This window comes from uncultured Pseudomonas sp. (assembly GCF_943846705.1).
GTDB lineage: Bacteria > Pseudomonadota > Gammaproteobacteria > Pseudomonadales > Pseudomonadaceae > Aquipseudomonas.
Genome location: NZ_OX044366.1, coordinates 4,037,332 through 4,095,002, shown reverse-complemented (window position 1 = coordinate 4,095,002; position 57,671 = coordinate 4,037,332). Strand labels below are relative to the sequence as shown.

Genomic DNA, 57,671 nt, shown 5'->3' with positions numbered 1-57,671 from the left:
TGCCGATATTTTCTTCAACAACAGCTTCAAGAACGGCTTGTTGCCGATCATCCTCAAAGAGGACGAAGTCGACGCCCTGTTTCAGCAAGCCGAAGCCACTGACGGTTATCAGTTGACCGTCGATTTGGCTGCACAAACCGTGACCCGCCCGGATGGCGTGCAATACCGCTTCGAGGTCGATGCTTTCCGTAAGCACTGCCTGCTCAATGGTCTGGACGATATCGGCCTGACCTTGAACGACAGCGACGTGATCAAAGCCTTTGAAAGCACTTACCAGCAGCGCAGCCCTTGGCTGTTCGGCGCAATCAAGTAATCACTGGGCGAATGCCTCGGTCATTCGCCGCTTAATGAGTTGAGAAGAACATGTCCAAGCAGATTCTGATTCTCCCCGGTGACGGTATTGGCCCGGAAATCATGGCCGAAGCGGTTAAGGTGCTGAACCTGGCCAATGACAAATACAACCTGGGTTTCGAGCTGAGCTTCGATGACCTCGGTGGCGCGGCTATCGATCGTTATGGTGTGCCGTTGGCCGACGAAACCCTGGCCCGTGCCCGCGCTGTTGATGCCATTCTGCTCGGTGCCGTGGGCGGGCCGAAGTGGGACGCCATCGACCCGAGCATTCGTCCGGAGCGCGGACTGCTGAAGATTCGTTCGCAACTGGGCCTGTTCGGCAACCTGCGTCCGGCGATTCTCTATCCCCAGTTGGCCGATGCCTCCAGCCTCAAGCGCGAGATCGTCGCCGGCCTGAACATCCTCATCGTCCGCGAGCTGACCGGCGGTATCTACTTCGGCAGCCCGCGTGAGAGCAAGGTGCTGGAGAATGGTGAGCGTATGGCCTACGACACCCTGCCATACAGCGAAAGTGAAATTCGCCGTATTGCCCGCGTTGGCTTCGACATGGCGCGCGTGCGTGGCAAGAAACTCTGCTCGGTGGACAAGGCCAACGTGCTGGCTTCCAGCCAGCTCTGGCGCGCCGTGGTTGAGGAAGTGGCCAAGGATTACCCGGATATCGAGCTGAGCCACATGTACGTCGATAACGCTGCCATGCAGCTGGTGCGTGCGCCCAAGCAGTTTGATGTAATGGTTACCGACAACATGTTTGGTGACATTCTGTCGGATGAGGCTTCCATGCTTACCGGTTCCATCGGCATGCTGCCGTCCGCTTCGCTGGATGCCAATAACAAAGGCATGTATGAGCCATGCCACGGCAGCGCACCGGATATCGCCGGGCAGGGCATTGCTAACCCGCTGGCGACCATTCTGTCGGTGTCGATGATGTTGCGTTACAGCTTCAATCAGACGGTTGCCGCCGATGCCATCGAGCTGGCCGTGAGCAACGTGCTGGATCAGGGCTTGCGCACCGGTGATATTTATAGCGCCGGTACGACCAAAGTCGGCACGGTAGCAATGGGCGATGCAGTAGTCGAAGCGTTACGCAGTCTGTAATCTTCCTGGCCCGTCGGACGGTCTCCGGCGGTCAGCTTATATAGGTGTAGTGGTTATGAAACGTGTAGGTCTGATCGGTTGGCGTGGCATGGTGGGTTCCGTGCTCATGCAGCGCATGCTGGAGGAGCAGGATTTCGATTTGATCGAGCCGGTATTCTTCACCACCTCCAATGTTGGCGGCCAAGGCCCGGCAATTGGCAAGGAAACGGCGCCCTTGAAGGACGCCTACAGCATTGACGAGCTGAAAAGCCTCGACGTGATCCTGACCTGTCAGGGTGGCGACTACACCAATGAAGTCTTCCCCAAGCTGCGCGAAGCCGGCTGGCAGGGTTACTGGATTGATGCGGCCTCGTCGCTGCGCATGAGCGACAGCTCGGTGATCGTGCTCGATCCGGTCAACCGTAAGGTGATCGATCAACAGCTGGATGCTGGCACCAAGGATTACATTGGCGGAAACTGCACTGTCAGCCTGATGCTGATGGCGCTGGGCGGTCTGTACGAAGCCGGTCTGGTCGAGTGGATGAGCGCCATGACCTATCAGGCGGCGAGCGGCGCCGGCGCGCAGAATATGCGTGAGCTGATCAAGCAAATGGGCGCGATTAACGGCGCAGTGGCGGATGAGCTGGCTGACCCGGCCAGTGCCATTCTCGACATCGACCGTAAAGTAGCTGAAGCCATGCGCGCTGATGCCTTCCCGGTGGATAACTTTGGCGTGCCATTGGCCGGCAGCTTGATTCCTTATATCGACAAGGAACTGCCGAATGGGCAGAGCCGTGAAGAGTGGAAGGCGCAGGCAGAAACCAACAAGATCCTTGGTCGCTTCAAGAACCCGATCCCGGTCGATGGGCTGTGCGTGCGCGTCGGCGCGATGCGTTGCCACAGTCAGGCGCTGACCATCAAGCTGAACAAGGATGTGCCGCTGTCGGACATCGAAGGCTTGATCAGTCAGCACAACCCGTGGGTCAAGCTGGTGCCGAACCAGCGCGAGGCGAGCATCCGCGAGCTGGGCCCGACGGCTGTGACTGGCACCTTGAGCGTTCCGGTTGGGCGTTTGCGTAAACTCAATATGGGTTCGCAGTACCTGGGCGCGTTCACCGTTGGCGACCAGCTGTTGTGGGGTGCGGCCGAGCCGCTGCGGCGCATGCTGCGTATCCTGCTGGAGCGTTAATCGCGCAGCGCTGAGGCGTTTGTTGCGGAGTAAATGAGGGGCGGGCTGTGGGGTGTTCGAGTCAAATCGAATGCTCAGCAGTCCGCTCCTTTGCATTTATCGGGCCCGGCTATACAGTGCTGGGCTTATTTCCTCTGAAGTACTGTCATGACCCGGACGTTTGAGATTGCCGTGATTGGTGCCACCGGCAGCGTTGGCGAAGCCTTGGTGCAACTGCTGGAAGAGCGCGAGTTCCCTGTGGCTAATTTGCACGTGGTCGCCAGTGGCGAGTCTGCGGGGAGTTCTGTGTCTTACAAGGGTAAGAACCTGCGGGTAAAAGACCTCGAGACGTTTGATTTTTCCAGTGTGCGCCTGGCGTTTTTTGCCGCTGGTAGCAAGGTGACGCAGAAGTATGCGCAGCAGGCGGGGGCGGCGGGCTGTGCGGTGATTGATTTGGCCAGTGGCTTGCCGAGCGCACAAGCGCCGCGGGTGGTGCCCGAGGCCAATCCGCAGGTGTTGGCGGCAGTGGCTGCGCCTTATTTGTTGACCAGCCCAAGTGCGCCGGGTGTTGCTCTGGCAACTGTGCTGGCGGCTTTGCCTGAACAGATCAACATTCGCCGTATTACGGTGACTGCGTGCCTAGCCGTTTCCAGTCGAGGTCGTGAGGGTGTCGCGGAGTTAGCGCGGCAAACCGCTGAATTACTCAATGGGCGTTCTTTTGAACCGCGCCTGTTTGATCGGCAAATGGCGTTCAATGTGCTGGCACAAGTTGAACACACTGACAGTGAGGGGCACTCCGCACTAGAGCGGCAGGTGGCCGCTGAACTCAAAGAGTTGCTGAACTTGCCAGCGTTGCAGGTTGTTGTGACCTGCATTCAGGTCCCAGTGTTCTTTGGTGATAGTTTGAGTGTATCGCTGCAGACTGAGTCGAGTGTCGATCTCGCGCAGGTCTATACCGCGCTGGATGTCGCGTCGGCTGTGGAGTTGGTGGAGTTGGATGATTATCCAACAGTGGTTGGCGATGCAGTGGGTCAGGATGTTGTCTATGTTGGTCGAGTGCGTGTCGGTTTGGATGATCCGGCTGAACTCAATTTGTGGATTGCGTCTGATAATGTGAGAAAAGGTGCGGCTCTGAATGCTGTGCAATTAGCCGAGTTGTTGATAAAACACTATCTGTAAAAGATACTTACCTAGAAATTTGAAGAATCTTTCGAGCTTGGCAATACTGGCTGAGTTGATTGCTGAATGGGGTCATGTCTTCGGGTGTGATAGGCAGCAATTTTCAAGATCCTCTCGCTAGTCGAGAAAAAAGATAAAACAAGGGATATCGCTATGGTTCGGGTTCGCAAACTGGTGCTGGCAATCGCAGCCGCTTCGGCGCTGTCATCCGGTATGGCGCACGCATTGGGGCTGGGTGAGGTCACTCTGCAGTCAGCGCTCAATCAACCCTTAGTAGCTGAGATTGAATTGCTGGAAGTGCGTGACCTGGCTTCGAGCGAACTATTGCCGACCCTAGCGTCCCCGGAAGCCTTCACCAAGGCGGGTGTGGATCGTCAGTATTTCCTGACGGACCTGAAGTTCACACCCGTGCTCAAGCCCAACGGCAAAAGTGTTATTCGGGTGACCTCCAGCAAACCCATGCGTGAGCCCTACCTGAACTTCCTGGTTGAAGTGCTTTGGCCCAATGGTCGCTTGCTGCGTGAGTACACCTTGCTGCTTGATCCGCCGCTTTATACCCCGCAAAGCGTTACCCCGGCGGCTGCACGGTTGCCTGTGGCTGCAGCGGCACCTGCGACTCGAGTGCTGGCTCCGGCGCCGCGTCCAGCGACTGCCGTGGCTAAACCGGTCTCTCCGGCTGCGCCTACAGCAGCTAGCGCGCCAGCTGCCAAGCCGCTGGAAGGCAATCAATACAAAACCACTGCCAATGACACGCTCTGGGAAATTGCTCAGCGAGCCCGTGCAGGTGGCAGCGTGCATCAAACCATGCTGGCGATTCAGGACTTGAACCCGGATGCCTTTATCGGCGGCAACATCAACCGCCTGAAAAGCGGTCAGGTATTGCGCCTACCGAATGAGCAGCAGATCCAGGCGCGCGCTCATAGCGAGGCCATTGCGCAGGTGACCGAGCAAAATACAGCCTGGCGTGAAGGCCGCAGTGTTAGCGCCCGTCAGTTGGATGCTACCAAGCGCACCAGCGCCGCAGCGGCGCCGGCCAAGGTTGCAGCAGGCGATAGCCTGAAACTGGTTGCTGCGGACAGCGGCAAGGCGACTGCTGGCAGCGACAAAGGTGAGGCGGACAGTAAGGCGCTGAATGACAAGTTGGCCGTGACCCAGGAAAGCCTGGACTCCAGTCGTCGTGAGAACGACGAACTGAAAGGTCGCATGACTGACCTGCAGAGCCAGCTCGATAAGCTGCAACGCCTGATCCAATTGAAAGATAGTCAGATGGCTAAGTTGCAGGCGGATTTGGCCGCACAAGGGCAAGCTCCCGCTGTTGCGCCTGTTGCGCCTGTTGCGCCTGTTGCCCCCGAGTCGGCAGTAGCAGTTGCAACACCGGTGGCTCCAGTAGAGCCTGCTCCGGAGGTCGCACCACAAGAGCCGGCTGCTGCGACTCCCGTAGCGTCTGCTGCCACAGGTGAAACAGATTTTAATTACAGTGAAGAGCCAGCAGCACAGGCCGAGGCTGCTGCACCAGTAGCGGTGCCTGAGCCTGTTGCCGCGCCCGAGCCAGCTCCGGTAGTGCCCGTAGTACCAGTTGTTGAAGTGCCGGCTGTTACCGAGCCAGTTGCCGAAGCACAGGCTGAAAGCACCCTTGATGAGCTGCTGGCCAATCCAATGCTGCTGGGCGCCGCTGGCGGCGGTGCACTGCTGGTGTTGCTGATGGCGTTGATGATGCTGTCGCGCCGCAACGCACTGAAAGAAGCTGAATTGCAGGAAGGTCTGGCTGCTGGTTACACCCCGTCCGATTTGGATGCGGGGTTGGAGCTTCAGGATGACAGTTTTGCGGACTTGGTTAATGACCTTGATGGTCAGAAAAGCGAACTGGCGAACGAAGATCGTGTTACCGCGCAAACCGGTGATGCGTTGGGTGAGGCGGACATCTACATCGCCTATGGCCGCTTCCCGCAGGCCGCAGAGTTGCTGCAAGGGGCTGTCAATGACGAGCCACAGCGTAGTGATCTGCGCCTTAAGTTGATGGAAGTCTATGCCGAAATGGGTGACCGTAATGGTTTCGCCCGACAGGACAATGAATTGCGTGAAATTGGCGGTAGTGCTGCTGAGCTTGATCAGATCAATGCGCGTTACCCAGCAATGGCTGTTGCTGCGGGTGTGGGGGTTGCAGCAGCTGCAACTGCAACTGCGGCTACTGGGCTGGACGGCTTTAGCCTGAATGATCTGGCGTTCGACGAACAGAACCCGAAAGCCGCTGCTGCTGATCAAGACGATGCGTTCGACCTGAGTCTGGATGATCTTGAATCAGAGCTGGATCGTGATCTGCAGGCGGCGGGAAATAATGCTGAGTTAGATGGTCTGGATAGCTTGTCGTTCGATAGCGACTTGGATTTCAGTTCGCCGGTTGAGCAGGCTGATAGCAAGGCTGATAACCTGGATTTCGATCTGAACCTTACTGATAGCAGTGATAGCGCTCTGGATTTAGGTGATGAGCTGGCTGATTTTGGCTTGGATCTGGATGCGCCGACCAAGCCAGTGGCCGCTGCGGATGATGATTTCCTGCTCAGTCTGGATGACGAGCCAAATGCTGCGGCAGCCGTTACTGAACCAAGCTTTGATCTACCAGCGGAAGAGGAAGAGGCAGGTGGTGATTTTGATCTGCCGGCAGACTTTGACTTGTCGCTGAGTGAAGAGGCGCCCGTGCCACCGTCGAGCGAGAGTTTTGCTGCTCAACTGGACGAGGTCAGCGCTGAGTTGGATTTGCTGTCTGATGATTTGGAGCAGTCTGCTGATATGGATGTGCCGGCAAGTGCTGCCTCTGCCAGCGACGCGCTGGATAATGACGATGACTTCGATTTCCTCTCGGGTACCGATGAAACGGCAACCAAGCTCGATCTGGCCCGCGCCTATATCGACATGGGTGATACCGAAGGTGCCCGCGACATCCTTGATGAAGTCATCACCGAAGGTAACGAAGGTCAGCAACAGGAAGCCCGTGAGCTGATCGCTAATTTGGTTTGATACATGTCTGATGGTCTTACTACAACGGCAGCCGACTCGGCTGCCGTTGGCGTTTTCAAGATAGCCCTGGGTGTTGAGTACAACGGTTCGCGCTATCGCGGTTTTCAGCGCCAGCGTGCCGGCGTGCCTTCAATTCAGGAGTCGCTGGAAAAAGCACTGACGAAAGTGGCCGGCGGTGCTGCAGTTACGCTGAGTTGTGCTGGGCGAACCGATGCGCTGGTGCATGCCAGTGCTCAGGTGGTGCATTTCAATACGCCGGTTGAGCGCTCCATGCATGCCTGGGTCATGGGGGCGAACATGAACTTGCCCGGTGATATCAGTGTGACGTGGGCCAAGTCGATGCCGGCGCATTTTGATGCGCGCTTTTGCGCCCAGGCGCGGCGCTACCGTTATGTGATTTATAACGACCAGATCCGTCCAGCACATATGGCTGAAGAGGTGACCTGGAACCATCGTCCGCTGGATATTGAGCGTATGCGTCAGGCTGCTCGAGTGTTTCTAGGCACCCATGACTTCAGTGCATTCCGTGCGCGTCAGTGTCAGGCCAAGTCGCCGATCAAAACGGTGCATCACTTTGAAGTGCTCCAGTACGGACGGTTTATCGTGCTGGATATCCGCGCCAATGCCTTCTTGCACCATATGGTGCGCAATCTCGCCGGGGTTTTGATGACCATAGGGGCAGGTGAGCGACCGATTGAGTGGGCGCAGGAAGTGCTGGAAACCCGTGTGCGTCGTACCGGTGGAGTAACTGCACATCCCTACGGGCTGTATTTAGTTCAGGTCGACTACCCTGAGGAATTTGACTTACCCAAGCGCTATCTTGGGCCGCACTTTCTCTCCGGCTTGCCGGATGTTGCGGCTGACGCCTGAATGGCTATTTGCTAGCATCGGGCATTCACTGAACTCACTGAGGTCATCCTGTTGGCAGTCGTTCGCAGCAAGATTTGTGGCATTACCCGCATAGAGGATGCATTGGCGGCTGTCGAAGCCGGCGTTGATGCTATTGGCTTGGTGTTTTATGCCAAGAGCCCGCGTGCTGTTACGCTGCAGCAGGCGCGCGCAATCATCGCAGCCTTGCCACCTTTTGTGACCACGGTGGGCTTGTTTGTCGATGCCAGCCGCTGCGAGCTAGGTGAAATCCTCGATGCCGTACCGCTTGATCTATTGCAGTTCCATGGTGATGAGGCTCCGGCTGCTTGTGAGGGTTATCACCGCCCTTATATCAAGGCGTTGCGGGTCAAGCCGGGTGACGATATCGCGGCCCAGGTTGCGCTCTACCAGAATGCCAGTGGCGTATTGCTGGATACCTACGTGCCAGGTATTCCGGGCGGTACGGGCGAGGCATTCGATTGGTCGCTGGTGCCTGAGGGCTTAAGCAAGCCGATTGTTCTGGCTGGCGGCCTAACGGCTGAGAACGTTGCGCAGGCCATCGCTCGAGTGCGGCCTTATGCGGTGGATGTCAGTGGCGGCGTAGAGATGGCCAAAGGCATTAAGGACGCTGAGAAGATTCACTCTTTTATGCAGGCGGTAAGGGCGGTTTGAGGTGTGTTGGTTGATGTGACGGCGTTGCGGGCTTGGCCGTCCATAACCCTGTTGCAGGTTATATGAACGCTGCAGGCGGTCGTTTGGGGATGGCGGGTGTGTAAGTGCTGGCGTAATGGCTATGCACCGGCCCCTGAAACGGCGGTACTCATGAATTTTCCCGGGTAGGCTTGGTCGCATATAGCGCAGCCCGCCCGGTTAACAGCTTTGGAGAATCAAGAGCATGAGCAACTGGTTGGTAGACAAACTCATCCCATCGATCATGCGTTCCGAGATCAAGAAGAGCTCGGTGCCCGAAGGCCTGTGGCATAAGTGCCCATCCTGCGATGCCGTGCTGTACAAGCCCGAGCTGGAAAAGACCCTGGATGTTTGCCCCAAGTGCAATCACCACATGCGTATTGGAGCCCGCGCCCGCCTAGATATCTTCCTCGATGCAGAGGGGCGTGAGGAATTGGGTGCGGAGCTTGAGCCGGTTGATCGGCTGAAATTTCGCGACAGCAAAAAATACAAAGATCGCCTTGTCGGCGCACAGAAGCAGACCGGCGAGAAAGATGCCTTGGTGGCCATTCGTGGCACCCTGGAAGGCATGCCGGTTGTGACCTGTGCCTTCGAGTTTTCCTTTATGGGCGGCTCGATGGGGGCAATTGTTGGTGAGCGCTTTGTTCGCGCCGCCAATATTGCTCTGGAGCAGCGTTGCCCGTTGGTATGTTTCTCCGCGTCCGGCGGCGCGCGTATGCAGGAAGCCCTGATCTCGCTGATGCAGATGGCCAAGACCTCGGCCGTGCTGGCGCGCCTGCGTGAAGAGGGTATTCCCTTCGTGTCGGTGCTGACCGATCCGGTGTATGGCGGCGTGTCTGCCAGCTTGGCCATGCTCGGCGATGTGATCGTCGCTGAGCCGCGTGCCCTGATCGGCTTTGCCGGCCCGCGGGTGATTGAGCAAACCGTGCGCGAGAAACTGCCGGAAGGTTTCCAGCGCAGTGAGTTCCTGCTGGAGCACGGCGCCATCGACATGATCATTTCACGCGCTGAACTTCGTCCGCGTCTAGCGCGTTTGCTGGCACAATTCATGGGCCTGCCTTCACCTGTCTCGTTGCCGGCGACTGCATGACTGAGCGCTCCCTTGCCGAATGGCTGAGTTATCTGGAACAGCTGCATCCCAGCGCCATTGATATGGGGCTGGAGCGTTCCCGGGTAGTGTTGCAACGGCTTGGCCTGTCCACGCTTGCGCCGCGGGTAATTACCGTCACTGGCACCAATGGCAAGGGTTCAACCTGTGCATTTGTCGCCGCGTTGCTGCAGGCGCAGGGGCTTAAAGTCGGCGTGTACAGCTCGCCGCACCTGCTGCGCTACAACGAGCGCGTGCAGATTGCCGGTGCTGAAGTCAGCGATGCGCTGCTTTGTGAAGCCTTCGCTGCGGTCGAGGCCGCTCGCGCTGAGGTCTCGCTGACCTATTTTGAAATGGGCACTCTGGCTGCATTCTGGTTGTTCAACCGGGCTGGGTTGGATGCGCTGGTGCTGGAAGTCGGCCTGGGTGGCCGGCTGGATGCGGTGAATCTGCTGGATGCCGATATCGCCGTGGTCACCAGTATTGGCATCGACCATAGCGACTGGTTGGGCGATAGCCGCGAGTCGGTTGCCTTTGAAAAGGCCGGCATCTTCCGTGCGGGCAAGCCCGCATTGTGTGGTGATCGTGAGCCTCCACAGCCCTTGCTTGATCAGGTGGCGCTGCTCGACTCGCCGTTCTTCCTGCGTGGCCGTGACTATGACTTGAGCTGCAATGCGCAGGACTGGTCTTGGTACGGTCTCGACCATCAAGGTGAAGCGCTAAGCCTGCGGCACTTACCGGTGCTTGATTTGCCCATGGAAAACGCTGCGCTGGCCTTGCAGGTTTATGCGCTTATGCAGTTGCCTTGGCAGCCTGAGGTCATACGTCAGACATTGCAGCAGACGCGGGTGGTCGGGCGGCTGGATCGCAGACTGCTTAATTGGCAAGGCAAGTCGCTCACGCTATTGCTCGATGTTGGGCATAATCCTCACGCTGCTGGGTATCTCGCTCAGCGACTGGCCACTCGGTCGGTGCCAGGTAAGCGCTTAGCTGTGTTTGGTTTGCTAGCTGACAAAGACCTGCCCGGTGTAGTGGCACCTTTGTTAAGTGAAGTGGATAGTTGGGCGGTGGCGGCTTTGCCGGTCAGTCGCACACGTGCAGCCGCTGAATTGCATGCGCATTTGCACAGCAGCGGGGCGCGAGTAACGGCTTATGCCAGCGTGCAGGCTGCGCTCGAGGCTCAGTGTGAGCAGGCGGCGGATGGCGATGAAGTGCTGCTGTTTGGATCTTTTTACTGCGTGGCCGAGGCCTTGGATTGGCTAGGCCGCCAAGCCAATGGGGGCGTGCAGGATGGCTTTGCTGGATAAGGGATTGAAGCAGCGCATGGTCGGTGCGCTGGTTTTGCTGGCGCTGGCAGTGATTTTCCTGCCCATGCTGCTGTCGCGTGAAGATGAATCGCAGCGGGTTCAGGTTGATGCGCCGGCAATGCCAGTGGCCCCGGCGGCCCCTGAGGTCGAATTGCAGCCGGTGATCGTGCCGCAGCCGCAATTATTGCCGGATGAGCCGATTGGTGCTGACGCAGCGCAGAGCTTGGAGCCAGTCGATGCGCCGGTGGTTGAGTCGCCGGCTACTCCTGTTGTGCCTGCGCCGCCAGTTGCAGCGCCTAAACCTGCAGCCGTGCCACCTCAAGCAGCGACCAGCAAGCTGGATGCTAACAGCCTGCCGATCAGCTGGTCGGTGCAGCTGGCGAGCTTGTCCAGTGGTGATGGCGCGCAAAAGCTGCAGAAAACCCTGCGCAGTCAGGGTTATAACGCCTATATCCGTACGTTTGATGGTATGAATCGGGTGTTCGTTGGGCCATTGATCGAGCGCGCCGAGGCGGATCGCCTCCGTGATCAGCTTAATCGTCAGCACAAGCTCAATGGCTTTGTGGTGCGCTTTCAGCCTGAGGCGAACTGATCCACTGGTTTAGTGGTTTTCACCTAGCCTAGGTGCCGGGCCTGTCGAGAGGCTGGCTGGGCATTTCGGCAGTTGGCGAATCCTTTGCTTACTCCCCGCACGGCTGCTCTGCTAAAATGCAGCGCCTTTCTCGTTGGTAACCTGCATCGTGGCATTCACCTGGGTCGATTGGGCGATCATCGCCGTTGTCGTCGTTTCAAGTCTGATCAGTCTGAGCCGAGGCTTCGTCAAAGAAGCGCTGTCGCTGCTCACCTGGATCATTGCTGGCGTGGTCGCCTGGATGTTTGGCGGCGCACTGTCGCAGCACTTGGCGGGCTTTATCGAGACACCCTCTGCGCGGGTCATTGCAGGTTGCGCCATTCTGTTCGTCGTCACGCTGCTGGTCGGCGCGTTGATCAATTACCTGATAGGTGAATTGATCCGCGTTACCGGGCTGTCGGGCACTGATCGTTTTCTCGGCATGGTCTTCGGCGCGGCGCGCGGCGGCTTGTTGGTGGTGGTCCTGGTTGGCTTGATCAGCCTGGCTCCGGTTCAACAAGACAGCTGGTGGCAGGAGTCAGCGCTTCTGCCGCATTTCTTGATGGTTGCCGATTGGTCGAAAAATCTGATTCTAGGTCTGTCCAGTCAGTGGCTGGCCAGCGGCGTGAGCACGCCGGTGGAGTTACCGTTTAAAGAGGCACTGCTGCAGCCGAAGCTGCCGTAGTGCATTCGAAATTATCCTGTTTCATAGCGTAGAGGTTGGGTCACATGTGCGGCATTGTCGGTATCGTCGGTAAATCGAACGTCAATCAGGCGCTGTATGACGGGCTGACCGTCCTCCAGCACCGCGGCCAGGATGCTGCCGGTATTGTCACCAGTCATGAGGGCCGTCTGTTCCTGCGCAAGGACAACGGCCTGGTCCGTGACGTGTTTCAGCAGCGCCACATGCAGCGCTTGGTCGGCCATATGGGCATCGGCCATGTGCGCTACCCGACAGCGGGCAGTTCCAGCTCGGCTGAGGCGCAGCCGTTCTATGTCAACTCGCCCTACGGCATCACCCTGGCGCACAACGGCAACCTGACCAATGTCGAGCAGCTGGCCAAGGAGATTTACGAATCTGACCTGCGCCACGTAAACACCAATTCCGATTCGGAAGTGCTGCTCAACGTGTTCGCTCACGAACTGGCCCAGCGCGGCAAGTTGCAGCCTACCGAGGAAGACGTGTTCGCTGCCGTGACTGACGTGCACGAGCGCTGCGTGGGCGGTTACGCCGTGGTGGCGATGATCACTGGCTACGGTATTGTCGGTTTCCGCGATCCTCACGGTATCCGCCCGATCGTCTTCGGTCAGCGCCACACCGATGAAGGCGTGGAATACATGATCGCCTCGGAAAGTGTCTCACTGGATGTGCTGGGCTTCACCCTGATACGCGACCTCGCGCCGGGCGAGGCGGTCTACATCACCGAAGACGGCAGCCTCCACACCCGTCAGTGTGCGAGCAACCCGCAGTACGCGCCGTGCATCTTCGAGCATGTCTATCTGGCGCGCCCGGATTCGATCATGGATGGTATTTCCGTGTACAAGGCGCGTCTGCGCATGGGCGAGAAACTTGCCGAGAAGATTTTGCGCGAGCGCCCGGAACATGACATCGATGTGGTGATCCCTATTCCGGATACCAGCCGTACCGCTGCGCTAGAGTTGGCCAACCACCTGGGTGTGAAGTTCCGCGAAGGTTTTGTGAAGAACCGCTATATCGGTCGCACCTTCATCATGCCGGGTCAGGCTGCACGCAAGAAATCCGTGCGGCAGAAGCTTAATGCCATCGAGCTGGAGTTCCGCGGCAAAAACGTGATGCTGGTCGATGACTCCATTGTCCGCGGCACCACCTGCAAGCAAATCATCCAGATGGCTCGCGAAGCCGGCGCGAAGAATGTCTATTTCTGTTCAGCCGCACCGGCGGTGCGCTACCCGAACGTGTATGGCATCGACATGCCCAGCGCCCACGAGCTGATTGCGCACAATCGTACCACCGAAGAAGTCTGCGAGCTGATCGGTGCCGATTGGCTGGTCTACCAAGACCTGCCGGACCTGATCGAAGCGGTCAGTGGCAGCAAGAAGATCAAGATCGAGAGCTTCGACTGCGCGGTGTTTGATGGCAAATATGTCACGGGCGATGTTGACGAGGCCTACCTGAACAAGATCGAGCAGGCCCGCAACGACATGTCGAAGGCCAAGAGCCAGGCGGTTAGCGCGGTTATCGGCCTGTACAACGACTAATTACGCTGTGCAGCCTGCGCTGGCGGGCTGGCTAGGGGATGGTAATGACGATTGAATGGCAGGCTGGGCGTCTGGACAGCGATCTTGAAGGTGTGGGTTTCGACACCCTAGCGGTGCGTGCCGGGCAACACCGCTCGCCGGAAGGTGAGCACAGCGAGGCGATCTATCCAACCTCCAGCTATGTCTTCCGTACCGCCGCCGATGCCGCTGCGCGGTTTGCCGGTGAAGTGCCGGGTAACGTCTATTCGCGCTACACCAATCCGACGGTACGGGCGTTTGAAGAGCGCATCGCGGCGCTGGAAGGTGCTGAGCAGGCGGTGGCCACTTCGTCGGGTATGTCGGCGATTTTGGCCATGGTCATGAGCCTGTGCAGCGCCGGTGATCATGTGCTGGTATCGCGCAGCGTGTTCGGCTCGACCATTAGCCTGTTCGAGAAATACCTCAAGCGCTTTGGTGTGCAGGTCGATTATGTGCCGCTGGCGGATCTCGATGCTTGGGCCGCTGCCTGCAAGCTCAACACCAAACTGTTGTTTGTCGAGTCGCCGTCCAACCCGTTGGCTGAGCTGGTGGATATTGCTGCGCTGGCCGATATTGCCCATGGCAAAGGTGCATTGCTGGCGGTGGATAACTGCTTCTGTACGCCGGCGTTGCAGCAACCGCTCAAGCTCGGTGCTGATATCGTCATGCACTCGGCCACCAAGTACATCGACGGCCAAGGTCGCAGCATGGGCGGTGTGTTGGCCGGCAGCAGCAAGCTGATGACTGAAGCGGTCGGTTTTCTGCGTACCGCCGGGCCGACGCTCAGCCCGTTCAACGCCTGGATCTTCCTCAAGGGCTTGGAAACGCTACGTATCCGTATGCAGGCCCATTGCGCCAGCGCGCTGCACTTGGCGCAGTGGTTGCAGCAACAGTCGGGCATTGAGCGGGTGCATTACGCCGGCCTGACCAGTCATCCGCAACATGAGTTGGCCAAGCGGCAGCAGAGTGCCTTCGGGGCAGTGGTCAGTTTTGAGGTCAAGGGCGGTAAAGAAGCGGCGTGGCGGTTTATCGATGCCACGCGGGTGATTTCCATCACCACCAACCTTGGTGATACCAAGACCACCATCGCGCATCCGGCGACCACTTCCCATGGTCGTCTAAGTCCAGCTGAGCGGGCCAACGCGGGTATTCGCGACAACCTGATCCGCGTCGCGGTCGGCCTCGAAGATTTGGCTGACTTGCAGGCTGACTTGGCCCGCGGTTTGGCGGCGCTCTAGACACCTAGCCGCCCGTGCCGAATTAGGCGATGGCGCGCGCTGGAGGGTTATCAGCGTTGCTGGGGGCTGCTGACAACGCTACGCCACTCCACACGGCCGCTGCAGGCAAAGTCTGCAGCGGCTTTTTGTTGTGCGCAGGGGTTATTCGCGCAGATCGATGGCCGCTGCTTCAGCCTTGTCAAACAGCTGCACCGCATCACGTGGCAGCACGCCAGGGCGGTAGTCCTCACGGGTATCACCGAGCACGCGGATATCGCTGTATTTCTTTCCGGACAGCGCGGCCATGCCGGCGGCATCACGAATCACGGTGGGGCGCAGAAACACCATCAGGTTGCGTTTGATCCGGGTTTCCTTGCTCGAGCGGAACAGTCGGCCGAGCAACGGAATATCACCCAGCAGCGGCACCTTGGAGTCGGCCTGGGTGACGTCATCCTGAATCAACCCGCCGAGCACAATGACCTGACCATTTTCGGCAAGGATGGTGCTTTTGATCGAGCGCTTATTGGTGATCAGGTCGACGGCATTGACCCCCTGGCTCGTGGGCGCGATGGAGGAGATTTCCTGTTCGACTTCCAGGCGCAGACTTGCACCATCATTGATGTGTGGGGTGACTTTCAGGGTCACGCCGATGTCCTGACGCTCGATGGTGGTGAAGGGGTTGTCGGCACCCGACGCGCTGGTGGTAAATGAGCCGGTCTGGAAGGGCACGTTCTGCCCGACCAGAATTTCCGCTTTTTGGTGATCCAGGGTCAGCAGGCTTGGCGTCGACAGCAGGTTACTCTTGCTGTTGGCCGATAGCGCGGTGACCAGTACGCCGAAGCTGTCGGTACCCAAACCGATGATCGCGCCGTCCGGCAGGTTGCTCAGGGTGTTGTTGTCGGTGCCGCTCTTGTTGTCCTGAATGGCCTGCAACACCCGGCCAACCGACAGGCCGGTGCCGCTGAAGTTAGTCCCGCCTAGGCCGCCGCTGCCGCCACGGGCATCCACGGCCCACTGCACGCCGAGCGCGTCGCTGATATCACCAGAGACTTCGACAATCGCTGCTTCGACCATCACTTGCGCGCGCGGTACATCCAGTTGGCGCACGATGTCTTCCAGGGTGGCCACCACATCCGGCTCGGCCAGCAGGACCAGAGCGTTAAGGCTTTCATCGGCGCGGATCAGCACGGTTTGCGGTTTACCGCCGGCTTCTCCGCCGGCTTCCGGTTTGAGCTTTTCAGAAATTTCTCCCAGGGTTTCCGCCAGGCTCTTGGCATCGCCATGGCGCAGGCGGATGACGCGGGTATTGGCCGAGCGGCTGGTTGGGCTGTCCAGCGATTGCGCCAACGCCATCAGCTTGGCGCGCGCGCCAGGTGGGCCGAGCAGGATCAGGCGGTTGGTGCGGCCGTCGGCGATCACCTGGGTGCCAGACGCCCCCTTGGTCTGGCCGCGATCCACGGCGCTGCGCAGCACTTCAGCGGTGTCCATGACCCAGGCATGCTGCAGGTTGAACACGCTGTAGTCATGCTGGCCTTTCTGGTCGAGTTGGCGCAGCAGGTCTTCAATGCGTTCGATATTCGCCGTGCGGTCGCTGATGATGATCGCGTTGGCGCTGCTGATCGCGGCCAAATGGCCGTATTGCGGCACCAGGGGGCGGATCAGCGGGATCAGCTCGGTCGCCGAACCGTGCTGGACTTGGATTAGGCGAGTTTCCAGACGATCGGGGGCATTGCGTCCGGCATCTGCGTCCGCTTTGGCCTCGGCGTTGGGCACGATGCGTGCCTGGTCGCCCTGAGTGATCACGCTGAAGCCATGCGTGGCCATTACTGAGAGAAACAGCTGATAGACCTCCGTCAGTGTCAACGGGCTGTTGGACACCACGTTGACCTGGCCTTTTACCCGCGGGTCGACGACAAAGGTTTGCCCGCTGATCTGCGCCACCTGATCGATAAACTCGCGGATATCGGCGCCCTTAAGGTTGATGGTCCAGCTTTCTTCCTGCTGGCTGGCGCTTGGCGTGACGGCTGTAACGGCGGCGCTCAGTGGCAGCGGGCTGCAAACCAGGCCGGCGGCCAGCAAAGCGAAGGTGAGGCGTGAGAGAGTCGGGGTCATCGTGTCAGTTGTTTTCCGTGGGCTGTTCGGTGGGATCGACAGTGTCGGGCAGGCTGCCGGAGTCCTGCATCTGCTGGCGCAGCGCTTCCATACGCTCGCGTAGCTGGCTGAGGTCAGCGGATTGCAGCTCGCTGAGCTGATCAACCGGGTCGGCCATGACGTCTTGGGTGTGGCTTTGCAGGTTGCCGGCGGCCGAACTGTGCAGGGGGAAACTAAGCCTCTCGCGGCGGCCATTGCGTATCAGCTCGACGTGATCGGCGGCCACCGAGTGCAGGCGCACGCCGCTGCTGACCTCACTGTTGATGCCGTAGCGCTGAGCGCTGCTGCCTTCGCTGCGGATGATCGCGCTGGAGCGTTGCGGGTCGGCATGCACAAAGCTGCCGAGTAGGGTGAGACGCAAATTGGTGTTGGGGGCGGGGCTGTCACTGGCCACGTTGCTGTTGCCGAACAGTTGATCGATTTCGGGGTTTTGCGCCGCAATCGGTAGTGCGTTTTTGCTGTTGTAACTTGCTGGCACTGGCGCACGTAACAAGCGCCACCAGTCGGCGCTTTGCCAGGCCAGGCTAACGCTCATGGCGGTTACCAGCGCGAGCCCCAGCAAAGTGGCGGCGTGGCGCTGTAACCAGCGTTGGGGGGCCGAAAAGGGCAAGGGCGTCACTCCGGGATTTATTATTATGTGGCGTGGCTTGCGCGCTGATCATAGACATTTGTCAGGCATTTGGCAGCCCCCGCCTGGGGTAGTGTGTCGATTGGCTCAATGTGCTAAAGATAGCGCATTGTTTTCATGTTATTTCCGGCTACTTACAACAATTAATTCACAGATTCCTGGCCTCCTGTCCTGCGCTTAGCGGGCTTCGGTGCAAGCTAGGGTTGCTGTGCAAAGGCCTGTTATCAATGAATGCGCTGCTAATAGAAGTGCCCTCAAAGCGTTTGCCATTCAGCTTTGCCAAGCGACATGGTGTGGTGCTGTTGATGGCTGATGGTGTGCCGAGCCTCGCCTGTCGCCCGGGTGCCGACTTGGTTGCGTTGGCCGAAGCCCAGCGTTTCGCTGGTGCGCAGATGCAGTTGCAAGCCGTTTCGCTGGAAGCCTTTGAGCGGGTGCTGGCCAAGGTTTATCAGCATGACTCGGCATCCATGCAGCTGGCCGAGGATATTGGCGGTAGCCTCGATTTAGCTACCCTTGCCGAACAGGTTCCAGAAACCGAGGATCTGCTAGAGCAAGAAGACAACGCGCCGATTATCCGCTTGATCAACGCCATCCTCGGCGAAGCGATCAAGGAAAATGCTTCGGATATCCACCTGGAAACCTTTGAGAAACGCCTTGTCGTGCGTTTCCGGGTGGACGGCATCCTGCGTGAAGTGCTTGAACCCAAGCGTGAATTGGCGGCCTTGCTGGTGTCACGGATAAAGGTGATGGCGCGCTTGGATATCGCCGAGAAACGCATCCCGCAGGATGGGCGGATTTCCCTGAAAGTCGGCGGCCGTGAGGTGGATGTGCGGGTGTCCACTTTGCCTTCGGCCAATGGCGAGCGGGTGGTGCTGCGTTTGCTCGATAAGCAGGCTGGACGCCTGAATCTGCAGCATCTGGGCATGAGCGCGCGCGACCGTGACCTGATGGAGGCCACCGTGCGTAAACCCCACGGTATTCTGCTGGTCACCGGTCCCACCGGCTCGGGTAAGACCACCACGCTGTACGCCAGCCTGGTCAGTTTGAATGACCGCACGCGCAATATTCTGACTGTCGAAGATCCGATCGAATACCACCTTGAAGGCATCGGCCAGACCCAGGTCAACACCAAGGTCGACATGACCTTTGCCCGTGGCCTGCGCGCCATCTTGCGCCAGGATCCGGACGTGGTGATGGTCGGTGAAATTCGCGACAAGGAAACCGCCGAAATCGCCGTACAGGCCTCGTTGACCGGTCACTTGGTGCTGTCGACCCTGCACACCAACAGTGCGATTGGCGCGATTACCCGCCTGGTGGACATGGGTATCGAGCCATTCCTGTTGTCGTCATCGTTGTTGGGTGTATTGGCCCAGCGTCTGGTGCGGGTGCTTTGCCCGCACTGCAAGCAGGCTTACCAGGCTGATGAGGCCGAGTGCGCGCTGCTTGGCGTCGCTGCCGAATGTGCGCCGACCCTGTATCACTCGCGCGGTTGTGCCGAGTGCCATCAGCAGGGCTATCGCGGGCGTACCGGTATCTATGAGTTGGTGGTGTTTGATGACCACCTGCGTACGCTGATTCATAACGCCGCTTCCGAGCAGGAGATGACCCGCCACGCCCGCAGCCTGGGTCCGAGCATTCGTGAGGATGGTCGGCGCAAGGTATTGGAAGGCGTGACCACGGTCGCGGAAGTGCTGCGCGTAACGCGCGAAGAATGAGCGGGGAAGAATAATGGCCGCCTTCGAATATCTCGCCCTCGACGGCAAAGGTCGCCAGCAGAAAGGTGTACTGGAAGCCGACAGCGCTCGCCAGGTCAGGCAGATCCTCCGTGATCGGCAACTTGCTCCTTTGGATGTTAAAGCCACCCGTACCCGGGAAAACGCCGGCGCAGGTGCGCATTTCAGTGTGTCGCGCGGCATGTCGGCCCGCGACCTGGCGTTGATTACGCGCCAGTTGGCGACCTTGGTACAGGCCGCTTTACCGATTGAAGAGGCCTTGCGTGCGGCGGCGGCGCAGGCCATTTCGCCGCGCATCCAGAGCATGTTGCTGGCGGTGCGGGCGCGGGTGCTGGAGGGGCACGACCTGGCCAGCAGCCTAAAAGAGTTCCCGTCTGCGTTTCCCGAGCTGTACCGCGCCACGGTGGCGGCGGGCGAGCATGCCGGCCATCTTGGGCCAGTGTTGGAACAGCTGGCCGATTACACCGAGCAGCGTCAGCAGTCGCGGCAAAAAATTCAGCTGGCGCTGCTCTATCCGTTGATTCTGATGGGTGCCTCCTTGCTGATCGTCGGCTTTCTGCTTGGTTATGTGGTGCCGGACGTGGTGCGGGTGTTTATCGACTCCGGGCAAACCCTGCCGGCGCTGACCCGTGGCCTGATTGTGTTGAGCGACTGGGTCAAAGGCTGGGGCTGGCTGGCGGTGATTATCCTGCTGCTGGCTGTATTCGCCCTGCGCTGGGCCTTGCGGGATGAAGCGGTTAAGGCGCGCTGGCATGGTTTTCTGTTGCGTATTCCGCTGGTGCGGCGCTTGATTCGTGCAACCGACTGCGCACGTTTTGCCTCAACGCTGGCGATTCTGACCCGCAGCGGTGTGCCCTTGGTCGAAGCGCTGGGGATTGGTGCGCAGGTGATCGCCAATCGAGTGATTCGTGCGGATGTGGTCATCGCTGCGCAAAAAGTGCGTGAAGGCGGCAGCCTGACCCGCGCACTTGAGGCCAGCGGACAGTTTCCTCCGATGATGCTGCACATGATTGCCAGCGGTGAGCGCTCCGGTGAGCTGGATCAGATGCTGGCGCGTACGGCGCGTAATCAGGAAAGCGATCTGAGTGCCCAGGTGGCACTGTTAGTGGGCCTGTTCGAGCCCTTTATGCTGGTCTTTATGGGGGCGGTGGTGCTGGTGATCGTGCTGGCCATTCTGCTGCCGATTCTGTCTCTCAATCAGTTGGTGGGGTAAGCAGTGAATAAGCGTCAATCCGGTTTTACGCTGATCGAAATCATGGTGGTGGTAGTCATTCTGGGGATTTTGGCGGCCTTGGTCGTGCCGCAGGTCATGAGCCGGCCCGACCAAGCCAAAGTCACGGTGGTCAAGGGTGATATCAAGGCGGTGGCGGCTGCTCTGGATATGTACAAGTTGGACAACCACGCTTATCCGAGCACCCAGCAGGGCTTGGAAGCTTTGGTGAGGAAGCCATCAGGCAGCCCGCAGCCGAAGAACTGGAACCGCGACGGCTACCTCAAGCGTCTGCCGATCGACCCCTGGGGCAATGTTTATCAGTACCTGGCACCGGGCACCAAGGGGGCATTCGACCTGTATTCACTGGGTGCTGATGGCAAGGACGGTGGTAGTGATCAGGATGCCGATATCGGTAACTGGGACCTCTGAGCCGTATGCGCCAGCGCGTGAATCAGGCCGGGGGCTTTACCCTGATCGAACTGCTGGTGGTGCTGGTGATTCTCGGCAGCCTGATCGGTTTAGCGGTGTTCAGCGTGGGCATCGCCGGCCCCGGTCGCGAGCTGCACAACGAAGCCGAGCGGCTGGCTGGGCTGATTGGCGTGCTGGCTGAAGAAGCCGTGCTGGATAACCAGGAGTACGGCCTGCTGCTGGGTCGCGAGACCTATCAGGTGCTGCGCTATGAGCCAACCCAGCAGGCCTGGCAGCCACTGGGCAATAAACCGCATCAACTGCCTGCCTGGACCGAGTTGAGCATTGAGTTGGAGGGTGCTGCGTTGCAGTTGCCATCGGCTGAAGGTGATGCGCCTAGCAGTGGTGTACTGCTGCCGCAGTTGCTGTTGTTATCGAGCGGTGAGATCAGCCCATTTCGTCTGCGTTTGGCTGAACGTCGCGCCGATGGCTTGCGTCTGCAACTGGTCAGCGATGGCTTTAAATTGCCCACGGTTGAGGTCGAGCAGCCGGCAGGGCGCAGCCGATGAGACGTGCCGCCGGGTTTACCTTGCTTGAAGTGCTGGTCGCCTTGGCGATTTTTGCGCTGGTGGCAGCCAGTGTGTTGACGGCCACCACACGCAGCCTGCAAACCGCTGCTCGCCTAGAGGACAAAACCCTGGCGATGTGGATTGCCGATAACCGGCTGAGCGAAATGCAGCTGGCGCAGGGCGCTGTGCTTGATGGGCGTGATCAGGGTGAGCTGGAGTTCGCTGGGCGGCGCTGGCAGTGGCAAAGTGAGGTGCAGGTCACCCGCGAAGCGGATATGCGCCGTGTCACCCTATGGGTGGCGCCAATGGCGCAGGAGCGCTCCGGCGGTGATGCCCGCGAGCGTGCCGTGGTCAGCCTCAGCGGCTTTGTTGGGGCGATGCCATGAAGGCTGCGCGCGGTTTCACTTTGCTTGAGCTGCTGATCGCCATCGCCATTTTTGCGCTGTTGGGCTTGGCCACCTACCGCATGCTCGACAGCGTGCTGCAAACCGATAAGGTCACGCGTAACCACGAACTGCAGTTGCGTGAGCTGGTGCGGGCCATGGCCGCGTTCGAGCGCGATCTACTGCAGGTGCAGGCCAGGCCTGTACGTGATGCCTTTGGTGATCCGCGCGCCGCTTTAATAGGGGATGATCTGCAAAACCCAGTCTTGGAACTGACGCGCAATGGTTGGCGCAACCCTCTGGGGCAGCCCCGTTCCAGCCTACAGCGGGTGCGCTGGCAGCTCAGTGGCGAGCAATGGCAGCGGCGTTACTGGACGGTGCTCGATCAGGCGCAGGACAGTCAGCCGCAGGTGCAGCAGGCGCTGGACGGTGTCACCCAGTTGCAGTTGCGTTATATGGATCAAGAAGGCGGCTGGCAAAGCAGTTGGCCGCCGTTAGACAAAAGCCCCGATGAGGCGCTCACGCTGTTGCCGCAAGCCATTGAGTTGGTGCTGCAGCATCGGCGTTATGGTGAGTTGCGCCGCTTGCTGCGGCTGCCCGAAGGTTTGCCTGCGCGCTTAGCACAGGCGCCAGGAGAGAATCCTGATGAGCCGACTGATGCCGACAGTGCCCAGCCAGCGGAGTCGCAGCCATGAGTCGGCAGCGCGGTATGGCGCTGATCACCGTGCTGCTGGTGGTGGCCGTAGTCACGGTGGTCAGTGCCGGGATTATCGCCCGCCAGCAGCTGTCGATCCGCAGCAGCGCCAATCAGTTACACGTTCGCCAGGCCTGGCATTACGCCTTGGGCGGCGAGACCTTGGCTAAGGCCATGCTGCAGCGCGATTTGCGTCAGGGTGATCCGCGAGCGCCAATCGATCATCTGGGCGAGGTGTGGGCCATACCGCGTGCGCCTTTTACCTTGGATGAAGGCGGTGCGTTGCGCGTACAGATCATCGACCCGAGCGGGCGGTTTAATCTCAACAGCCTGCTGCGTCAGGGGCAACCGAATGAAGCAGCTGTGGCGCAACTGCGTCGCCTATTGCTGGGGTTGCAGATTAATGCGCCCTACGCCGAGCGCCTGCTCGATTGGTTAGACGCAGATGACCAGCCCTCTGGCGGCTATGGCGCAGAGGACAATCAATATCTGTTAGCGCAGCCTGCCTATCGCGCCGCTAACCGTGAATTGACTGATGTATCGGAGCTACGCCTGTTATTGGACATGACCGAGGCGGATTATCAACGCTTGCAGCCTTATGTCAGCGCGTTGCCAGCGGATGCCTTCCTTAATGTGAATACTGCCAGCGCGCAGGTGTTGGCTAGCTTGGCTGAAGGGCTGTCGCTGAGTGCCGCCCAAGGCTTGGTCGCTGCTCGGGATGGCGAAGGCTATCGCGATGTGCCGAGTTTTTTGGCGCAGCTCAATGGCCTGCAGGTACAGAGTCAGGGGCTTGCCGTGGGCAGTCAGTATTTTCAGGTGCTCAGCGAAGTCAGCGTGGGTGAGCGCCGGCAGATCTTGCGCAGCACCTTGCAGCGCGCCAGTGATGGTCAGGTATATGTTTTAGCCCGTGATTTGGGGCAGGGCGGCATGCTGCCGGTGCCCGTTGAGGAAGTCCAACCATGAGTCAGACCTATGTGTTTCTGCCGCCTGCGGCCTGCGTTGGTGCGCAGGCGGATCTACCGGTGCAGCGGGTTGTCGATGGGCTGAGCGATAGCCTGATGTTCAGTGAGGCGCAGGCGCAGCTTAGCGGCCACTGGACGCTGGTTTTGCCGGTCGAGGCCGTGACCGCCTGTGCGGTCAACCTGCCCACCCGCAAGGCGCGCTGGCTGCGTCAGGCATTGCCGTTCGCGGTGGAGGAGCTGCTTGCCGAGGACGTAGAGCTGATGCACCTGGCCCTGGGTGAGCAGTTGGCCGATGGCCGTCACCGGGTATTCGCCGTGCGCCGCAGCTGGCTGGCCGGCTGGTTGGCGCTATGTACTACGCCGCCACAGGCGATTGCGGTGGATGCTGACTTGTTACCAGGGCCGGGCACGGCGTTATTAGCGGCGCACGGTCGCTGGTTGTTGGGCGGTGAAAATGTCGCGCGCATGGCCGTGCAAGCGCAAGACTGGCCGCAGCTGAGTCCCTTGTGTGCGCAGCCGCAGATGGCGTGGTGTGGTCCTGAACGCGCGTCCCTGCAACCCGTGGATGACAGCCAGGTGGTGGCTGACCCCTTCGTTTGGCTGGCTCAGCAACCGCTGCGCAATAACTTGGCGCAGGGTGAGTTCGCCGTGCAAGTCGGAGCTGGTCACTGGCAACGCTGGCGGCCGTTATTGGCGGTCGTGGGGCTGTGGTTGGTGCTGCAGTGGGGCTTTAATCTGGCTCAGGGCTGGCATCTGCAGCGTCAGGCCGAGGCGTACGCCACAGACAGCGCCGCGTTGTATAAGGAGCTGTTCCCGCAAGACCGCAAGCTGGTCAACCTGCGTGCGCAGTTTGATCAGCACCTGCTAGCCAGTGCGGGTGGCGGACAAACCCGCCTGCTTGGCTTGCTGGCTCAGGTCAGTGGGGCGCTAGCGGCAGGCGGCGGGCAGGTACAGATCAGTCAGGTGGATTTCAGTGAGGCGCGAGGTGATCTGGCCATGCAGGTACAAGCCCCGGGGTTCGCCGAGTTGGAGCGTTTGCGCGAGCGCTTACAAGGCAGTGGTTTGCTGGTGCAGCTGGGGTCTGCCAGCCGTGAAGGTACGGGCGTCAGTGCGCGTGTGGTGATAGGAGGATGAGCATGGCAGCGCAAGGCAAGGGCTTCACCGTGCAATTGGATAATTCACTGCTGCTCCAGCGTTGGCGTGCTTTAGCCCCGCGCGAGCAGTTTTCTCTCGCCAGTCTTGGCTTGTTTTTGTTGTTGGTGCTGTTGTACCTAACGCTTTGGCAGCCTGCCCAGCAGCGCTTGGTCAATGCACGTAGCGCATTCGAAACGCAGCGCGCGTTAAATGCCTACCTGCATAGTCAGGCCCCTGTGGCACGTAACCTGGCCAGCCATCCGCAGCGGGCGCTTGATCCGGCTCGGCTGCAAGGTACGGTCACCGCCACGGCGGCGACTCACGGGCTAACGATCGAGCGCTTGGACAACGCCGGTGACGGTGCTCTACAGCTCAACCTGCAACCCGCTGCATTTGCGCAATTGCTGGGTTGGTTCAGTGAGCTGCAAGAGCAGGGCGTGCAAATCGCCGAAGCAGGGCTGGATCGGGCTGAGGGCAACAAGGTTGCCGCTCGGCTAAGCCTGCGCGTTACACAGTAGCGGGTCGGTCAGCTGCATATTGATGCAGGCGTTATTGGGTGGATCAGGGAAAGGCCATGTTTTTCCCGCTTTTTTAGAAAAACTTGAAGCGGGGTATTGACTTAGGTTCGGCCCTTGCGTAAATTTCGCCACCTCGCAAGGCCAAGGGTGATTAGCTCAGCTGGGAGAGCAGCTGCCTTACAAGCAGCGGGTCGGCGGTTCGATCCCGTCATCACCCACCACTTGCCGAGAAGTTTACCGGACGAAAGTCCACCGACGCGCAGCGGTAGTTCAGTCGGTTAGAATACCGGCCTGTCACGCCGGGGGTCGCGGGTTCGAGTCCCGTCCGCTGCGCCATATTTTCCATGTTGAGTTCGCTCGGCATGAGACGGAAAAGCAGGAATGCTGTTCAGTCAGATGAAGCAAGAGTTCCATGGACGAAAGTCCACCGACATGCAGCGGTAGTTCAGTCGGTTAGAATACCGGCCTGTCACGCCGGGGGTCGCGGGTTCGAGTCCCGTCCGCTGCGCCATATAGGAAGCCCGCTGATAGCGATATCAGCGGGTTTTTTATTGCCTGCAGTTTTTGCTCGCCACTCTGGTGCGAGCAACTGTCATCGTCTGTTCATCTGTTTCCTTTAGCTTGTTTGGCATGCTCTATCTAGTGAGCGCTGATGTATCGAGTAGGAGCAGCAGGTAATGGATGATTATCAAGAAGAGCTGCTGGAAGCTCGCGCCGCCGAGCCGGATATGCCGGAGCGTGATGAAGACGCCACCGAGCTTTAGCCGTGCAGAGCGGCTTGTTAGCGGGCGCGGCGTTGTTCGCGGCGGTATTCACCCGGGGTTTGCCGGTTCCAGCGCTTGAACGCGCGCTGGAACGCCTCGGCTGAGGCAAAGCCGAGCAGGTAGGCGATTTCGCCGAAGGCCAGTTCGGTGTCGCGGATGTAGGCCATGGCCAGGTCGCGGCGGGTGTCGTTAAGGATGCTACGAAACTGTGTGCCTTCATCGGCCAGCTTGCGCCGTAGTGTCCAGGTGGGTAATTGCAGGCGCGTGGCGACTTCTGTGAGATCCGGCTCGTGGCCGTGCAGCAGTGGGCCAAGCAGCTGAGTGATGCGTTCGCGCAGGCTGCGGGTGCGCGTCAGCTGCTGCAGTTCCCCTTCGCAGATTTCCAGCAGGTGCCGCCAGGTGCTTGGGCAGTGCTCAGGATTGCGCAGGTTCAGGCTCTGCTGGTTCAGGCGCAGCTGATTGTGCTCGCTGGCAAACTCCACCGGGCAGGCAAACAACTCCGCGTACTGCGCTGCGTAATCAGGGGCGGGAAACTCGATCTGCACTTTCTCCACGGGCAGGGCTTGTTGCGCCAGCTTACTCAGTTGCTGCGCCCAGCTGGCCAGCACCGAGTCGACGACAAAGCGGTTGTAGGTGTTATACGGGCTGATCGAATAGAAACGCAGCCAGGCACCCTGGCGATCTTCATGCAGGCTAGACTGGCCGCGATAATTGGCAGCGTACAAGGGTTCGAAGCGAATCAGTGCGCGTGCCGCTTCGCGAACAGTCGGCGCCTGGGCTGCGGTTACACCGGCCAGGCCTAGTTGACTGAGGCGGCTGGTTTGCCCCATCAGTAGCCCAAGGCCGGGCTGCGAGCATTGCTGAATTGCGGCATGGCCTAAGCGCATATAACGCGGGATCGATAGTCGCGCGCGGGGCTCAGCCAGTCGCGCCGCATCCAGGCCGTAGCTGTCGAGCAGCGGCTTGGGATCTTGGGCGCAATGGCGCATGGCATCCGCCAGGCTGCCGACAAAGCCAACCGAGAGGTCGCCGAGTTTGACCCGCGTGTTTTTGATCATTCTTACGCTATCCAGCCTGCCCTAGGCGCTGTTGGGTGTTCAGGAGAGGCGTCAGGGTAGGCAAGCGTTTTGGCTTTGCCAAGCTTCGCTGCACTTTTTGATCAGTAGGTTGTAATTTTCGGTCATTGAGCCGTTCACCTCGGCTGATTATTGTCTAGACCATATCGACCGCGACCCGCCAAGAGGTTGCGGCATCCGTGTAATGCCTCTGTTCGATGTGGAGATTTTCATGACTGCTCACTACCCGCACCTGCTGGCCCCGCTCGACCTGGGCTTTACCACCCTGAAGAACCGCACCCTGATGGGCTCGATGCACACAGGTCTGGAAGAAAAGCCGAACGGCTTTGAGCGCATGGCTGCCTATTTCGCCGAGCGCGCCCGCGGCGGCGTCGGCCTGATGGTCACGGGCGGTATTGGTCCGAACGTAGAAGGCGGCGTGTATTCCGGTGCCGCCAAGCTGACCACCGTGGAAGAAGCCGAGAAGCACAAGATTGTGACCAAGGCGGTGCATGAGGCGGGCGGTAAAATTTGCATGCAGATCCTGCATGCCGGCCGTTATGCCTACAGCCCGAAGTCAGTCGCGCCGAGTGCGATTCAGGCGCCGATCAACCCATTCAAGCCCAAAGAGCTGGATGAGGAAGGCATCGAGAAGCAGATTCAGGATTTCATCAATTGCTCCGTATTGGCCCAGCAGGCCGAATACGATGGTGTTGAGATCATGGGTTCGGAAGGTTATTTCATTAACCAGTTCCTCGTTGCCCACACCAACCATCGTACCGACCGCTGGGGTGGCAGCTACGAGAACCGCATGCGTTTGCCGGTGGAGATTGTCACCCGCGTGCGTGAAGCTGTAGGCCCGAACTTCATCATCATCTATCGCCTGTCGATGCTTGATCTGGTCGAAGGTGGCAGCACCTGGGATGAGATTGTCTTGCTGGCCAAGGCCATCGAGAAGGCTGGTGCGACCATCATCAACACCGGTATCGGCTGGCACGAAGCGCGTATCCCGACCATCGCCACCAAGGTGCCACGCGCGGCTTTCACTAAAGTCACCGCTAAGCTACGTGGTGAAGTCAGTATTCCGCTGATCACCACTAACCGTATTAACACCCCGGAAATTGCCGAGCAGGTGCTGGCCGAAGGTGATGCCGATATGGTGTCGATGGCGCGGCCGTTTCTCGCCGACCCGGACTTCGTCAACAAGGCCGCCGAAGGCCGCAGTGATGAAATCAATACCTGCATCGGTTGCAACCAGGCCTGCCTGGATCACACTTTCGGCGGCAAGCTGACCAGTTGCCTGGTTAACCCGCGGGCCTGTCACGAGACTGAGCTGAATTACATTGCGACCAGCGCGGTGAAGAAGATCGCCGTAGTCGGTGCCGGTCCTGCTGGCTTGTCCGCCGCCACCGTAGCCGCCGAGCGTGGCCACAGCGTGACCCTGTTCGACTCGGCCAGCGAAATCGGCGGCCAGTTCAACGTGGCCAAGCGCGTGCCAGGCAAGGAAGAGTTCGTTGAAACCCTGCGCTACTTCAAGCGCAAGCTGGAAACCACCGGCGTCGACTTGCGTTTGAATACCCGTGTGTCGGCTGATGAGTTGGCCAAGGGTGGCTATGACGAAATCATTTTGGCCACTGGTATTGCCCCGCGTACCCCGGCCATCGAAGGTATCGACAACGCCAAAGTGATCAGCTATCTGGACGCCATTTTGCAGCGCAAGCCGGTTGGCCAGAAAGTCGCGGTGATCGGTGCGGGCGGGATCGGCTTCGACGTGTCCGAGTTCATCACCCATGCCGGTGAGACGACCAGCCTGAACCGCGAGGCTTTCTGGAAGGAGTGGGGTATCGATGCTGCTCTTGAGGCTCGCGGCGGTGTTGCCGGGATCAAGGCGGATGTGCACCCCGCGGCCCGTGAAGTGTTCTTGCTGCAACGCAAGAAAACCAAGGTTGGCGATGGGTTGGGCAAGACTACCGGTTGGATCCATCGCACCGGTTTGAAGAATAAAAATGTGCAGATGCTCAACTCGGTCGAATACCTCAAGGTCGACGATGCCGGCCTGCATATCAGCATTGCCGGTGGTGAGCCGCAGGTGCTGCCGGTGGACACGGTGATTATCTGTGCGGGTCAGGATCCATTGCGCGAGCTGCAGGATGGCCTGGTGGCCGCCGGGCATAGCGTGCACCTGATCGGTGGGGCTGACGTGGCCAGTGAGCTGGATGCCAAGCGGGCAATCAACCAGGGCTCGCGACTCGCCGCCGAGCTCTAAGTGACCAACGCCCCGCTCTATGCGGGGCGTTTGCTATGTGGCTTACAACAATAAGGAACAGCATGATGAGTAGCACCCAACTGCAACCCGTTGCCGCGGCCACGCTTGCCCAGTGGCATGCTCTGATGCAAAAAAATGACCTGAGCGGCTTGCCGGCGCTGCTTCATCCGCAGGCGGTGTTCCGTTCGCCAATGGCCTTCAAACCCTATGCCGGCGCGCCCATGGTTTCGCTGATACTCAATACCGTGAGTCAGGTATTTGTCGACTTTGCCTACCACCGTGAGCTGGCCAGCGCCGATGGTCTCAATGTGGTGCTGGAGTTCAGTGCCAAGGTGGGCGAGCGCGAACTCAAGGGCATCGACATGATCCGCTTCGATGAAACCGGCAAGATCGTTGAGTTCGAGGTAATGATTCGCCCTATGAGTGGTCTGCAAGCTCTGGGTGACGAGATGGGGCGGCGACTGGCGCCTTTTCTGGCGGCGGCCAAAGCCTGAGGCGTTGCACCAAACCCATCACAGTTTCGCCCTGTCGGCCGGTTTTTCACGGTTTGCTGGCAGGGTGACTGCCAACCCTGTCACATTGCTGGGCTTGGTTTTTCCCCTAGACTTGCCTGAGCAAGGGTATAGCGCCTGAAAATGTGGGCTTTGCTTAACCCGTCAGAATGTTGGCAGCCTTGCTATGTGCGCTGGTTTTTGCGCAGCATAAGCAGGATGTGCCATACACCGAGCGGAGCGCCCGATTCGGCTTAGAGGAAAACCGATGAGCATGCAGAGCAAGCCGCAGATGGTTGAGGCCGTGATGTTCTTCAGTGAACGCGGCGGTATCTGCAAGCAAATGTTTTTCGCCGAATTCGAGGCGTTGCTCGATGGCGTAGTGAATATGCCGGAGTTCGCCGATCAGCAAATGCGTGTGGCGTTCATGCTGATCAACCCGCGCCTGCAGATCAAAGCGCTGGTGTTCTTCTATCTGGATTTTGATGAGAAGGGTGCGCCCGACTCCGGCTGGAATATTCCCCTACAGGCGCTGGCTGAGCGAGCCGGACGTGGCCCTGATCTGGGCGGCGGGCCGATTCGTCTGGCCTGCCGCAGTCAATGCCCGGTGTCCTGGCACCAGATGCACCTCTGGGACCCGAGCCTGAGCCCTGGCAATAATGACTTGGCACTGCTGCGCGATGTGGTCAAACGCAACACCCTGGGTTTGCTGGCTGAAGATGAGTCGCTTCAGGCGGTCGCGCCAGAGCGCCTGCAAATGGCCTCGGAGGATAAGTGGTACGCGGCGGATCCGGCTCAGGAAGCAGTCGCCAAGGACAATCAAAAACTTGATCAGGAGCAACGCCTGAAAGCCGCGCAACTGATCAAGCAGCAGCGCTTACGCATCAGCAGCCTGACCCAGCAGCATGAGGAAGAACTGGCCAAGTTCAAATTAGCCAGTGAGGAGCAGAGCAGGAACCTGCAGGCGCAAATTCATGGCTTGCATCAGGCGCTGCGTCAGCAGGAAGAACACAATGCGGCGCTCAAGGCGCAATTGGCGGCTCAGGCGGCGAACTTCCAGACCTCCCGTGAGAAAATCACCGAGCAACTGCGCGCGCTGGAGCGTGATGGCCGCAGTGAGAGTGACAGCCTGCGTGCGCAATTCGAGGCCGAGATGCAGGCCAAGGTCGCCTCGGCAGTGGCTGAATACAAAGAGCAGATTGCCATTCGTGATGTTGAGCTGGCTTATCGTGCTGAGCAGGACACCCAGGCGCAGCAGGAAATCAGTCGCTTGAAAAGCGCATATGCGGACTTGGCTAGCCAGGGCGGCGATCAGATACTCGAGCGTTTGGCCAGGCGCGGTGTGGTCTTTGTGGTATATCACCCCGGTGCCGGCCATTTGACCATTCCACTGCAGGACATCGCCGCTTATCAGGACAACCCACTGGCCTACGCCGCCGCCAAATGCTTTGTCAGTGAAGTGCAGTACCGCCATTGGCTGGCGCATTACCAGCAGCCAAGCTGCGAGGCCGCGCTACCGAGTGGTGAGCGCTGCGCTATCCCAATCGACCGGATCGACACGCCCAGCCGCTTTACCCTCTCTGAGTCCAACTGCTGCGCGCGGCACAAGGCCAGTAGCCGTATGCGGACTGTCAGCTAGCCTTGCCTGTTGTCCTGCCTAACTGGACGCCATGCGCGCCCTTGCAACCCTTGCGTCTTGATTGGTCGGTTGCTGCCGGGGTTGAGCTGGCGGTGTTACGCCTGGACCTGCTTGATCCGCTGATCAGCGGCAATAAATGGTTCAAGCTCATCGAGCATCTGCGTGCAGCACAAACCAGTGGTGCTAGTGGCGTAATCAGTCTCGGCGGCGCGCACTCCAATCACTTGCATGCTCTGGCTGCGGCCGGCAAGCGCTTTGGTTTCAACACGGTGGGCTTGTTGCGTGGCCATCCGCAGCAGACGCCGACTGTGAGCGATCTGCAGGCCTTCGGCATGCACTTGCACTGGTTGGGGTATGCGGGTTATCGGGCCCGGCATGCCCCCGAATTCTGGCGGCCTTGGCTGGCGGATTATCCAGGCTTTTATCCGCTGCCAGAGGGTGGTGGTGGCTTGCCGGGCGCCTTGGGTTGTATGAGCTTGGTGCAACAGGTGCGCGAGCAACTACCTGGCCTGGGGTGGAGCGATTACGACGCGTGGTGGCTGGCGGCCGGCACCGGTACCACCTTGGCGGGTCTGTTATTGGCTGAAGCTGCTGCGCGCCCGGTGCATGCGGCGCTGGCTGTGCCGGCCAATCATGGTGTCGAGCAACAGGTGCAGGCGATCGTGCAGGCTGCCGGAGTGCCCGTTGGGCGTTACCAGTTGCATTCCGCCAGCCGAGGTGGCTTTGCCAAGGTCGACGCCGAGCTGCTCAGCTTTATGCAGGCCGCAGAGATAGCAAGCGGCGTACCGCTGGAGCCGCTGTATACCGCCAAGGCATTAATGGCGTTGCGCCAGCAGGTGGTGGCCGGTTACTTTGCTCGCGGCAGTCGCCTGGTGTTTGTTCATACCGGTGGTCTGCAGGGGCGTGCTGCTGCGCTGTTGCAGCACGCCGCCGGCGTAACGCAGCTACTCTGAATTTCACCAGCGGAGTCTGGATATCCCATGAACGAACCCCTTAACCCCGAACAGCTTCGCAGCCTGACGCCACTCAATGTGCTGTCTGAGCAGCAATGGCGCGAGTTACGTGGGCAATTGGTTCCGCAACCATTGCTGATGGGGCAGTTGTTGTTTCGTCTTGGGGATCAGGCGCGCTTGACCTACTACCTGCTGGCTGGCGAATTGCTGCTGCAATCGGCTGATGGCCAGGAGCAGCGCTTGCAAGCGGGCAGTGAGGCCAGTTGCCACCCGCTGTCGCCGAGCTTGCCGCGCTTGCATGAGGCGCGGGCGTTGACCGATGCCAGCGTGCTGGCTGTGGATACTGCCACCCTCAATCGTTTGCTTACCTGGCGCCTGGCCTATCAGGATCTGCTGTTGGAGTTGGGCCAGAGTGAAGAGGAGGTTGAGTGGCTGGAGTGCTTGCTGGAAAACCCGTTGTTCGCCAAAGTGCCGCCGTCCAATGTGCGTGCCATGCTCGCGCGCCTGCAGCGTATCGAGTTAGCTGCCGGCAGTACTGTGCTGCAGGAAGGTGATGTCGGCGACTGCTGCTACTTTCTGAAAAGTGGTCGGGCCGAGGTGATTCGCGGTGCCGGCAGCGCGCAGCAGGTATTGGCCGAGCTGGAGATTGGCGCCTGCTTTGGTGAGGAAGCCCTGCTGGCTGACAGTCCGCGCAATGCCACGGTCACCATGCTGGAAGAGAGTGTGGTGCTGCGTCTGGATCGCCAGGATTTCTTCGCCTTGCTTAAGGCGCCGGTGGTGAATGAGGTGTCGCTCGGCGAAGCCTCGCGGTTGTTGGCTGCCGGGGCGCAGTGGCTGGATGTGCGCTTGCAAGCAGAGTACGAGCGTGCCCACGCCTTGCAGTCTTTGCACATGCCACTGCAGCTGCTGCGCCTAAAGGCCCGCCTGCTGGATAAAACACGTACCTACCTGTGTTATTGCGACAGTGGTAAGCGCAGTGCCAGTGCGGTGTTTCTGCTTTCGCAGCTGGGCTATAGCGCCTACGCCTTGCGTAATGGCGTGGATGCTTTGCCGGCGGTGCAGCGTGATGCGCTGTTGTGTGAGCGTGGCTCGGGCTACCTGGCGCGTTCGGGTGGGCGCACCGAGCGCAGTCGCTGAGGTGTGCTCAGCTAGCTGCGGGTTCGCTGACTAGTCGGTGGCCTGCAGCGGCCAGCTGTCATTCACCAGAAACACCCGCTCGGCCTCCAGCCAGGCGTGCTGTGGGCCTTCAAACACGCGTACGAGCAACTGAGCGTTGGCATCCTCCGGCAGTGCCGCAAGCCATTGAGTGAGTCGTTCGCCTGCCCATAACTGCTGCTCATCAAGGCGCGCCGGTGCTAGCCAGGCGTGCCGTGGCAATGGCTGCCAGCACCCTGGGTTGTGCGCGGCAAAACTCTCCCAGTTTGCGCGATGCAGCCAGCGCCCACGCAAGTGGATCAGGTTGCTTCTCCGCGGAGCGGCATAGGTTTGCTGCCAGGGGTAGAACAGATAGCCGGCCAGCCACATTGCCGCTTGGGGTTGATGAATATCCAGTTCAGCCAACCGCTGCTGCGCTTGCGTGCTTGAAGAGAGCGGCAGCTGGTGCTGGCCCATATGTGCCAGCTTGATATCCAGGCGATCGTGGCTGCCCGGGCCGAGCCAGTGCGCCAGATCAGTGCCGCTGCAGGTTGGCTGGCCCAGGTACAGCTTGATGGCCAGTTCCAGGTGATGCACGCCTTCGTCATCACGCAGCAGCATATCCAGCTCGCCCAGGGTATGGCCTTGCTGGCGGATCGGCAGGTTGGCGACCAGCACCTCGATATCCGGCGCGGCATGCAGGGCAAACTGCCAGAGGCGTTCGTAGTAGAGGCCAAGCCGGCGTACCGAGCTTTGGCTGAGCCACTGGGTCAGCGCTTGGCTGTGCGCATCCAGGGCCAGTAACCAGTCAGCCAGCGCTGCGGGCTGCTGGCCCCAGCGGCTGGCCTTGAGTGGGTGGCGCTGTGGCCACGATACCTGCGCCAACAGCGGCGGTGAAAGCAGCGCCCAGGCCAGGTCGCGAACGGCGGGTTGGCGCAGTTGCGAGGGCAGATCGGTGAGTGAAGGGAAGGGCGTCATGTTGCGAGCATAGCGCAGAGCGGTCAGCGGTTTGCTGCTGCCATGGCCTTTCGCCCATAATCCGAGCCATTAGATAGAGCCTGGCGGGAGTCCCATGGAGCAATTTCGTAATATCGGCATCATCGGTCGACTGGGCAGTACCCAGGTGCTCGACACCATTCGCCGGCTGAAGAAGTTTCTGATCGCTCGTCACCTGCATGTGATTCTCGAAGACACCATTGCCGAAGTGTTGCCAGGCCATGGTCTGCAGACCTCCTCGCGGAAAATTCTTGGGGAAATCTGTGATCTGGTGATCGTGGTCGGCGGTGACGGCAGCATGCTCGGCGCCGCTCGCGCGCTGGCGCGGCACAAGGTACCGGTGCTGGGTGTGAACCGGGGCAGCCTGGGCTTTCTCACCGATATTCGTCCCGACGAGCTGGAAGTGAAGGTCGCGCAGGTGCTCGAAGGGCACTACCTGACGGAAAATCGCTTTCTGCTTGAAGCCGAAGTGCGCCGTCATGGCGAGGCCATCGGTCAGGGCGATGCGCTCAATGATGTGGTGCTGCACCCAGGCAAATCCACGCGCATGATTGAGTTCGAACTGTATATCGACGGCCAGTTTGTCCTTAGCCAGAAAGCTGACGGTCTGATTGTCGCGACGCCAACCGGCTCGACAGCCTATGCGCTATCCGCCGGCGGGCCGATCATGCACCCCAAGCTGGATGCCATCGTGATTGTGCCGATGTACCCGCATACGCTGTCCAGCCGGCCTATCGTGGTGGATGGCAATAGCGAGTTGAAAATCGTCGTGTCCAAAGATATGCAGATTTACCCACTGGTGTCCTGTGATGGGCAAAATCACTTCACCTGCGCGCCTGGCGACACCATTACCGTAGCCAAACGGCCGCAAAAGCTGCGTCTGATTCATCCTCTGGACCACAACTTCTATGAGGTCTGCCGCAACAAACTGGGCTGGGGCAGCCGGCTCGGCGGGGGTGCTTAATGCCTCTCGACCCTGCTCGTGGTTATGACCTGATCGGCGATATCCATGGTTGTGCGAAAACCCTGGAGCATCTGCTGGCCACCCTGGGCTATCGCCAGCAGGCGGGTGTATGGCGTCACCCGCGGCGTATGGTGATTTTTCTCGGGGATTTGGTTGACCGTGGCCCGCGTATCCGCGAGGCCCTGCACCTGGTACGGGACATGGTCGTCGCCGGTCAGGCGCTGTGCATCATGGGTAACCATGAATTCAATGCGCTGGCCTGGAGTACGCCGGCAGCCCCTGGCAGCGGCCGGCAGTTCGTGCGTGAGCACACGCCGCGGCATGCCCGGTTGATCAAGGAAACCCTCGAGCAGTTCCAGGCCTACCCGGCAGAGTGGCAAGAGTTTCTCGGCTGGTTCTACGAGCTGCCGCTGTTTATCGATGCCGGGCGTTTTCGCGTGGTGCATGCCTGCTGGGATGACAGCCTGATCGAGCCACTGCGCGCGCAGTTTGCCGATGGTTGTATTGATGAGCCTTTTCTGCAGGCGGCGGCGGTGCACGGCAGCTTTGCCAACACCGCGCTGGACCGCTTGTTGCGCGGCACCGATATGCGCCTGCCGCACGGCATGACCCTGACCAGCGATGACGGTTTTACCCGTGCGCACTTTCGCACCAAGTTCTGGGAAGAAGACCCGCAAACCTACGGCGATATTGTCTTTCAGCCTGATGCCTTGCCAGAGCTGGCGGCGCAGATGCCGCTGAGTGAGTTGCAGAAGACTGAATTACTTAAATACCCAGCCGATCAACCGCTGTTGTTTGTCGGCCACTACTGGCGCAGCGGCAAGCCCGCACCAATTCGCAGCAACCTGGCCTGCCTGGATTACAGCGCGGTGCTAAACGGCAAAATGGTCGCGTACCGGCTCGATCAGGAGGTGCGCCTGGATGCCAGCAAGTTCGTCTGGGTCGATGTCGATAGCCCGGAGGCGCGCCCATGAGTCCAGTGGCAGCGATGCGCTTGCCCGAGTACGTTGACTTGAGCGGCTTTATTGCACTGTTACAGCGCTTGCAGGTGCCGCACCGGGTAGCGGAAGAGGCCGGGGAGCAAGTGCTCTGGGTACCCGAGGAGTCGTTGGCTGAACAGGTGCGCACGCTCTATGCGCGTTATCCGCAGGGTGACGCTGTGGCCGCGCTTGAGTCGCCGCCGCGTGCTGCAAATCATTCGCCGAGCTTTAGCCAGCAACTGCGCGCCTGCCGTGTGACCGCGGGTGTGTTGCTGCTGACCTTTATCGTCGCGGCTATCACCTTGCTCGGCGATAACCTGGCCAGCGTAAGCGGGCTGAGTTTTGTCGATTACCGCGTGCAGGGCGACTACATCTACTTTGATTACCTCAACGGCACCTTGGCCAGCGGCCAGTGGTGGCGGCTGCTGACGCCGATGCTGATTCACTTCGGCTTCCTTCATCTGGCGATGAACACGCTGTGGTATTGGGAACTGGGGCGGCGTATCGAGGTGCGTCAGGGCCCATGGATGCTGCTCGGGATGACGCTGTTGTTCAGCCTGGCGGCCAACTTTGCCCAGTACCTGCATGCCGGCCCTTCACTGTTTGGTGGTCTCTCCGGGGTGCTTTACGGTTTGCTTGGGCATTGCTGGATTTTCCAGCGCCTGGCGCCCTGCAATGCCTATCGGCTACCGCCCGGCGTACTGGTGATGATGCTGGCCTGGCTGCTGATCTGCATGACCGGTATTTTCGAGTTGCTGCAGTTCGGCGCCATTGCCAATGCTGCGCACGTCGGTGGCCTGCTGGCAGGTTGTTTGAGTGGGCTGGTTGGCGGTTTGCTGGCGCGCCGGCAACGCAGTTAGCTGGCCGCTAAAAACTGCCTGGGTTGGCAATACTGCGTTGAAAACGGCCTCAAAAGGCGCATTTACAGCAGGTAAGCTCCGCATTTTTGGCCGTATTCGCCTTGTCTTGCCTGCCCCACCTAGGTTTTCAACGGCCTGCTTAGTTGTGCAGCAGGCTGGTAAACTGCCACTTTGTATTTGGAGGCGTTATGTCGTCCTTTATCGAAGCAATTGAAAACATCACCCCTGAGATTTATCTGAACCTCAAGCTGGCTGTGGAAATCGGCAAATGGCCGGATGGCCGCAAGTTGACTCAAGAACAGAAAGAGTTGACGTTGCAGGCGCTGATTGCCTGGGAAACCCATAACCTGCCGGAAGAAGAACGTATCGGCTATATGGGCCCGCAGGAATGCAGTTCGAAGTCCGCACCGGTAGCCAATCTGCTGTTCAAATCCTCGGATACCCTGCACTGATGAGTGAGTTAGCGCGTGGCGCCCTGAGCAAAATGGCGGCGCAGCTGGATGCGCCGGTGCAGTACAGCTTTCGCCTGGGGGATGAGCTGCTGCCGGTCAATCCGCTGATCGGTAAAACCCTGCGCCTGGAGTTTCTCGGCGCCATCCATTGCAGCCATTGCGGGCGCAAGACTAAGAGCAGCTACAGCCAAGGTTACTGCTACCCGTGCATGCAGAAGCTGGCGCAGTGCGACATCTGCATCATGAGCCCCGAGCGTTGCCACTATGACGCAGGAACCTGCCGCGAGCCGAGTTGGGGCGAGCAGTTTTGCATGACCGATCACGTGGTCTATCTGGCCAACTCTTCTGGAGTGAAAGTCGGGATTACCCGCGCCACGCAAATCCCCACCCGCTGGATCGATCAGGGCGCTAGCCAAGCGCTGCCGATCCTGCGCGTCGCCACTCGCCAGCAGTCCGGCTTTGTGGAAGACCTGTTGCGCAGTCAGGTGGCGGATAAAACCAACTGGCGCGCGCTGCTCAAGGGCGATGCTACGCCGGTAGACCTTACGGCCGTGCGTGAGCAGCTGTTCGCCAGTTGCAGCAGCGGCTTGACCGAATTGCAGCAGCGCTTCGGTATTCAGGCCATTCAGCCGCTGAACGATCAATCAGTGGTGCAGATTGCCTACCCGATTGAGGCTTACCCGGCCAAGATCACCAGCTTCAACCTGGATAAAAATCCGCTGGCCGAGGGCACGTTGCTGGGCATCAAGGGCCAGTACCTGATGTTCGACACCGGCGTGATCAATATCCGCAAGTACACCGCTTATCAGCTGGCCATCCACGAACTGGCCGTCTGAGTTTCCCATTTGCCAAGCCGGCGCCCGCGCGCCGTAGATAAAGGGCCACAAGCCATGCGCACCGAACAGCCGAAGATGATCTACCTCAAGGACTACCAGGCCCCGGATTATCTGATCGATGAAACGCACCTGACCTTCGAGTTGTTCGAGGACCACACTCTGGTGCATGCGCAACTGGTGATGCGGCGCAACCCGGCGGCCGGCAGCGGTCTGCCGCCACTGGTGCTGGATGGCCAGCAGCTGGAACTGCTCTCGGTCACGCTGAATGATCGTCCGCTCAGCGCCGCCGATTACCAACTAACCGACAGTCATCTGACCCTGCAGCCCGACAGCGCTAGCTTCGTGATCGACAGCAGCGTGCGCATCCATCCGGAAAGCAACACCGCGCTGGAAGGCCTGTACAAGTCCAGTGGCATGTTCTGCACCCAATGTGAGGCCGAAGGCTTCCGCAAGATCACTTACTACCTCGATCGTCCGGATGTGATGAGTAAGTTCACCACCACCCTGAGCGCCGAACAGCACAGCTACCCCGTGCTGCTGTCCAACGGCAACCCGATTGCCAGCGGTCAGGAAGAGGGCGGTCGGCATTGGGCGACTTGGCAAGACCCGTTTATGAAACCGGCTTACCTGTTCGCGCTGGTGGCGGGCGATCTCTGGTGTGTGGAAGACAGCTTCACCACCATGAGCCAGCGTGAGGTGGCGCTGCGTATTTATGTCGAGCCAGAGAATATCGACAAATGCCAGCACGCCATGAACAGCCTGAAGAAGTCGATGAAGTGGGACGAAGAAGTCTATGGCCGTGAGTACGACCTGGACATCTTTATGATCGTCGCGGTCAACGACTTCAATATGGGCGCCATGGAAAACAAGGGCCTGAATATCTTCAACTCCAGTTGCGTGCTGGCCAAGGCTGAAACCGCTACCGATGCGGCGCACCAGCGCGTCGAAGCGGTGGTCGCCCACGAGTACTTCCATAACTGGTCGGGCAACCGCGTGACCTGCCGCGACTGGTTCCAGCTGTCGCTCAAGGAAGGCTTTACCGTATTCCGTGATGCCGAGTTCAGTGCCGACATGCATTCGCGCACGGTCAAACGCATTGAAGACGTGGCTTACCTGCGCACCCACCAGTTCGCCGAAGATGCCGGCCCGATGGCCCATCCGGTGCGCCCGGATGCCTTTATGGAAATTTCCAACTTCTACACCCTGACGGTATATGAGAAGGGTTCGGAAGTGGTGCGCATGATCCGCACTCTGGTCGGCGCCGAAGGCTTCCGCAAAGGCAGCGACCTGTATTTTGCACGCCACGACGGCCAGGCCGTGACCTGCGACGATTTTATCCGCGCGATGGAAGAGGCCAACGGTATCGACCTGACTCAGTTCAAGCGCTGGTACAGTCAGGCCGGTACGCCACGCCTGGAAGTGAGCGAGAGCTATGATGCGGCCGCCAACAGTTATCGGCTGGCGTTCCATCAGAGTTGCCCGGCGACGCCGGGGCAGACGGAGAAGCTGCCTTTTGTGATCCCTGTTGAGCTGGCGCTGCTCGATGCCCAGGGGCGCGAACTGCCACTGCAGCTGGTGGGCGAAGATACCGCCGTGGCGGGTGCACGTGTGCTGCAGGTGAGTGAGGCCGAGCAGGCATTCACCTTTATTAATCTGCCGGAAAAGCCGCTGCCTTCACTGCTGCGCGGCTTTTCCGCACCGATCAAGCTGAGCTTCCCCTACAACCGTGATCAGCTGATGTTCCTGATGCAGCACGACAGTGATGGCTTTAACCGCTGGGAAGCGGGGCAGCAACTGTCGGTGCAGGTGCTCCAGGATTTGATCGGTCAGCATCAACGTGGCGAACCGCTGGTGCTTGATCAGCGTCTGGTCGAGGCCTTCCGTACGCTGCTGGCGGACGAGTCGCTGGATCAAGCCATGGTCGCCGAAATGCTGTCGCTGCCGGGCGAGGCGTATCTGACCCAAATCAGTGAAGTGGCCGATGTTGAGGCTATCCACTCCGCGCGAGAGTTTGCCCGTCAGCAGCTCGCGGATGCGCTGTTTGCTCTGCTGTGGCAGCGTTATCAGGCAAACCGCGAGGTTTCCCGCAATAGCGCCTATGTGGCCGAAGCTGAGCACTTTGCCCGGCGTAGCCTGCAGAATATTGCCCTGTCTTACCTGATGCTGAGTGGTAAGGCTGAGGTGCTGGCGGTGTGCCTGGAGCAGTTTGAGAACGCCGACAACATGACCGAGCGCTTGGCGGCCTTGGCTGTATTGGTCAATTCGCCGTTCGAGACCGAGAAAGCCGTTGCGCTGACCAGTTTCGCTGATTTCTTCAAGGACAACCCACTGGTCATGGATCAGTGGTTCAGCGTGCAGGCTGCTTGCGCACTGCCGGGCGCGCTACAGCGAGTCGAGCAGTTGATGCAGCACCCGGCCTTTACCCTGAAGAATCCGAACAAGGTGCGTGCCTTGATCGGGGCCTTTGCTGGGCAGAACTTGCTAGGGTTTCATCAGGCAGACGGCAGTGGCTACCGCTTCCTGGCCGATCAGGTGATCACCCTGAACGCGCTTAATCCGCAGATCGCTTCGCGCCTGCTGGCCCCGCTGACCCGCTGGGCCAAATATGGCGATGCCCGTCAGGCGCAGATGAAAGCCGAATTGCAGCGCATTTTGGCCTCGGGGGAGTTGTCCAGTGATGTCTATGAGGTGGTCAGCAAAAGCCTGGTTGATTAAACACTGTGCTGTAACCACCTCGCTGGTAACACCGGTACGCATAAAGCGCTGTTACAGCTGTCCGGCTGCTTTTTAGTCGTCCTCATTAATACTAAAGGTCTACTCTGCGGCTCCATGTGCAATGCATGGGGTTGTGGGGTGTTTGTCTGGGCCTCAACAATGGCATAAATGTGTTACCAGTCTCGCGCAGGTAACACATTGTGTTACCTCTTCTCGAGTGGAAACCAAGCGTGCGCAAATCTGCGCGGGCTATTTGGCTTGACCTTGGCTGAGTTGTTTGAGGCGTCTGAGCGCGTTATTGGCTGTCCGGGTGACGGAACGCGCCAGATGGTAGGACAAAAAAAGCTAAACACATTCCGGCTGTCTGTCATTTGGCTGGTGAATGATCAGTCACGTTGTGGGTGTAGAGTTCTGTATTTTGCGTGCAGCTATTTTTTATACGCTTGTTTGAATTGGCACCATGGTTGCAAGTGCAGAAGCTGATTTTGCCTCGTAATGGTGCATGCCAAACAATGAGGTGCGTGTGAGCGCGTTGGGGGATGCCTCCCAATCAGCAATTAAGGTCGTCGTCAGTACGGCCATAACGTGCCCCGGTGGTGGGTACAAAATAGATGATCTGTACACGGAGTAATATTTCAATGGAAATTAAGTCGCGTAAGCCTGTTTTGCATTTTGCACCTGCCAAGGCAGGTTTTGCTTTTGTTGGCATCCTTCCTCTGCTGGTAGCGGCGCATGCCCAGGCGGTTGAATTCAGCTTCGCCGACAATGAAATCACCGGTTCCATCGACTCTACCGTGTCCTACGGTCAACTCTGGCGTGTACAGGGTCAGGACAAGAGCAATGACGATATCAATACCAACGACGGCAATCGCAATTTTGATACCGGCTTGGTTTCTGAAGTATTCAAAATCACCACTGATATGGAAGCGCGCTATCAGAATTATGGTGTGTTTGTCCGCGGGACGGCGTTCTATGACACTCAGATCATGGATAAACGCAACGACTACATGAGTCAGAACAACCCTTCGCAGCCGAGCCAAAACACGCCGGACGACTCGAGTTTCACCTACGAGACTCGTCACAAGGCCGGCCGCGGTGCTCAAATTCTCGATGCCTACGTTTATGGCAATTGGGATGTTGGTGATATGCCACTTAGCGCTCGCTTTGGTAAGCAAGTTTTCAACTGGGGTGAAGGCTTGTTTTATCGTGGTGGCGTCAATACGACCAACCCGGTTGACGCCGCTAAGTTTCGCCTGCCAGGCGCTGAGTTAAAAGAAGTGCTGGTGCCGGTTGAGGCCCTGAGCTTTAACGTAGGCCTGACGGATAACCTATCGATGGAAACTTTCTACCAGTTCAACTGGAAAGAAAGCGCTATTGACCCAGTAGGTACTTACTTCTCTGAGACTGACTTGTTTGCTGATGGTGGTAATACTGCTTATTCGACGCAGGCGGCGCTCATTCCTGCAGGTGCTGCATACCCAAGGCTAAGTGCGCAAGGTATTGGTGGCTTGGCGGGTGGTCGTAACGTGGATTCCAATGGCAACATCCAAGTTGCGAAAATTGGTTCTGATATCAATGCAAAAAACGATGGCCAATATGGTGTTAATTTTAAGTATATCGCTGAGGAGCTTAACTCCACTGAGTTCGGTGCTTACTTTGTTAACTATCACTCAAAAGAGCCTACGATCGCGGCAGACCTTGGCGACTATACAGGTGTCAATGTAGTTGGTGTTGCACAAACGCTTTGTGCTCTGGCAGGTGGTGGAGTAGGTTGCGGGTCTCAAGCTAATTACGCACCGTTTCTTGATTCTGCCGGTGGGTTAACAACTATCGACGTAGCCAATCAGGTAAACGCGCGTCGTGAGTACGCTGAAGATATTCGTATGTACGGCCTTAGTTTCAATACTACTGTAGCTAGTGCCTCAGTCTTCGGTGAACTGTCCTACCGTCCGAACCTGCCGATTGGTGTTGCCACTACCAATGACCTGCTTGGTGATTTGCTGTTGCAAGCACCGCAGTTGGCTTCAAAAAAGCTGGTTAATATTGGCGGTCAGCAAGTTCAGTTGGGTGACGAAATCCACAACGTAAAGCGTGTTGAAGCATTCAATACCTCGCTGGGTACCATCTATAATTTTGGTCCTACGTTGGGCTTTGACTCTTTGTTTGGTATCGCTGAGTTAGCGTCGGAACACTTGCGTGGTGATGACCTTCAATACACTGATTTTAATGGTAAAAATCGTTATTACTCAGGTCGCGGCAATAACTCTTATGTGAGCGGCGGTGATCGTGATGATCAGGTCAATAAGAACGCTTATGGCTATACCTTGGTGTTGAGCGGTACTTGGAACGACGTCTATGCCGGGGTAAACGTTTCACCGTACGCCGTATATAAGGATGACTTCGAAGGTAACTCTTACCAGACCGGTAACTTTATCGAAGGCCGCAAGGCTTATACCCTCGGTGTTAAAGCCAGCTACCTGAACAGCTTGGAAGGCGAGCTGGCTTACACCGAGTTCTTCGGTGGCGGTCAGAACAACGGCAGCCGCGATCGCGACAATATCGGCGTCAACGTTAAGTATTCCTTCTAAACATAACTAGAAAATACCGAGTGCCTGCGGGCGCTCGGTTGATGACTTATTTTCACGGAGAATCAAGATGCTGAAAAAGCACACGCTGATGGGTGTTGCCATTGCGCTGACCCTGTCCGCTGGCGGCGCGTTCGCTGCAGTTTCGCCTACGGAGGCGGCCAAGTTGGGTGCAAGCCTCACCCCATTTGGTGCCGAGAAAGCCGGTAACGCAGCGGGCACTATTCCTGAGTGGACCGGCGGTATTACCACGGCTCCAGCTGGTTACACCACACCAGGCCAGCACCACGTTGACCCTTTTGCCGGTGACAAGCCATTGTTCACCATCACCAAGGCCAATCTGGATCAGTACAAAGACAACCTGACCCCAGGTCAGATTGCCATGTTTAATACTTACCCGAACAGCTACCAGATGCCGGTCTATCAGACCCGTCGTTCCGGCTCTGCGCCAAAGTGGGTGTACGACAACACCTTGAAGAACGCCACCACTGCCAAGCTGCTCGATGGCGGTAACGGCTTCTCCGATGCCTACGGTGGTATCCCATTCCCGATCCCGCAGAATGGTGTCGAGGCGCTGTGGAACCACGTTGCCCGCTACCGTGGTACATACATCGTGCGCCGCGCTTCGGAAGTGGCTGTGCAGCGTAACGGGGCTTATTCCTTGGTGACCTCGCAGCAGGAGGCCATGTTCAAATTCTACAACCCGAAAGGCACGGCTGCTGACCTGAACAACATCATGTTCTACTACCTGTCCTTCACCAAGAGTCCGGCGCGCCTGGCTGGTGGCGCGGTACTGCTACACGAAACCCTGGATCAAGTTAAAGAGCCACGTCAGGCGTGGGGTTATAACGCCGGTCAGCGCCGCGTACGTCGCGCGCCGAACCTGGCGTATGACACCCCGATCGCGGCGGCTGACGGCCTGCGCACTGCAGACGACACCGACATGATCAACGGCTCGCCAGATCGTTATGACTGGAAGCTGGTGGGCAAGAAGGAAATTTACATCCCGTACAACAGCTACAAAGTCACCAGCCCGGACGTCAAGTACAAGGACCTGCTGCAAGTCGGTCACTTGAATCCGGCGTTGACGCGTAACGAGCTGCACCGTGTATGGGTGGTTGAGGGCACGCTGAAATCAGGCGCTCGCCACATCTATTCCAAGCGCACCCTGTTCCTCGATGAGGACAGCTGGCAAGCCGCAGTGGTTGATCAGTACGACGGTCGCGGCGAGCTGTGGCGCGTGTCGATTGCCTACCTGAAGAACTACTACGATCTGCCGACCACCTGGTCTGCGCTGGATACCTTCCACGATCTGCAGGCGCGTCGTTACCACGTACAAAACCTGGATAACGAAGAGCCAAGCACCATCGATTTCAGCCAGCCAGTGCCGGATGATGGTTACTTCAAACCTGCTGCGCTGCGTCGTCGCGGTACGCGTTAATCTGCATGTGGGTTTTGCAAAAGGCCGCTACCGTTGTAGCGGCCTTTTGCTATTTATCTGTCGAACAGGGCATGGTAGACGGCCGGGTTTAACAAAACATAACGTCGCGCCGATTGTCAGGCCTTTTGAAAGCTCAGTAGGATAGGCGCACTGCTATAAGGGTAGTGCGACCTATAAGAATAAGGGGGGAAGGTATATGAGTGAGCCCGTTATGCGGCGCACCCAGGCCGGTCATGTTGTGGGGGCTTCCCGCACGCCGGGGTTCCGCCACTCACCGATAGCCAAAGCGCTGTCGCTGTGCAGTGTGCTATCCATGCTGATGCTGGCCAGTGCACCACTGCAAGCTGCCAGCGATGAAGGCAGTAAATTCTCGATCATGTCTGCCAAGGCCGAGCATAGCTTGCTGCTGGATGTTGCCAGCCTGGGCAAGCGCTTGGTCACCGTCGGTGATCGTGGACATATCCTCCTCTCCGATGACAACGGCGCGAGCTGGGTGCAGGCCAAAGTGCCGACCAAGCAAATGCTTACTGCCGTGTTCTTTATCGACGATAGCCATGGCTGGGCCGTCGGTCACGATGCGCAGATTTTAGCTAGCACCGATGGTGGTGCTACCTGGGTCAAGCAGTTCGAAGACCTCGAGCGTGAAGAGGGTGCTCCGTTCCTTGATGTCTGGTTTAAGGATCGTAATAACGGTTTTGTTGTGGGTGCCTATGGCGCTCTGCTGGAAACCACCGATGGTGGTGCCAATTGGGTTGATATTGGCGAGCGTATGGGCAACGAAGACCTTTATCACCTCAACGCTATCGTCGAGGTTAAAGACTCCGGCCTGTTTGTCGTCGGCGAGCAAGGCGTGATGTTCCGCTCACCCGATTGGGGGCAAACCTGGGAAACGCTAGAGGGCCCTTATGAGGGCTCACTGTTTGGTGCCTTGGGTACTGATGAAGCCGGAGCGTTACTGGTTTATGGCCTGCGTGGGCACTTGTTCCGCTCGGCTGACTTCGGTACGACCTGGCAAGCGATCAGCTTGAATACCGCCCACAATGGCCCTCTGGAGTTTGGTCTGGCTGACGGTAATCGTCTGGCCGACGGCTCCATTGTGGTGGTTGGGCATGGCGGTACCGTACTCAAGAGCACCGACAACGGCCGCAATTTCAGTGTGACCAATCGTGCCGACCGGCTTTCGCTGGCAGGCGTTGCAGCAATGGAAAACGGCAATCTGATTCTGGTAGGGCAGGGTGGCGTTCACGCTGCTGCGCCTACGGGCGCCGATCTGGGCCAACAACAATAAGCCGGGAGCCTTTGCATGAGTAAGCATCAACAACAACCTGCCTCCTTCTTGGAGCGGTTGATCTTCAATAATCGTCCGGCCGTGATTCTGCTGTGTTTGTTGATCAGTGTGTTTCTGTTCTTCCAAGCGTCGCAAGTGCGTCCACAGACCAGCTTCGAGAAGATGATTCCGCTGGGGCATCCTTATATTCAGAAGATGCTCGAGCATCGCAATGACCTGGCCAACCTCGGCAACACCGTGCGTATTTCGGTGGAAGCGGTGGATGGCGATATCTTCTCCAAGGAATACATGGAGACGCTGCGTCTGATCAACGACGAAGCCTTCTACATTCCAGGTGTCGACCGTTCTGGTCTTAAGTCACTGTGGAGCCCCAGCGTGCGCTGGACCGAAGTGACCGAGGAAGGTTTTGCCGGCGGTGAAGTGATTCCGCAAACCTATGACGGCTCCTCGGATAGCCTGGAAGAGCTGCGCAGTAATATTCTCAAGTCTGGGCAGATTGGCCGATTGGTCGCCAACAACTTCAAGTCGAGCATCGTCGACTTGCCGCTGCTGGAAACCTATGCCGACCCTGATGACATGAGTAAACAGATCCCTCTCGATTACCAGAAGTTCTCTCATGAACTGGAAGAGAAGATCCGCGACAAGTACCAGGCGCAGAATCCTAACGTCAAAATCCATATCATTGGTTTCGCTAAAAAAGTTGGCGACCTGATCGATGGTTTGATGGGCGTAGCACTGTTTTTTGCCGTGGCAATCGCGATCACTTTTGTGCTGCTGCTGTGGTTCACCCACTGTTTCAAAAGCACCCTGGCCGTGGTGGTCACTACGCTGATCGCAGTGGTCTGGCAGCTGGGCTTGCTGCATACCCTGGGCTTCGGGCTTGATCCCTATTCGATGCTGGTACCGTTTCTGGTCTTCGCCATTGGTATTTCCCATGGCGTGCAGAAGATCAACGGTATTGCCATGGCCTCGGGTGAGGCGACAGATCCCTTGTCTGCGGCACGTATGGCCTTCCGTCAGCTGTTTATTCCAGGTTTGGTTGCGTTGCTGTCGGATGCCGTGGGCTTTATCACCCTGCTGCTGATCGATATCGGCGTGATCCGTGAACTGGCCATCGGCGCATCCATGGGTGTGGCGGTGATTATCCTGACCAACCTGATTCTGCTGCCAGTGATGATTTCCTATATCGGCATCAGCAAGAAGGCAGTGAGGATCAGCCGCGAGGACGCGGCCAAGGAGCACCCGTTCTGGCGCTTTCTGTCCAAGTGTGCGCACCCGATGGTGGCGCCGATTTCCGTGGTGGTTGCTGTCGCAGCCTTGGCTGGCGGCGTGTGGTACGGGCAGAACCTGAAGATCGGTGACCTCGATCAAGGCGCGCCTGAGCTGCATCCGGACTCGCGCTACAACCTGGATAACGATTTCGTCATCCGCAACTACTCCACCAGTTCCGATGTGCTGGTGATCATGGTCAAGACGGCATCTGAAGGGTGTTCGACCTATCAGACACTGTCGGCCATGGACGAGTTGATGTGGAAGATGGAGAACACTGAAGGCGTGCAGTCGGCCATCTCCATGGTCACCGTGTCGCGTCAGGTGATCAAAGGCATGAACGAGGGCAACCTGAAGTGGGAAACCCTGTCGCGCAATCAGGACATGCTGAACAACTCCATTGCCCGGGCCGATGGCCTGTACAACAGTGATTGTTCGGTGGCCCCGGTGTTGGTGTTCCTTACCGATCACAAGGCAGAAACCTTGTCCCGTGCGGTTGATGTCGCCGAAGACTTTGCCAAGGAGAACAACCAGGAAGGTCTTGAGTTCGTCTTGGCAGCGGGTAACGCAGGCATCGAGGCGGCCACCAACGAGGTGATCGCAGCATCGGAAACCACCATGCTGATCGCGGTGTATGCGGCCGTGAGCATCATGTGCCTGCTGACCTTCCGTTCGCTGGCAGCCACCCTTTGCGTAATCCTGCCGCTGGTACTCACTTCGGTACTGGGCAACGCGTTGATGGCCTATATGGGCATCGGTGTGAAGGTGGCGACTCTGCCGGTAATCGCCTTGGGTGTTGGTATTGGTGTCGACTACGGCATCTATATTTACAGCCGCCTGGAAACCTACTTGCGTCAAGGTTTGTCGTTGCAGGACGCTTACTACGAAACGCTCAAGTCGACGGGTAAAGCGGTGCTGTTCACCGGCGTCTGTCTGGCAATCGGCGTGGCCACCTGGATCTTCTCGACGATCAAGTTCCAGGCTGACATGGGCTTGATGCTGACCTTTATGTTCCTCTGGAACATGATCGGTGCGATCTGGCTGCTGCCTGCCCTGGCACGCTTCCTGATCAATCCAGAGAAGCTGCGCAACAAGGCCTAAGCCTGATACCTGGCAACACTAAAAACCGCGGCCCTAGGGTCGCGGTTTTTTATTGCGGGTCTACTCGCTAAGGCTTGAGCCAGGCAGCCGCTAGACGATGTAGGGCGGAGCGCATAGGCATGAGCTATGTGCTGATGTTCCTATGTGCAGTCAGTTGCGCCATGACCCAGCCAGCGCTTGGCGGGCTATGTGGGCCCGCCGTTTTGCAGGTCAGGCGACTCCACACACACCGCTCTAGAACAAGCGTACGCCCGATCACTTCGGCTTGTTGGCTGGCCTCGCCATGCAGCCGGTTAGCGTGGGTAGAGTGGAGGCAGCGTGCTGGTGTCTGTATTGGCGGTGCTTTCCAGGTCTTCAGTGGCGGGCAGGCTGCGGATTGCCAGCCATAGATTACGACCCTGCCAATGCTGACCGCTTTCGCTGTAGAGCGCGCCATTCAGGCCGTCGAGGGCGTCGGACAGCGGGGTAAAGCGCGCTGCCATATCCGCCAGGGTTTCCGGTTGTTGGCGCGCCCAGGCATCGAGCGCATGGCGGGTGGCTTGCGAATCGTTTGCCAGGCAGGTGCGTTTGAGGTCATCGAGCAGGTTGCGCGGGCTCGGGCCTGTTTGCTGGCTGGGCAGTACAGCAGGCTGACGGCGGGCGCGCCACCATAGCGTAAAGCCGAGTAGGGTGGTCAGCCCCAACAGCCCAGTGCTCAACTGCCAGGGCCATAGCTGTACGTCGGCAGCTTGGCTGACGGCAGGGCGCTCGGCTGCAACAGGCAGGGCTTCTAGGTTTGGATTGGCGGCCACTTGTAGGTTGCGTGCTGGCAAGCTGCTGTGTTCCAGCTGATCGGTCTGGGTGTTCCACCACCGCACTTCAACAGCCGGCAGGGCAATCATGCCTTCACGATTGGCCACCAGGGCTTCACGTTCTTCGCGGCTACCCGTCAAGCCATTTTCGCTGACCTGATTGGCCAGCTGTGGTTGGTCCGGGTAGCGCCGCAAGCCGGCAGCTTGGGTGGCCGGCAGTGGCGGCAATTGTGCACTGGCCAGGCCTTCGGCCTTGAGCAGCAGGCTGCGGGTCAGCGAGTCGCCGACGCGAGCGTCTTCCGGTTGTGGGCTCCACACTTCACTGAGGCTCAGCGCGCGTGCCGGTAGCCAGGGGGCATCGGCGGGGTAGCTGGCTGGTTTGGCTTTCACCATCAGCGGGATTTCTGGCGATTTAACCCGCACAACCTTGCCGGGGCGTGGGCCGAACGGGTTGTAAGTGTTACTGGCCGAGCGATCAACTGCTGTGGCGGTAAAGGCTTGCGCGGGGATCAGCAGCTCGCCACTTTCCTGGGGAAAGATGGCATAGCGCAATTCGATGACACCATGACGCACACCATTGATGTCTTTCTCATAGGTGCGCGGCTCACCCAAGGCTTCAACGCGTGCCTGGGGCATCTCCAGTGGGGTCAGGTTGCTGTCGTCGTAAAGCGAAACGGAATGGTAGATGCGCAGCGTCAACACGCTTTGTGCCTGCACGTAAACGCTTTCCTGATCCAGGCTGGCATCGATAAATACCGGGGCCAGGCGGTTGTCAGCGGCGCTAGTGGTTTCTTGCACGTGCAGGGTAATGGGTGCGCTTTGCAGTTGAGCGAGGCTCAGTGGCGGGATCACTACATAACCGCTGTGCTTGGGTTGCAGGGTGATGATCCAGCGGGTACTGGCCTGTGCGCCACCGCTGCCGTTGCTCAGGCGATTGACCTGGCGGGTGCCGAGCACGTCGAACAGCTGATTGAGCGGTTGCAGGTCGGGTTTGCCAAATAGCGTGGCGTCCTCTGATTCCAGGGTCAGCTCTACGCTTTCACCGGCGTTCAGGCGGGTGCGGTCAACTGTGGCGTTCAGGCTTAGCGCGTAGGCGTTGATGGCCAGCAGGCTAAGTAAAAGGGTACAGAGCAGTCGGCTCATTGCAGTTGTTCCTGGCGCAGTTGTTGTTCCAGCCTGAATTTACGTCGCAGCAATTCACCCGGGTCATCGGGGATCTGCCGCAACCATTGTTCCAACGCCTGGCGACGCTCGCCGTCGAGGGCCGGTTCGGCGTTGGCGCGCTGCTCTTCAGGGCTGTCGCTGTGGTCTTCTTGCGGTTGCTGTGGCGTGCTATGCGCTGCTTCGTCTGAGTCGGGTTGAGCGGGTTTTTGGCCCTGATTATCAGGCTCTGCTTGCGACTCTGCCTGGGTCGCAGGCGCTTGCTCGGCCTGTTGCGGGGCTTGCTGATTGGGCTGCCCGGCTTGTGCCTGGGCTCCGGGTTGATTCTGCTGCTCGCTGGGTTCTTCTGCGGTGTCCGGCTGGTCCTGTTGTTGCTGGGCTTGCTGCAACAATGCTTCGACCAAGGTTTTATTTTTTTCTGCCTGGGCCAAGTCAGGCTGCAACTCCAGCGCCTGGGTATAAGCGTCTATGGCGGCTTCCAGTTCATTGCTGCGCGCCAGGGCGTTGCCACGGTTGTAGTGGTCGCTGGCCGTTTCACCATTGGCGAAACGTTCGGCAGCAGCGGCGTATTCGCCGGCTTGGTAGAGGGCTTGGCCTTGCCAGCGCAGGTCATTAAAGCGCTGCGCCGCCGCCGCCGGTTGCTGCGCGTCGAGCAGGCGCTGGCCTTGTTGATCGGCGCGTAGCCAGAGGTCTTCAAAGCTGAAGGCGTAGCTGTTCTGCGGTAGCCCCAACAGCAACAACGGCAGGCACAGTAGCCAGCCGCGCCGCGCCGCGCAGGCCGCCAGTAACAGCAGCGGCAGCAGTAACCAGTGGCTTTGATCGGCCCAGGCTTGCAGGCGGGTCATCTCGCCGTCACGGCGCACCTGTAGGGGGGCGTCCAGCAGGCCCAGGGTACGCAAGTCGTGCTCATCCAGGGTTGCGCCCTGGTATTGGCCGCCGAGTTGATTGGCAAAGCGTTTGAGGCCGTTGCTGTCCAGGCGTGGTAGCAGAATGGCACCTTGTGCATCCTTGAGGAACGCGCCGTCCTCCTGAATGATCGGTGCGCCCTGGGTGCTGCCGATACCGAGTATGTGTAAGCGATCGCCACGACGGCCGAGTGCTTGGCCAATGGCCTGGCGCTCAATTTCGCTCAGGGCGCTGGTCAGCAGCAGTAAGCGACCGTTGCCTTGGGCACCCTGCTCAAGCAGCTGCAGGGCCTTGGCCACGGCCAGGTCGGCGCGTGTGCCGGGCTCCGGCATGATCCCTGGGTTGAGGGCGTCGAGCAGGTTGCGGCTGGTGGACAGGTCGTCGGACAGCGGTACCACGGTGTGCGCGCTGCCGGCATACACGACGATGGCGGTTTGTGCGTCCTGGCGGGCTTGCAGCAGGTCGAGCAGTTTGTGTTTAGCCTGGGCCAGGCGATTGGGTGAGGCGTCGCTGGCAAGCATCTGCGGAGTCAGCTCAAGCAGCACCACCAGCGGATCCGCAGGCTTTGGGTTGTGTTGTTCGACCCGCTGCCAGCTCGGCCCGAGTAGTGCCAGCAGTGCCAGTAACCAAGCCAGGCCAAGGGCCAGCCAGGGCAGGCGACTGTTACGCCCGCTGCCAGTCGTTAGCAACGCGGCATGGAAGGCGCTTGGCAACAACGCTTGCCAGCGTCCGCTGCGCTTTTCCCGGTGCCAGAGTTTCCACAGCAGCACGCCCGCTAGCGGTATCAGTAGCAGCCAGAAGGGCCGTTGCCAGTGCGGCCAGAGGCTGGCTAGTTCGCTCATGGCGCTTTACCCCAAGTGGTCAGCCAGGTGCGCCAGCGTGGTTGCCGGGTTGGCCAGAGTGTTTGGCTGACCAGCAGCAGGCTAAGCAGGAGGGCGAGGCCCAGCGGCCAGGGGTAGAGTGGCAGGGTCGGCCGCGTCAGGGTAGGTTTCTGCGCCACCGGCTGCAGGCGATCCAGAGTGGCTTCGATGGCCTGCAGCTCCTTGCTGTCACGGGCGCGGAAGTATTCACCGCCGGTGGCATCGGCAATCGCGCGCAGGCCCGGCTCATCCAGGTCGATACCGGGGTTGAAGCCGAGCATGCCGAGTACACCGCCTTGTTCGGGGTCGGCACCGATGCCGATCGGGTAGATCGTTATGCCTTCCGCGGCGGCGAGGCGAGCGGCAGTCATCGGGTCGATCTCACCGCCGTTGTTGGCCCCATCTGTGACCAGAACCAGCACCCGACTTTGCGCCGGACGTTCGCGTAGGCGTTTCACCGCCAGACCAATGGCATCACCAATGGCGGTTTGCGGTCCGGCAATATTCTTTTGTGCTTCATCCAGCCAGGTGTGCACGGTCTGCCGGTCGAAGGTCAGCGGCGACTGCAGGTAGGCGCGGCTGCCAAACAGGATCAGACCGACGCGATCGCCCTGGCGGCCGTCGATAAACTCGCCCAGCAAGTGTTTGACCAGGGTCAGGCGGCTGACCTCCTGATCCTCCCATGTCATGTCGGCGTAATCCATCGAGCCGGATACATCCACGGCTAGCAACAGGTCGCGACCACTGGCGGGCAACGGCAATGGCTCGCCAAGCCATTGCGGGCGCGCGCACGCGAGCAGCAGCAAGAACCAGATCAGCGCAAACGGCACCTGTTGGCGCATGGCTGGCAGGCGTGGGCGGGCGCGGCGGCCGCTGAGGTTTTCCAGTTCAGCCAGAAAACTGACTTTCAGGGCCGCTTCGCCGCTGTCCGCCGGCGGTAGCCAGGCGCGTAGCAGCCAGGGCAGGGGCGCGAGAAGGAATATCCACAGCCAGGCAAACTCAAACATGTTTACGAATCCAGATCGACACGGCCTGATTAAGGCCAGCGATGGCTTTGTCATCCAGGCTGCAGTGCGCTCGGTAGGCCCCTTCGACCAGAATCATCCAGCGCGTCAGGCCGGCGGCTGGGCAGCGGCTGTCGAGAAAGGCCAGCCAGGCTCGGCTGCTGAGGACGTGGCTGTGGCTTTGTGGATAACGCTCGCGACACAGGCGTTTGAGGATGGCGTTGAGCTGTTGCAGCCAGGGCCCGGCATCGACACCGTCGTAGGGTTTTTTCAGCTGTTCGAGTTCGATCAATGCGGCCTGGCGCAAGGGATCGAGTGGTGCATCGCTCGAGGAGTCGGTGGCTTTGCGCGGCAGGCGTTTGAGCAACGTGAAGCCGCCCCACAGCAGCAACGGCAGTAGCAGCGCGAGCAACCACCAGCCCGGTGCCGGCGGCCACCAGCTGATGGCCGCCGGGGCGATCAGCGGTTCGAGTTGGTCGAGCGGGTTCACAATGCTTTCCTCGAGCGCTGGGCGTTCAGGTGCTCACGCAATTGCTCGAGCATTTCGCTTTGCGTGCTCAGTGGCAGCAGGGGCACGCCAAGTTTCTGCGCCAGGCGCTGCCAGCGCGCTTGGCGGGCGTCGGCCAGGCTGCGGTAAGCCTGACGCAGCTCGGGGTTCTGGGTGTCGAGTTCCAGTTGCGCGCCCTGTTCGGTAAAGCGCAGCAGGCCGGCATTGGGCAGCGCATGGTCGAGTGGGTCGGAGAGCGGCAGTAGCAGCAAGTCAGTATGCCGTGCGAGCAGCTGCAATTGCTGTTCACTGCTGTCGTTGAGTGTGCGCTCATCACATAGCACCACCACCAGGCTGCCGGGGCGCAACACTTCGCGCGCACGGCGCAGGGCCAGGCCAAAGCTGTCGCGCTCACCCTGGCTGTCGGTATTCAAGGCCTGGTTGGCTTTGGTCAGCCGGCTGAGCAATTGCAACAGGCTCTGCTTACTGCGCCGTGGTTTGATCTCGTGGTGTTCCAGGTCGCCGAAGACCAGGCCGCCAATACGGTCATTGTGCTCAAGTGCCGCCCAGCCGATCAGGCTGGCAGCCTGGGCAGCGAGTACCGACTTGAACATCAGGCCGGAGCCAAAGAACAGCCGCTTGCTCTGTTCAACCATGATGTAGATCGGCCGTTCGCGTTCTTCGTGGAACAGCTTGGTATGCGGTTCCTGAGTGCGCGCGGTAACCCGCCAGTCGATGGTGCGGACATCGTCGCCCGCCTGGTAAACCCGCACTTGGTCGAAGTCCACACCACGCCCGCGCAGTTTTGAATGGTGCAGGCCAATCAGTGGGCTGCGCTGCGCGGGAGTGGAAAACAGATGCACTTCACGCACACGGTGACGCATCTCGATCAGTTCACCGAGGCTGACGCGAATGCCGGGCTGCGAGGGTTGGTCGTGCATGGCGTTTAGGCGACCGCCACGACGTCGAGAATACGTTGCACCACGCGGTCCTGATCGATGCCGGCGGCTTCCGCCTCGAACGACAGGATGATGCGGTGACGCAGTACATCGAACAGCACCGCTTGAATGTCTTCCGGGCTGACGAAGTCACGCCCGGCCAGCCAGGCATGCGCACGGGCGCAGCGGTCCAGGGCGATCGAGCCGCGTGGGCTGGCGCCGTAGGCGATCCACTCGGCCAGTTCCGGGTCGAACTTGGCCGGCGTGCGCGAGGCCATCACCAGCTGCACCAGGTATTCCTCCACCGCGTCGGCCATGTACAGACCGAGGATTTCCTGGCGGGCGGCAAAGATCGCCTGCTGGCTGACCAGCTGCTCAGGCTTGGTTTCGCCGTTAAGCGCTTCGCCACGGGCCTGGGCGAGAATCTTGCGTTCTACGCTGGCGTCCGGGAAGCCGATCTTTACGTGCATCAGGAAGCGGTCGAGCTGGGCTTCGGGCAGCGGGTAAGTGCCTTCCTGCTCAATCGGGTTCTGCGTGGCCATCACTAAAAACAGTGGCGACAGGTGATAGGTGCTACGGCCCACGCTGACCTGGCGCTCGGCCATGGCTTCGAGCAGCGCGGACTGCACTTTGGCCGGCGCGCGGTTGATCTCATCGGCCAGTACCAAATTGTGGAAGATCGGCCCCTGCTGAAACACGAAACTGCCGGTTTCCGGACGGTAAATCTCGGTGCCGGTGATGTCGGCCGGGAGCAGATCCGGGGTGAACTGGATGCGGTGAAACTCGGCTTCGATGCCTTCCGCCAACTCCTTGATCGCCTTGGTCTTGGCCAGGCCGGGAGCGCCCTCAACCAGCATGTGGCCATCAGCGAGCAAGGCAATCAGCAGCCTTTCGATGAGTTTTTCCTGGCCGAGGATCTGGCTTGAAAGAAAATGTCGCAGCGCGATAAGCGCTTCACGGTGTTCCATCGTTAAGCTCATCCGGCAAATGTGACCAGCGGGTCGTGAGACTCGCCAGAGTTAAGAGGCAGCCACTTTAATGCAATCGCTACCTCCTAGACTAACGTTGAACAACAAGGTTGTGGCGAAGGTCCTTTTCGCGGCTGCCCCTAGTCGAATCACAAGCCAAATGGAGCACACCCATGGCGTTCTTTACGGCGGCCAGCAAAGCCGATTTTCAGCATCACCTGCAAACGGCGCTGGCGCAGCACGTCAGCGAACAGGCCTTGCCACAAGTAGCCCTGTTCGCCGAGCAATTCTTCGGCATCATCGCCCTTGAGGAGCTGACCCAGCGTCGCCTCTCTGATCTGGTCGGCTGCACCTTGTCGTCCTGGCGGGTGCTGGAGCGTTTTGAACCGAGCAAGCCTGAGGTGCGGGTCTTCAACCCCGATTATGAGAAGCACGGCTGGCAGTCCACCCACACCGCCGTGGAAGTTCTGCACAGCGATATCCCCTTCCTGGTCGACTCGGTGCGCATGGAGCTAAACCGGCGTGGTTACAGCATCCACACCTTGCAGAACAGCGTGTTCAGCGTGCGCCGTAACAAAAGCGGCGAGCTGCAGGAAATCCTGCCCAAAGGTGCCCAGGGCGAAGGCGTCCAGCAAGAAGCGCTGATGTTCCTGGAGATCGATCGCTGCTCCAGCGCCGGCGAACTGAAGACGCTGAGCAAAGCCCTGCAAGACGTCTTTAGCGATGTACGCCTGAGTGTGGCGGATTTCCAGCCAATGAAGGCCAAGGCCAAGGAGCTGCGGGCCTGGCTGGATAAGGCCAAGCTCAAGGTTGAGGGCGCCGAGCTGGAAGAGGTCAAGGTGTTTATGAGCTGGTTGCTCGATGACCACTTCACCTTCCTCGGCTATGAAGAGTTCACCGTGGCCGACAGCGCCGCTGGTGGCACTGTAGTGTATGACGAGAAATCCCTGCTGGGCCTGTCTAAAAGCCTGCGTGCGGGGCTGAAGGCGGATGACACGCACATCGAGCCGGAGGCGGTCAGTTACCTGCGTGAGGCGCAGTTGCTGTCGTTTGCCAAGGCCGCTGTGCCGAGCCGTGTTCACCGTCCGGCCTATCCTGATCTGGTGTCGATTCGTGAACTGGACAGCACCGGCAAGGTCATCAAGGAATGCCGCTTTATGGGCCTGTACACCTCATCGGTGTATGCCGAGAGCGTGTGGAACATCCCCTATATCCGCCGCAAGATTGCCGTCATTGAGCAGCGCTCGGGTTTTGATAGCAGCGCGCACTTGGGCAAAGAACTGGCTCAGGTGCTGGAAGTACTGCCGCGTGACGACCTGTTCCAGACCTCGGTGGATGAGTTGTTCAACACCACCATGGCCATCGTGCAGATTCAGGAGCGCAACAAGATTCGCGTGTTCCTGCGCCGCGATCCTTATGGGCGCTTCTGCTATTGCCTGGCCTATGTGCCGCGAGATGTGTATTCCACCGAGACCCGCCTGAAAATCCAGCAGGTACTGATGGAGCGTCTGCAGGGGATTGATTGCGAGTTCTGGACCTTTTTCTCCGAG

Annotated in this window: 48 protein-coding genes and 3 tRNA genes (2 of these 51 only partly in view); 41 read left to right on the top strand and 10 right to left on the bottom strand. The window is 59.2% G+C overall.

Features of this window, described 5'->3' with window-relative positions:
* The 13 genes from leuD to Q0V31_RS18970 form a co-directional block, all read left to right on the top strand.
* A protein-coding gene (leuD, locus tag Q0V31_RS19030; protein WP_298190487.1) for a 3-isopropylmalate dehydratase small subunit crosses the window boundary here: on the top strand, positions 1-313 show its end. It extends 335 nt beyond the left edge of the window; 313 of the gene's 648 nt are visible here — the last part of the coding sequence; its start codon lies off the left edge, out of view; the stop codon is at positions 311-313.
* 50 nt (positions 314-363) lie between these two features.
* Positions 364-1,446: a 3-isopropylmalate dehydrogenase gene (gene leuB / locus Q0V31_RS19025; RefSeq protein WP_298190485.1), complete on the top strand. Its 1,083-nt coding sequence runs from the start codon at positions 364-366 to the stop codon at positions 1,444-1,446.
* A gap of 55 nt (positions 1,447-1,501) precedes the next feature.
* Positions 1,502-2,614, top strand: a complete 1,113-nt coding sequence (gene asd / locus Q0V31_RS19020; RefSeq protein ID WP_298190483.1) for an aspartate-semialdehyde dehydrogenase — start codon at positions 1,502-1,504, stop codon at positions 2,612-2,614.
* Between the two features lie 147 nt (positions 2,615-2,761).
* A complete protein-coding gene (locus tag Q0V31_RS19015) occupies positions 2,762-3,772 on the top strand; it encodes an aspartate-semialdehyde dehydrogenase (RefSeq protein ID WP_298190481.1) in 1,011 nt (336 codons plus the stop codon).
* A 153-nt stretch (positions 3,773-3,925) separates the two neighbouring features.
* Positions 3,926-6,787, top strand: coding sequence for a FimV/HubP family polar landmark protein (locus Q0V31_RS19010; protein ID WP_298190479.1), 2,862 nt, complete (start codon positions 3,926-3,928; stop codon positions 6,785-6,787).
* 3 nt (positions 6,788-6,790) lie between these two features.
* Positions 6,791-7,657, top strand: a complete 867-nt coding sequence (truA, locus tag Q0V31_RS19005) for a tRNA pseudouridine(38-40) synthase TruA (protein ID WP_298190477.1) — start codon at positions 6,791-6,793, stop codon at positions 7,655-7,657.
* 51 nt (positions 7,658-7,708) lie between these two features.
* Complete coding sequence (locus Q0V31_RS19000; RefSeq protein ID WP_298190474.1) at positions 7,709-8,329, top strand: phosphoribosylanthranilate isomerase; 621 nt, start codon at positions 7,709-7,711, stop codon at positions 8,327-8,329.
* A 223-nt stretch (positions 8,330-8,552) separates the two neighbouring features.
* A complete protein-coding gene (gene accD, locus Q0V31_RS18995) occupies positions 8,553-9,437 on the top strand; it encodes an acetyl-CoA carboxylase, carboxyltransferase subunit beta (RefSeq protein WP_298190472.1) in 885 nt (294 codons plus the stop codon).
* Entirely contained in the window at positions 9,434-10,741 is a 1,308-nt protein-coding gene (folC, locus tag Q0V31_RS18990; RefSeq protein ID WP_298190470.1) for a bifunctional tetrahydrofolate synthase/dihydrofolate synthase, read from the top strand. The genes accD and folC overlap by 4 nt, the downstream gene beginning before the upstream one ends.
* Positions 10,725-11,333, top strand: a complete 609-nt coding sequence (locus Q0V31_RS18985) for an SPOR domain-containing protein (RefSeq protein ID WP_298190468.1) — start codon at positions 10,725-10,727, stop codon at positions 11,331-11,333. Before folC ends, Q0V31_RS18985 begins: the two co-directional genes overlap by 17 nt.
* 148 nt (positions 11,334-11,481) lie before the next feature.
* Positions 11,482-12,036, top strand: a complete 555-nt coding sequence (locus Q0V31_RS18980; protein WP_298190466.1) for a CvpA family protein — start codon at positions 11,482-11,484, stop codon at positions 12,034-12,036.
* 44 nt (positions 12,037-12,080) lie between these two features.
* Positions 12,081-13,589, top strand: coding sequence for an amidophosphoribosyltransferase (purF, locus tag Q0V31_RS18975; RefSeq protein WP_298190464.1), 1,509 nt, complete (start codon positions 12,081-12,083; stop codon positions 13,587-13,589).
* 44 nt (positions 13,590-13,633) lie between these two features.
* Positions 13,634-14,845, top strand: coding sequence for an O-succinylhomoserine sulfhydrylase (locus Q0V31_RS18970; RefSeq protein WP_298190462.1), 1,212 nt, complete (start codon positions 13,634-13,636; stop codon positions 14,843-14,845).
* A 141-nt stretch (positions 14,846-14,986) separates the two neighbouring features.
* Here the strand turns inward: Q0V31_RS18970 and gspD are convergent, their stop codons facing one another.
* Together gspD and Q0V31_RS18960 are read right to left on the bottom strand one after the other, a co-directional pair.
* Entirely contained in the window at positions 14,987-16,936 is a 1,950-nt protein-coding gene (gene gspD, locus Q0V31_RS18965) for a type II secretion system secretin GspD (protein ID WP_298190460.1), read from the bottom strand.
* 4 nt (positions 16,937-16,940) lie between these two features.
* Positions 16,941-17,510, bottom strand: coding sequence for a type II secretion system protein N (locus Q0V31_RS18960; RefSeq protein ID WP_298190458.1), 570 nt, complete (start codon positions 17,508-17,510; stop codon positions 16,941-16,943).
* Positions 17,511-17,830: 320 nt separating this feature from the next.
* Here Q0V31_RS18960 and gspE point away from each other — a divergent pair, with 320 nt between their 5' ends.
* The 12 genes from gspE to Q0V31_RS18900 all read left to right on the top strand — a co-directional run bounded on the left by gspE (position 17,831) and on the right by Q0V31_RS18900 (position 25,728).
* Positions 17,831-19,318: a type II secretion system ATPase GspE gene (gene gspE / locus Q0V31_RS18955; protein WP_298190456.1), complete on the top strand. Its 1,488-nt coding sequence runs from the start codon at positions 17,831-17,833 to the stop codon at positions 19,316-19,318.
* 13 nt (positions 19,319-19,331) lie between these two features.
* On the top strand, positions 19,332-20,549 hold the full coding sequence (xcpS, locus tag Q0V31_RS18950; RefSeq protein ID WP_298190454.1) for a GspF family T2SS innner membrane protein variant XcpS: 1,218 nt from the start codon (positions 19,332-19,334) through the stop codon (positions 20,547-20,549).
* 3 nt (positions 20,550-20,552) lie between these two features.
* A complete protein-coding gene (gspG, locus tag Q0V31_RS18945; RefSeq protein WP_298190452.1) occupies positions 20,553-20,978 on the top strand; it encodes a type II secretion system major pseudopilin GspG in 426 nt (141 codons plus the stop codon).
* Between the two features lie 17 nt (positions 20,979-20,995).
* The gene (gene gspH / locus Q0V31_RS18940) at positions 20,996-21,526 is read left to right on the top strand and encodes a type II secretion system minor pseudopilin GspH (RefSeq protein ID WP_298191148.1); all 531 of its coding nucleotides are present in this window, start codon (positions 20,996-20,998) and stop codon (positions 21,524-21,526) included.
* On the top strand, positions 21,523-21,912 hold the full coding sequence (gene gspI, locus Q0V31_RS18935; RefSeq protein ID WP_298190450.1) for a type II secretion system minor pseudopilin GspI: 390 nt from the start codon (positions 21,523-21,525) through the stop codon (positions 21,910-21,912). Before gspH ends, gspI begins: the two co-directional genes overlap by 4 nt.
* Positions 21,909-22,604 (top strand): type II secretion system minor pseudopilin GspJ, encoded by a 696-nt coding sequence (gspJ, locus tag Q0V31_RS18930; RefSeq protein ID WP_298190447.1) that lies wholly within the window; start codon positions 21,909-21,911, stop codon positions 22,602-22,604. The genes gspI and gspJ overlap by 4 nt, the downstream gene beginning before the upstream one ends.
* Positions 22,601-23,566, top strand: a complete 966-nt coding sequence (gspK, locus tag Q0V31_RS18925) for a type II secretion system minor pseudopilin GspK (protein WP_298190445.1) — start codon at positions 22,601-22,603, stop codon at positions 23,564-23,566. The genes gspJ and gspK overlap by 4 nt, the downstream gene beginning before the upstream one ends.
* Complete coding sequence (gene gspL, locus Q0V31_RS18920; protein WP_298190443.1) at positions 23,563-24,699, top strand: type II secretion system protein GspL; 1,137 nt, start codon at positions 23,563-23,565, stop codon at positions 24,697-24,699. The genes gspK and gspL overlap by 4 nt, the downstream gene beginning before the upstream one ends.
* A gap of 2 nt (positions 24,700-24,701) precedes the next feature.
* On the top strand, positions 24,702-25,217 hold the full coding sequence (locus Q0V31_RS18915) for a type II secretion system protein M (protein ID WP_298190441.1): 516 nt from the start codon (positions 24,702-24,704) through the stop codon (positions 25,215-25,217).
* Between the two features lie 145 nt (positions 25,218-25,362).
* Positions 25,363-25,438, top strand: a tRNA-Val gene (locus Q0V31_RS18910).
* A 38-nt stretch (positions 25,439-25,476) separates the two neighbouring features.
* A tRNA-Asp gene (locus Q0V31_RS18905) sits at positions 25,477-25,553 on the top strand.
* Positions 25,554-25,651: 98 nt separating this feature from the next.
* A tRNA-Asp gene (locus Q0V31_RS18900) sits at positions 25,652-25,728 on the top strand.
* Between the two features lie 270 nt (positions 25,729-25,998).
* Here Q0V31_RS18900 and Q0V31_RS18895 read toward each other — a convergent pair.
* Positions 25,999-27,036: an AraC family transcriptional regulator gene (locus Q0V31_RS18895; protein ID WP_298191146.1), complete on the bottom strand. Its 1,038-nt coding sequence runs from the start codon at positions 27,034-27,036 to the stop codon at positions 25,999-26,001.
* A 232-nt stretch (positions 27,037-27,268) separates the two neighbouring features.
* On the opposite strand from Q0V31_RS18895, the gene Q0V31_RS18890 reads away from it, so the two are divergent.
* The 5 genes from Q0V31_RS18890 to Q0V31_RS18870 all read left to right on the top strand — a co-directional run bounded on the left by Q0V31_RS18890 (position 27,269) and on the right by Q0V31_RS18870 (position 33,522).
* Complete coding sequence (locus Q0V31_RS18890) at positions 27,269-29,302, top strand: NADPH-dependent 2,4-dienoyl-CoA reductase (protein ID WP_298190439.1); 2,034 nt, start codon at positions 27,269-27,271, stop codon at positions 29,300-29,302.
* Positions 29,303-29,367: 65 nt separating this feature from the next.
* Entirely contained in the window at positions 29,368-29,796 is a 429-nt protein-coding gene (locus Q0V31_RS18885) for a nuclear transport factor 2 family protein (RefSeq protein WP_298190437.1), read from the top strand.
* Between the two features lie 265 nt (positions 29,797-30,061).
* Complete coding sequence (locus Q0V31_RS18880; protein ID WP_298190435.1) at positions 30,062-31,432, top strand: chromosome partitioning protein ParA; 1,371 nt, start codon at positions 30,062-30,064, stop codon at positions 31,430-31,432.
* A 2-nt stretch (positions 31,433-31,434) separates the two neighbouring features.
* Positions 31,435-32,385, top strand: a complete 951-nt coding sequence (locus tag Q0V31_RS18875) for a pyridoxal-phosphate dependent enzyme (RefSeq protein WP_298190433.1) — start codon at positions 31,435-31,437, stop codon at positions 32,383-32,385.
* Between the two features lie 27 nt (positions 32,386-32,412).
* Positions 32,413-33,522, top strand: coding sequence for a cyclic nucleotide-binding domain-containing protein (locus tag Q0V31_RS18870; RefSeq protein ID WP_298190431.1), 1,110 nt, complete (start codon positions 32,413-32,415; stop codon positions 33,520-33,522).
* A gap of 30 nt (positions 33,523-33,552) precedes the next feature.
* Here Q0V31_RS18870 and Q0V31_RS18865 read toward each other — a convergent pair whose 3' ends face one another.
* The gene (locus tag Q0V31_RS18865) at positions 33,553-34,497 is read right to left on the bottom strand and encodes a DUF1853 family protein (protein ID WP_298190430.1); all 945 of its coding nucleotides are present in this window, start codon (positions 34,495-34,497) and stop codon (positions 33,553-33,555) included.
* 94 nt (positions 34,498-34,591) lie between these two features.
* Between Q0V31_RS18865 and Q0V31_RS18860 the strand changes: the two genes are divergently transcribed.
* The 10 genes from Q0V31_RS18860 to Q0V31_RS18815 all read left to right on the top strand — a co-directional run bounded on the left by Q0V31_RS18860 (position 34,592) and on the right by Q0V31_RS18815 (position 49,006).
* Entirely contained in the window at positions 34,592-35,479 is an 888-nt protein-coding gene (locus Q0V31_RS18860) for an NAD(+) kinase (protein WP_298190428.1), read from the top strand.
* A complete protein-coding gene (locus tag Q0V31_RS18855; protein WP_298190426.1) occupies positions 35,479-36,453 on the top strand; it encodes a metallophosphoesterase in 975 nt (324 codons plus the stop codon). Before Q0V31_RS18860 ends, Q0V31_RS18855 begins: the two co-directional genes overlap by 1 nt.
* On the top strand, positions 36,450-37,319 hold the full coding sequence (locus Q0V31_RS18850) for a rhomboid family intramembrane serine protease (RefSeq protein WP_298190424.1): 870 nt from the start codon (positions 36,450-36,452) through the stop codon (positions 37,317-37,319). The genes Q0V31_RS18855 and Q0V31_RS18850 overlap by 4 nt, the downstream gene beginning before the upstream one ends.
* Before the next feature lie 188 nt (positions 37,320-37,507).
* Complete coding sequence (locus tag Q0V31_RS18845; protein WP_298190422.1) at positions 37,508-37,771, top strand: DUF1315 family protein; 264 nt, start codon at positions 37,508-37,510, stop codon at positions 37,769-37,771.
* A complete protein-coding gene (locus Q0V31_RS18840) occupies positions 37,771-38,607 on the top strand; it encodes a DUF2797 domain-containing protein (protein WP_298190420.1) in 837 nt (278 codons plus the stop codon). The genes Q0V31_RS18845 and Q0V31_RS18840 overlap by 1 nt, the downstream gene beginning before the upstream one ends.
* A gap of 54 nt (positions 38,608-38,661) precedes the next feature.
* Positions 38,662-41,322: an aminopeptidase N gene (gene pepN / locus Q0V31_RS18835; RefSeq protein ID WP_298190417.1), complete on the top strand. Its 2,661-nt coding sequence runs from the start codon at positions 38,662-38,664 to the stop codon at positions 41,320-41,322.
* Positions 41,323-41,960: 638 nt separating this feature from the next.
* Complete coding sequence (locus Q0V31_RS18830) at positions 41,961-43,910, top strand: DUF1302 domain-containing protein (RefSeq protein ID WP_298190414.1); 1,950 nt, start codon at positions 41,961-41,963, stop codon at positions 43,908-43,910.
* A gap of 67 nt (positions 43,911-43,977) precedes the next feature.
* The gene (locus Q0V31_RS18825; RefSeq protein WP_298190412.1) at positions 43,978-45,348 is read left to right on the top strand and encodes a DUF1329 domain-containing protein; all 1,371 of its coding nucleotides are present in this window, start codon (positions 43,978-43,980) and stop codon (positions 45,346-45,348) included.
* Positions 45,349-45,559: 211 nt separating this feature from the next.
* Complete coding sequence (locus tag Q0V31_RS18820) at positions 45,560-46,636, top strand: YCF48-related protein (RefSeq protein WP_298191144.1); 1,077 nt, start codon at positions 45,560-45,562, stop codon at positions 46,634-46,636.
* A gap of 15 nt (positions 46,637-46,651) precedes the next feature.
* A complete protein-coding gene (locus tag Q0V31_RS18815; protein ID WP_298190411.1) occupies positions 46,652-49,006 on the top strand; it encodes an RND family transporter in 2,355 nt (784 codons plus the stop codon).
* A 293-nt stretch (positions 49,007-49,299) separates the two neighbouring features.
* Here the strand turns inward: Q0V31_RS18815 and Q0V31_RS18810 are convergent, their stop codons facing one another.
* From Q0V31_RS18810 to Q0V31_RS18785, 6 genes are read right to left on the bottom strand one after another with little or no spacing between them, the layout of a single operon-like run.
* A complete protein-coding gene (locus tag Q0V31_RS18810) occupies positions 49,300-50,940 on the bottom strand; it encodes a BatD family protein (RefSeq protein WP_298190408.1) in 1,641 nt (546 codons plus the stop codon).
* Positions 50,937-52,706 (bottom strand): VWA domain-containing protein, encoded by a 1,770-nt coding sequence (locus Q0V31_RS18805; RefSeq protein ID WP_298190405.1) that lies wholly within the window; start codon positions 52,704-52,706, stop codon positions 50,937-50,939. Before Q0V31_RS18805 ends, Q0V31_RS18810 begins: the two co-directional genes overlap by 4 nt.
* Entirely contained in the window at positions 52,703-53,731 is a 1,029-nt protein-coding gene (locus Q0V31_RS18800; RefSeq protein WP_298190402.1) for a VWA domain-containing protein, read from the bottom strand. Before Q0V31_RS18800 ends, Q0V31_RS18805 begins: the two co-directional genes overlap by 4 nt.
* Positions 53,724-54,218 carry a DUF4381 domain-containing protein gene (locus Q0V31_RS18795; protein WP_298190399.1) on the bottom strand — a complete coding sequence of 165 codons (495 nt, stop codon included), beginning with the start codon at positions 54,216-54,218 and terminating at the stop codon, positions 53,724-53,726. The genes Q0V31_RS18800 and Q0V31_RS18795 overlap by 8 nt, the downstream gene beginning before the upstream one ends.
* Positions 54,215-55,156: a DUF58 domain-containing protein gene (locus tag Q0V31_RS18790; protein ID WP_298190396.1), complete on the bottom strand. Its 942-nt coding sequence runs from the start codon at positions 55,154-55,156 to the stop codon at positions 54,215-54,217. Before Q0V31_RS18790 ends, Q0V31_RS18795 begins: the two co-directional genes overlap by 4 nt.
* A 5-nt stretch (positions 55,157-55,161) precedes the next feature.
* On the bottom strand, positions 55,162-56,121 hold the full coding sequence (locus Q0V31_RS18785; RefSeq protein ID WP_298190393.1) for a MoxR family ATPase: 960 nt from the start codon (positions 56,119-56,121) through the stop codon (positions 55,162-55,164).
* A 173-nt stretch (positions 56,122-56,294) separates the two neighbouring features.
* On the opposite strand from Q0V31_RS18785, the gene Q0V31_RS18780 reads away from it, so the two are divergent.
* Positions 56,295-57,671, top strand: the beginning of a protein-coding gene (locus tag Q0V31_RS18780) for an NAD-glutamate dehydrogenase (protein WP_298190391.1). 3,465 nt of this gene lie beyond the right edge of the window; only the first 1,377 of its 4,842 coding nucleotides appear in the window; its start codon is at positions 56,295-56,297; its stop codon lies off the right edge, out of view.

What these genes read in the sequence shown, in the direction of transcription:
- asd (WP_298190483.1), top strand. Translation starts at nt 1,502, where the DNA reads ATGAAACGTGTAGGTCTGATCGGTTGGCGTGGCATGGTGGGTTCCGTG.
- Q0V31_RS18865 (WP_298190430.1), bottom strand. Translation starts at nt 34,497, where the DNA reads ATGACGCCCTTCCCTTCACTCACCGATCTGCCCTCGCAACTGCGCCAA.
- Q0V31_RS18830 (WP_298190414.1), top strand. Translation starts at nt 41,961, where the DNA reads ATGGAAATTAAGTCGCGTAAGCCTGTTTTGCATTTTGCACCTGCCAAG.
- gspD (WP_298190460.1), bottom strand. Translation starts at nt 16,936, where the DNA reads ATGACCCCGACTCTCTCACGCCTCACCTTCGCTTTGCTGGCCGCCGGC.
- pepN (WP_298190417.1), top strand. Translation starts at nt 38,662, where the DNA reads ATGCGCACCGAACAGCCGAAGATGATCTACCTCAAGGACTACCAGGCC.
- Q0V31_RS18880 (WP_298190435.1), top strand. Translation starts at nt 30,062, where the DNA reads ATGAGCATGCAGAGCAAGCCGCAGATGGTTGAGGCCGTGATGTTCTTC.
- Q0V31_RS18825 (WP_298190412.1), top strand. Translation starts at nt 43,978, where the DNA reads ATGCTGAAAAAGCACACGCTGATGGGTGTTGCCATTGCGCTGACCCTG.
- Q0V31_RS18870 (WP_298190431.1), top strand. Translation starts at nt 32,413, where the DNA reads ATGAACGAACCCCTTAACCCCGAACAGCTTCGCAGCCTGACGCCACTC.
- Q0V31_RS18815 (WP_298190411.1), top strand. Translation starts at nt 46,652, where the DNA reads ATGAGTAAGCATCAACAACAACCTGCCTCCTTCTTGGAGCGGTTGATC.
- Q0V31_RS18885 (WP_298190437.1), top strand. Translation starts at nt 29,368, where the DNA reads ATGAGTAGCACCCAACTGCAACCCGTTGCCGCGGCCACGCTTGCCCAG.
- truA (WP_298190477.1), top strand. Translation starts at nt 6,791, where the DNA reads ATGTCTGATGGTCTTACTACAACGGCAGCCGACTCGGCTGCCGTTGGC.
- Q0V31_RS18810 (WP_298190408.1), bottom strand. Translation starts at nt 50,940, where the DNA reads ATGAGCCGACTGCTCTGTACCCTTTTACTTAGCCTGCTGGCCATCAAC.
- xcpS (WP_298190454.1), top strand. Translation starts at nt 19,332, where the DNA reads ATGGCCGCCTTCGAATATCTCGCCCTCGACGGCAAAGGTCGCCAGCAG.
- Q0V31_RS18805 (WP_298190405.1), bottom strand. Translation starts at nt 52,706, where the DNA reads ATGAGCGAACTAGCCAGCCTCTGGCCGCACTGGCAACGGCCCTTCTGG.
- Q0V31_RS18785 (WP_298190393.1), bottom strand. Translation starts at nt 56,121, where the DNA reads ATGGAACACCGTGAAGCGCTTATCGCGCTGCGACATTTTCTTTCAAGC.
- purF (WP_298190464.1), top strand. Translation starts at nt 12,081, where the DNA reads ATGTGCGGCATTGTCGGTATCGTCGGTAAATCGAACGTCAATCAGGCG.
- Q0V31_RS18790 (WP_298190396.1), bottom strand. Translation starts at nt 55,156, where the DNA reads ATGCACGACCAACCCTCGCAGCCCGGCATTCGCGTCAGCCTCGGTGAA.
- folC (WP_298190470.1), top strand. Translation starts at nt 9,434, where the DNA reads ATGACTGAGCGCTCCCTTGCCGAATGGCTGAGTTATCTGGAACAGCTG.
- gspJ (WP_298190447.1), top strand. Translation starts at nt 21,909, where the DNA reads ATGAAGGCTGCGCGCGGTTTCACTTTGCTTGAGCTGCTGATCGCCATC.
- Q0V31_RS18985 (WP_298190468.1), top strand. Translation starts at nt 10,725, where the DNA reads ATGGCTTTGCTGGATAAGGGATTGAAGCAGCGCATGGTCGGTGCGCTG.
- accD (WP_298190472.1), top strand. Translation starts at nt 8,553, where the DNA reads ATGAGCAACTGGTTGGTAGACAAACTCATCCCATCGATCATGCGTTCC.
- Q0V31_RS18840 (WP_298190420.1), top strand. Translation starts at nt 37,771, where the DNA reads ATGAGTGAGTTAGCGCGTGGCGCCCTGAGCAAAATGGCGGCGCAGCTG.
- gspE (WP_298190456.1), top strand. Translation starts at nt 17,831, where the DNA reads ATGAATGCGCTGCTAATAGAAGTGCCCTCAAAGCGTTTGCCATTCAGC.
- gspL (WP_298190443.1), top strand. Translation starts at nt 23,563, where the DNA reads ATGAGTCAGACCTATGTGTTTCTGCCGCCTGCGGCCTGCGTTGGTGCG.
- gspI (WP_298190450.1), top strand. Translation starts at nt 21,523, where the DNA reads ATGAGACGTGCCGCCGGGTTTACCTTGCTTGAAGTGCTGGTCGCCTTG.
- Q0V31_RS18800 (WP_298190402.1), bottom strand. Translation starts at nt 53,731, where the DNA reads ATGTTTGAGTTTGCCTGGCTGTGGATATTCCTTCTCGCGCCCCTGCCC.
- gspK (WP_298190445.1), top strand. Translation starts at nt 22,601, where the DNA reads ATGAGTCGGCAGCGCGGTATGGCGCTGATCACCGTGCTGCTGGTGGTG.
- Q0V31_RS18845 (WP_298190422.1), top strand. Translation starts at nt 37,508, where the DNA reads ATGTCGTCCTTTATCGAAGCAATTGAAAACATCACCCCTGAGATTTAT.
- Q0V31_RS18915 (WP_298190441.1), top strand. Translation starts at nt 24,702, where the DNA reads ATGGCAGCGCAAGGCAAGGGCTTCACCGTGCAATTGGATAATTCACTG.
- Q0V31_RS18855 (WP_298190426.1), top strand. Translation starts at nt 35,479, where the DNA reads ATGCCTCTCGACCCTGCTCGTGGTTATGACCTGATCGGCGATATCCAT.
- Q0V31_RS18860 (WP_298190428.1), top strand. Translation starts at nt 34,592, where the DNA reads ATGGAGCAATTTCGTAATATCGGCATCATCGGTCGACTGGGCAGTACC.
- Q0V31_RS18890 (WP_298190439.1), top strand. Translation starts at nt 27,269, where the DNA reads ATGACTGCTCACTACCCGCACCTGCTGGCCCCGCTCGACCTGGGCTTT.
- Q0V31_RS18960 (WP_298190458.1), bottom strand. Translation starts at nt 17,510, where the DNA reads ATGAGCGTTAGCCTGGCCTGGCAAAGCGCCGACTGGTGGCGCTTGTTA.
- Q0V31_RS18820 (WP_298191144.1), top strand. Translation starts at nt 45,560, where the DNA reads ATGCGGCGCACCCAGGCCGGTCATGTTGTGGGGGCTTCCCGCACGCCG.
- Q0V31_RS19015 (WP_298190481.1), top strand. Translation starts at nt 2,762, where the DNA reads ATGACCCGGACGTTTGAGATTGCCGTGATTGGTGCCACCGGCAGCGTT.
- Q0V31_RS18850 (WP_298190424.1), top strand. Translation starts at nt 36,450, where the DNA reads ATGAGTCCAGTGGCAGCGATGCGCTTGCCCGAGTACGTTGACTTGAGC.
- Q0V31_RS18970 (WP_298190462.1), top strand. Translation starts at nt 13,634, where the DNA reads ATGACGATTGAATGGCAGGCTGGGCGTCTGGACAGCGATCTTGAAGGT.
- leuB (WP_298190485.1), top strand. Translation starts at nt 364, where the DNA reads ATGTCCAAGCAGATTCTGATTCTCCCCGGTGACGGTATTGGCCCGGAA.
- Q0V31_RS19010 (WP_298190479.1), top strand. Translation starts at nt 3,926, where the DNA reads ATGGTTCGGGTTCGCAAACTGGTGCTGGCAATCGCAGCCGCTTCGGCG.